Annotated in this window: 39 protein-coding genes and 1 pseudogene; 22 read left to right on the top strand and 18 right to left on the bottom strand. The window is 54.8% G+C overall.

Annotated elements, in window-relative coordinates; genetic code table 11:
* The 3 genes from UCMB321_RS28460 to UCMB321_RS28470 all read left to right on the top strand — a co-directional run.
* Positions 1-1,041: calcium-binding protein (locus tag UCMB321_RS28460; RefSeq protein ID WP_040072028.1), on the top strand; the 1,041-nt coding region annotated here is incomplete at its 5' end.
* 85 nt (positions 1,042-1,126) lie between these two features.
* On the top strand, positions 1,127-3,325 hold the full coding sequence (locus tag UCMB321_RS28465) for a type I secretion system permease/ATPase (RefSeq protein WP_084615181.1): 2,199 nt from the start codon (positions 1,127-1,129) through the stop codon (positions 3,323-3,325).
* A 15-nt stretch (positions 3,326-3,340) separates the two neighbouring features.
* The gene (locus tag UCMB321_RS28470; RefSeq protein ID WP_040072029.1) at positions 3,341-4,825 is read left to right on the top strand and encodes an HlyD family type I secretion periplasmic adaptor subunit; all 1,485 of its coding nucleotides are present in this window, start codon (positions 3,341-3,343) and stop codon (positions 4,823-4,825) included.
* Positions 4,826-4,881: 56 nt separating this feature from the next.
* On the opposite strand, the pseudogene UCMB321_RS30880 reads toward UCMB321_RS28470, so the two are convergent.
* Together UCMB321_RS30880 and UCMB321_RS28475 are read right to left on the bottom strand one after the other, a co-directional pair.
* Positions 4,882-5,037: pseudogene (locus UCMB321_RS30880) on the bottom strand (transposase domain-containing protein); the annotation flags it as partial.
* A gap of 250 nt (positions 5,038-5,287) precedes the next feature.
* A complete protein-coding gene (locus UCMB321_RS28475; protein WP_040072030.1) occupies positions 5,288-6,229 on the bottom strand; it encodes a hypothetical protein in 942 nt (313 codons plus the stop codon).
* Positions 6,230-6,718: 489 nt separating this feature from the next.
* Between UCMB321_RS28475 and UCMB321_RS28480 the strand changes: the two genes are divergently transcribed.
* The 9 genes from UCMB321_RS28480 (at position 6,719) to UCMB321_RS28520 (ending at position 13,947) form a co-directional block, all read left to right on the top strand.
* Positions 6,719-6,973 carry a hypothetical protein gene (locus UCMB321_RS28480; RefSeq protein WP_040072031.1) on the top strand — a complete coding sequence of 85 codons (255 nt, stop codon included), beginning with the start codon at positions 6,719-6,721 and terminating at the stop codon, positions 6,971-6,973.
* Positions 6,954-8,651, top strand: coding sequence for a ParB family protein (locus UCMB321_RS28485; protein WP_052451380.1), 1,698 nt, complete (start codon positions 6,954-6,956; stop codon positions 8,649-8,651). The genes UCMB321_RS28480 and UCMB321_RS28485 overlap by 20 nt, the downstream gene beginning before the upstream one ends.
* A gap of 25 nt (positions 8,652-8,676) precedes the next feature.
* Entirely contained in the window at positions 8,677-9,228 is a 552-nt protein-coding gene (locus UCMB321_RS28490) for a DUF2857 domain-containing protein (RefSeq protein ID WP_040072032.1), read from the top strand.
* Positions 9,229-9,538: 310 nt separating this feature from the next.
* Positions 9,539-10,351 (top strand): PFL_4669 family integrating conjugative element protein, encoded by an 813-nt coding sequence (locus UCMB321_RS28495; protein WP_084615182.1) that lies wholly within the window; start codon positions 9,539-9,541, stop codon positions 10,349-10,351.
* A 4-nt stretch (positions 10,352-10,355) separates the two neighbouring features.
* On the top strand, positions 10,356-10,928 hold the full coding sequence (locus UCMB321_RS28500; RefSeq protein ID WP_245220864.1) for a DUF3158 family protein: 573 nt from the start codon (positions 10,356-10,358) through the stop codon (positions 10,926-10,928).
* Positions 10,929-10,930: 2 nt separating this feature from the next.
* Complete coding sequence (locus UCMB321_RS28505; protein WP_040072034.1) at positions 10,931-11,338, top strand: single-stranded DNA-binding protein; 408 nt, start codon at positions 10,931-10,933, stop codon at positions 11,336-11,338.
* Between the two features lie 255 nt (positions 11,339-11,593).
* Positions 11,594-12,487 (top strand): hypothetical protein, encoded by an 894-nt coding sequence (locus UCMB321_RS28510; RefSeq protein WP_040072035.1) that lies wholly within the window; start codon positions 11,594-11,596, stop codon positions 12,485-12,487.
* A 293-nt stretch (positions 12,488-12,780) separates the two neighbouring features.
* A complete protein-coding gene (locus tag UCMB321_RS28515; RefSeq protein ID WP_040072036.1) occupies positions 12,781-13,473 on the top strand; it encodes a DNA/RNA non-specific endonuclease in 693 nt (230 codons plus the stop codon).
* Positions 13,474-13,608: 135 nt separating this feature from the next.
* On the top strand, positions 13,609-13,947 hold the full coding sequence (locus UCMB321_RS28520; RefSeq protein WP_040072037.1) for a hypothetical protein: 339 nt from the start codon (positions 13,609-13,611) through the stop codon (positions 13,945-13,947).
* Positions 13,948-14,210: 263 nt separating this feature from the next.
* Here the strand turns inward: UCMB321_RS28520 and UCMB321_RS28525 are convergent, their stop codons facing one another.
* Positions 14,211-16,202: a hypothetical protein gene (locus tag UCMB321_RS28525; protein WP_040072039.1), complete on the bottom strand. Its 1,992-nt coding sequence runs from the start codon at positions 16,200-16,202 to the stop codon at positions 14,211-14,213.
* A gap of 355 nt (positions 16,203-16,557) precedes the next feature.
* On the opposite strand from UCMB321_RS28525, the gene UCMB321_RS28530 reads away from it, so the two are divergent.
* Positions 16,558-17,532 carry a hypothetical protein gene (locus UCMB321_RS28530; protein WP_040072040.1) on the top strand — a complete coding sequence of 325 codons (975 nt, stop codon included), beginning with the start codon at positions 16,558-16,560 and terminating at the stop codon, positions 17,530-17,532.
* Positions 17,533-17,736: 204 nt separating this feature from the next.
* On the opposite strand, the gene UCMB321_RS28535 is transcribed toward UCMB321_RS28530, so the two are convergent.
* Both UCMB321_RS28535 and UCMB321_RS28540 read right to left on the bottom strand, forming a co-directional pair.
* On the bottom strand, positions 17,737-18,030 hold the full coding sequence (locus tag UCMB321_RS28535; RefSeq protein ID WP_040072041.1) for a hypothetical protein: 294 nt from the start codon (positions 18,028-18,030) through the stop codon (positions 17,737-17,739).
* A 302-nt stretch (positions 18,031-18,332) separates the two neighbouring features.
* Positions 18,333-19,649, bottom strand: coding sequence for a hypothetical protein (locus UCMB321_RS28540; protein ID WP_040072042.1), 1,317 nt, complete (start codon positions 19,647-19,649; stop codon positions 18,333-18,335).
* A gap of 861 nt (positions 19,650-20,510) precedes the next feature.
* Between UCMB321_RS28540 and UCMB321_RS28550 the strand changes: the two genes are divergently transcribed.
* The gene (locus UCMB321_RS28550) at positions 20,511-20,900 is read left to right on the top strand and encodes a hypothetical protein (protein WP_157016101.1); all 390 of its coding nucleotides are present in this window, start codon (positions 20,511-20,513) and stop codon (positions 20,898-20,900) included.
* Positions 20,901-21,007: 107 nt separating this feature from the next.
* Here UCMB321_RS28550 and UCMB321_RS28555 read toward each other — a convergent pair whose 3' ends face one another.
* Complete coding sequence (locus UCMB321_RS28555) at positions 21,008-21,697, bottom strand: SOS response-associated peptidase family protein (RefSeq protein ID WP_040072045.1); 690 nt, start codon at positions 21,695-21,697, stop codon at positions 21,008-21,010.
* 103 nt (positions 21,698-21,800) lie between these two features.
* Here UCMB321_RS28555 and UCMB321_RS28560 point away from each other — a divergent pair, with 103 nt between their 5' ends.
* The 3 genes from UCMB321_RS28560 to UCMB321_RS30885 all read left to right on the top strand — a co-directional run bounded on the left by UCMB321_RS28560 (position 21,801) and on the right by UCMB321_RS30885 (position 24,107).
* The gene (locus tag UCMB321_RS28560; protein WP_040072046.1) at positions 21,801-22,229 is read left to right on the top strand and encodes a LexA family protein; all 429 of its coding nucleotides are present in this window, start codon (positions 21,801-21,803) and stop codon (positions 22,227-22,229) included.
* Positions 22,219-23,505 carry a translesion error-prone DNA polymerase V subunit UmuC gene (gene umuC, locus UCMB321_RS28565; protein ID WP_040072047.1) on the top strand — a complete coding sequence of 429 codons (1,287 nt, stop codon included), beginning with the start codon at positions 22,219-22,221 and terminating at the stop codon, positions 23,503-23,505. The genes UCMB321_RS28560 and umuC overlap by 11 nt, the downstream gene beginning before the upstream one ends.
* A 155-nt stretch (positions 23,506-23,660) precedes the next feature.
* Positions 23,661-24,107: a hypothetical protein gene (locus UCMB321_RS30885; RefSeq protein WP_040072048.1), complete on the top strand. Its 447-nt coding sequence runs from the start codon at positions 23,661-23,663 to the stop codon at positions 24,105-24,107.
* 555 nt (positions 24,108-24,662) lie between these two features.
* Here UCMB321_RS30885 and UCMB321_RS29615 read toward each other — a convergent pair.
* On the bottom strand, positions 24,663-25,130 hold the full coding sequence (locus tag UCMB321_RS29615; RefSeq protein WP_052451381.1) for an N-acetyltransferase: 468 nt from the start codon (positions 25,128-25,130) through the stop codon (positions 24,663-24,665).
* Positions 25,131-25,437: 307 nt separating this feature from the next.
* Between UCMB321_RS29615 and UCMB321_RS28580 the strand changes: the two genes are divergently transcribed.
* Positions 25,438-25,836, top strand: a complete 399-nt coding sequence (locus UCMB321_RS28580; protein ID WP_157016103.1) for a hypothetical protein — start codon at positions 25,438-25,440, stop codon at positions 25,834-25,836.
* Between the two features lie 85 nt (positions 25,837-25,921).
* On the opposite strand, the gene UCMB321_RS28585 is transcribed toward UCMB321_RS28580, so the two are convergent.
* Positions 25,922-26,269: a DUF6124 family protein gene (locus UCMB321_RS28585; protein ID WP_040072050.1), complete on the bottom strand. Its 348-nt coding sequence runs from the start codon at positions 26,267-26,269 to the stop codon at positions 25,922-25,924.
* Between the two features lie 539 nt (positions 26,270-26,808).
* Here UCMB321_RS28585 and UCMB321_RS28590 point away from each other — a divergent pair.
* Entirely contained in the window at positions 26,809-27,105 is a 297-nt protein-coding gene (locus tag UCMB321_RS28590; RefSeq protein WP_040072051.1) for a DUF7660 family protein, read from the top strand.
* A 282-nt stretch (positions 27,106-27,387) separates the two neighbouring features.
* Entirely contained in the window at positions 27,388-27,627 is a 240-nt protein-coding gene (locus UCMB321_RS28595) for a hypothetical protein (RefSeq protein ID WP_040072052.1), read from the top strand.
* Between the two features lie 193 nt (positions 27,628-27,820).
* Here UCMB321_RS28595 and UCMB321_RS28600 read toward each other — a convergent pair whose 3' ends face one another.
* The 6 genes from UCMB321_RS28600 to UCMB321_RS28630 form a co-directional block, all read right to left on the bottom strand.
* The gene (locus tag UCMB321_RS28600; RefSeq protein ID WP_052451382.1) at positions 27,821-28,960 is read right to left on the bottom strand and encodes a PDDEXK-like family protein; all 1,140 of its coding nucleotides are present in this window, start codon (positions 28,958-28,960) and stop codon (positions 27,821-27,823) included.
* A gap of 276 nt (positions 28,961-29,236) precedes the next feature.
* Positions 29,237-29,617, bottom strand: a complete 381-nt coding sequence (locus UCMB321_RS28605) for a hypothetical protein (RefSeq protein ID WP_040072053.1) — start codon at positions 29,615-29,617, stop codon at positions 29,237-29,239.
* A gap of 247 nt (positions 29,618-29,864) precedes the next feature.
* Entirely contained in the window at positions 29,865-30,194 is a 330-nt protein-coding gene (locus UCMB321_RS28610; protein ID WP_040072054.1) for a hypothetical protein, read from the bottom strand.
* 89 nt (positions 30,195-30,283) lie between these two features.
* Positions 30,284-30,913 carry a hypothetical protein gene (locus tag UCMB321_RS28615; RefSeq protein ID WP_040072055.1) on the bottom strand — a complete coding sequence of 210 codons (630 nt, stop codon included), beginning with the start codon at positions 30,911-30,913 and terminating at the stop codon, positions 30,284-30,286.
* Positions 30,914-31,238: 325 nt separating this feature from the next.
* Positions 31,239-31,610: a hypothetical protein gene (locus UCMB321_RS30890; RefSeq protein ID WP_040072057.1), complete on the bottom strand. Its 372-nt coding sequence runs from the start codon at positions 31,608-31,610 to the stop codon at positions 31,239-31,241.
* Positions 31,611-32,106: 496 nt separating this feature from the next.
* Positions 32,107-32,391, bottom strand: coding sequence for a hypothetical protein (locus UCMB321_RS28630; protein WP_040072058.1), 285 nt, complete (start codon positions 32,389-32,391; stop codon positions 32,107-32,109).
* Between the two features lie 1,077 nt (positions 32,392-33,468).
* Here UCMB321_RS28630 and UCMB321_RS28635 point away from each other — a divergent pair.
* Positions 33,469-36,321, top strand: a complete 2,853-nt coding sequence (locus UCMB321_RS28635; RefSeq protein ID WP_040072059.1) for an AAA family ATPase — start codon at positions 33,469-33,471, stop codon at positions 36,319-36,321.
* A gap of 288 nt (positions 36,322-36,609) precedes the next feature.
* Here UCMB321_RS28635 and UCMB321_RS28640 read toward each other — a convergent pair whose 3' ends face one another.
* From UCMB321_RS28640 to UCMB321_RS31955, 4 genes are all read right to left on the bottom strand, one after another.
* Positions 36,610-37,704 (bottom strand): DUF4365 domain-containing protein, encoded by a 1,095-nt coding sequence (locus UCMB321_RS28640; protein ID WP_245220865.1) that lies wholly within the window; start codon positions 37,702-37,704, stop codon positions 36,610-36,612.
* A 93-nt stretch (positions 37,705-37,797) separates the two neighbouring features.
* The gene (locus UCMB321_RS28645) at positions 37,798-38,217 is read right to left on the bottom strand and encodes a hypothetical protein (protein WP_040072060.1); all 420 of its coding nucleotides are present in this window, start codon (positions 38,215-38,217) and stop codon (positions 37,798-37,800) included.
* Between the two features lie 525 nt (positions 38,218-38,742).
* Positions 38,743-39,999: a hypothetical protein gene (locus UCMB321_RS28655; RefSeq protein ID WP_040072062.1), complete on the bottom strand. Its 1,257-nt coding sequence runs from the start codon at positions 39,997-39,999 to the stop codon at positions 38,743-38,745.
* Positions 40,000-40,007: 8 nt separating this feature from the next.
* On the bottom strand, positions 40,008-40,475 hold the full coding sequence (locus UCMB321_RS31955) for a hypothetical protein (RefSeq protein WP_425338625.1): 468 nt from the start codon (positions 40,473-40,475) through the stop codon (positions 40,008-40,010).
* A gap of 152 nt (positions 40,476-40,627) precedes the next feature.
* On the opposite strand from UCMB321_RS31955, the gene UCMB321_RS28665 reads away from it, so the two are divergent.
* Positions 40,628-41,800: an HNH endonuclease gene (locus tag UCMB321_RS28665; RefSeq protein ID WP_245220866.1), complete on the top strand. Its 1,173-nt coding sequence runs from the start codon at positions 40,628-40,630 to the stop codon at positions 41,798-41,800.
* Positions 41,801-41,960 lie beyond the last annotated feature (160 nt).

Genomic DNA, 41,960 nt, shown 5'->3' on the forward strand with positions numbered 1-41,960 from the left:
ACCCTGCTGGGGGGAGCGGGTAATGACTTTCTCGACGGTGGCGCGGGCAACGACGTGCTGGATGGCGGTGCCGGCAACGACACCCTGAGTGGCGGGACCGGCAACAACACCTACCTGTTCGGTCGTGGCGACGGCCAGGATCTGGTGACGATCAGCTACGACACCACGGTCAACAAGCTCAATACCTTGCAGTTCAAGGCGGGTGTGGCCCCAAGCGATGTGGTGCTTCGGCAAGTCTATGACAGCCAGACGGGTGTCAGTAACGGCGCGCTGGAGCTGAGCATCGCCGGTACCACCGACAAGATCACGATCAGTGGTTTCTTCTACCAGGGTAATTCGTCGAATCCTTACAACCCGGTACAGCAGGTGCAATTTGCCGATGGCACCGTATGGAATTTGTCTAATGTCGTCAATATTGCTCTTGCCGGCGACGGTAGCTTGATATCTACCGATGCGGACGACGGCAAAGGTAACCGCATCACGCGTTACTACACCCTTGGCGTCGAGACTGGGGATCACTGGACTGCCAGCGATGGTTCTTATGGCAGCGATACGTTTAACGCTGATGGTCACTCGCAAGTTCAGGTTTTCGATGCCAATGGTACCCATACACTGGATCGCCCCAATAGTCAGGCGACCTTAACCACCGGCAGCGGTGGCGATACGTATGCGGTTGCGCGCGGTGCCGGAGCGGATCTAATCAACGACCAGGTCGTCGCGGGTAGTACGGATCGTCTTCAATACGCGGCGGATATCAAGGCCGATCAGCTCTGGTTCCAACACAACGGCAATGATCTGGTGATCAACGTTATGGGTACCTCGGATACCGAAACGATCACGAACTGGTATGTCGCACCGACGAATCAAGTGGGGCAAATCCAGGCAGGCGATGGCAAGGTATTACTCGCGAGCCAAGTCGATAACCTGGTCAGTGCGATGGCGGCTTTCGCGCCACCGAGCGCGGGGCAGACCAGCTTATCGGCCCTGAGCGCGAACGAACAAGCGGCCTTGGCCCCTGTGCTCGCCGCTAACTGGCATTGAACTCAATAATCTAACTAGCTTGGCTAAAAACACCACCGCCTCATTAATCTGAAGCGGTGGTGTTTAAATAAAAACGGAGTACTTCATGGAAGGCGACAACCCCAGCGCCGCGGATGACAGGGACGGCGGGAATAGCACGCCTTTACCGCCCACTGAGTCTGAGACACCACCACCCAAGTCGATCGATACCGGTTTGGCCTGTTTGGTGATGCTGGCCCGTTATCACAATGTTGCAGCAGAGCCCGAGCAACTGGCCCACGAGTTTCAGCTCGATGAGCATCCGTTCGGCAAGTCCGATATTTTGCTGGCTGCGAAAAAGCTGCAGCTCAAGGCGAAACCGGTGCGCACCGACAGTTCGCGTTTAATGCGTACGCCGCTGCCGGCGATCGCCATCGATGTCGATGGGCAGTTTTTTATTATCGCGCGCGCGGAAGCCGATAAAGTCCTGATTCACGATCCGCGTGTGCAGCGTCCGCAACAACTCTCTATTGAGGAGTTAAATGCACGCTGGAGCGGCGAGCTGATATTATTCACGTCACGCGCATTGATGGCGGGTGAGCTGTCGAAATTCGATTTCACCTGGTTTATTCCCTCCGTTGTCAAATACCGTAAGTTGCTCAGCGAGATTTTGCTCGTCTCCTTCGGGCTACAATTGTTCGGCTTGGTCACACCGCTCTTTTTCCAGGTAGTGATGGACAAGGTGCTGGTTCACCGTGGCTTTTCTACACTTGACGTTATTGCAGTGGGCCTGCTCGTAGTGTCGCTGTTCGAATCCGTCTTGAGTGGACTGCGCACGTATGTGTTTGCACATACTACCAGCCGTATCGATGTGGAATTGGGGGCGCGTTTATTTCGGCATTTGCTGGAGTTGCCGTTAGCGTATTTTCAATCACGACGGGTCGGTGATTCGGTCGCACGTGTACGCGAGCTGGAAAATATTCGCAGCTTTCTCACCGGCAACACGCTGACGCTAATCCTTGATGTATTTTTCTCGGTCGTGTTTATCGCCGTGATGCTGTTCTATAGCGGCTGGCTCACATTGATTGTATTGATCTCAATGCCGCTGTACGTGCTGGTTTCTGTTGGCATCACGCCGTTATTGCGCGCGCGCCTAAATGAAAAATTTAACCGCGGTGCCGAGAATCAATCGTTTCTGGTCGAAACCATTTCCGCCATCGACACCGTTAAATCGATGGCAGTAGAGCCGCAAATGATCCGGCGCTGGGACAATCAGATGGCCGCGTACATTGCCGCGGGCTTCAGAACGGCGAGCCTCGGCACCATTGCACGTGAAGCCGTGGGCGTCATTGGCAAATTAGTAACGGTGGCCACGCTGTGGTTGGGTGCGCAGTTGGTCATCGGCGGCGATCTCACCGTTGGTCAATTGATAGCATTTAATATGCTGGCAGGGCGTGTGGCGCAGCCGATTATGCGTCTGGCACAATTGTGGACGGACTTTCAGCAAATCGGTATTTCGGTGCAGCGCCTCGGAGATATTCTCAATACGCGCTCCGAACTCGCGAACAGCAATCGCAGCGCCCTGCCTGTACTGAAAGGCCTTATCGAATTCGACAAGGTAAGTTTTCGGTACCGGCCCGATGGCTCGGAAATTCTGCGCGATGTTTCCCTGGTGATTAATCCCGGCGAATCGATCGGTATTGTTGGGCGTTCGGGGTCTGGTAAAAGCACGTTAACGCGTCTGTTGCAGCGGCTGTATGTGCCCGAACGCGGACGTGTGTTGGTCGATGGCATGGACCTCGCACTCGCCGACCCTTCATCGCTGCGCCGACAAATCGGCGTCGTACTGCAGGAAAACATTTTGTTCAATCGCAGCATACGCGAAAACATTGCGTTGGCTGATCCGGGCGCCCCACTCGATGCCGTCATTCATGCTGCAAAGCTAGCCGGTGCGCACGAATTTATTTTAGAACTTCCCGAAGGCTACGACACCATGGTCGGCGAGCACGGTGCAAGCTTATCCGGCGGCCAACGTCAGCGCGTAGCCATTGCTCGCGCCTTAATCACCAACCCGCGCATTTTGATTTTTGATGAAGCGACCAGTGCACTCGATTACGAATCCGAGCGGATTATTCAAAATAATATGCAAGCCATTTGCCAAGGCCGCACCGTGATCATCATCGCGCATCGGCTATCGGCCGTTCGCCACACCCACCGTATTGTCGTACTCGATCGTGGCCAGATCGTTGAGCAAGGCACACACTCCGAATTGGCAACACACCAAGCCGGGCACTACGCGCGCTTACTGCGAATGCAGCAAGGTTAAGGAGTTTTAAACGAAATGAGTCCGCGCTGGGATGCTACACGCGAATTACTGAAACGCTATGCCGTACATTTTGGTTACGCTTGGGCGCGCCGAGCGGAAATGGATCCTCCACCACGTCTGTCGCACGAACTACAATTTCTGCCGTCAGCTTTGTCGTTACAAGAAACGCCGGTGCATCCAGCACCGCGCGTTGCTATGCGATTAATCATTACCTTCGCGGCGCTCGCGTTAATTTGGTCAGTTGTCGGCAAGGTTGATATCGTCGCCACTGCCAGTGGCAAGATTATTCCGAACGCGCACACTAAAGTCATTCAGCCGCTGGAAACGGCTATTGTAAAAGCTATTTATGTCAACGACGGACAGAAAGTCAAAGCTGGTGATGTGTTAATTGAACTGGATGCCACCACGGCGCAAGCTGACACTGATCGTACTCATATTGATTGGCAGCAAACCCAACTTGATGCGGCACGAGCACGAGCTATACTAGAGGCGTTAACGCACAACAATACTGCTCCAGTTATGAGCGATCCACTCAATGGGGCCGAATTGGAAAAATATGCAGCCGCGCAGCGCATGGCTGCCGGGCAATACGCGGAATACCGCACCAAGTGGCAACAGCTCAGCGCGGAGTTAACCCAACACGAATCCGAGCGTGCCGCGATACTCGAAAACGAACACAAACTGGAAGCAACGCTGCCGATTGCCACTCAGCGCGAAAAAGATTTCAAAGACTTGCTCGAAAAAAGCTATGTAGCGCGGCACGACTATTTAGATAAAGAGCAGGCGCGCATCGAAATGGAACGCGATCTTGCTTCAGCCAAAGCCAAACTTAAGGAACTTGATGCAGTCATCCTGACCACCCAGCGCCAAAAAGAAGCATTGACAGCTGAAACGCAGCGAACACAACTCGACCAACTGCACGATGCCGAACAGAAAATGGGGGACTACAAACAGGAATACATTAAAGCCAACAATCATCGCGATTCGATGACGCTGACAGCACCGGTCGATGGCACTGTGCAACAACTCGCCATTCATACGATTGGCGGCGTGGTAACCCCTGCGCAGCAATTGATGGCTGTCGTGCCGTTAGACAACGCATTGGATGTTGAAGCATTTGTGCAAAACAAAGACATCGGTTTTGTGAACGAAGGACAAGACGCACAGATCAAAATCGAAACGTTTCCGTTCACCAAATACGGCACGATTCATGGCACCGTACTGCGGGTTTCCAATGACGCGGTGCAGGAAGACCCCAAGCAAACGCAAACCAACGACAGCAAAACCAATAGCGCAGACAACCGCGATAAACCTTCTGGTCTCGTGTACTCCGCGCGCGTGCAGATGGCCACAAACACAATGGATGTCGATGGCAAAACCATCAACCTGACCCCAGGCATGGCGGTGACAGTGGAAATCAAAACCGGCAGGCGCCGCTTGATCGAGTACTTCTTGAGTCCACTGATGCAATACAAGGATGAGAGCTTAAGGGAGCGGTAATCAGTCCGCGCCTAGGAAACTTGTGCGGTTGCCATGGGCCCAGTTACGTCGCGCGCTCAGTGATGCGGCAGCAGCGTGGTGATTTCACTCGCTCTCTGCGTCGGCAGCTGCGTTAGCGCCTCATTGAGATACGCCTACGGGTCATGCCCATTCATGCGCGCCGACTGGATCCAGCTCATGATCGCCGCCGCTCGCTTGCCGCAGCGTAAAGAGCGGCTTCGCCCTGGTGTAGAGCCATCTGCTCGGCGCGCTCCTTGAATGTGGTCGGGTCGAGCCGTTTTTATCCGGGCTGGGCGGTGAAAAACATCGTTGTCTGACTCTTTAGCTGCATAAAATAGAGCCTTTTGTTCATAAGAGTAGTTGACCCATTTATGCTAACCATCCATAAGTATCAGTGACTAGTCATTCGGTCAGGGATTTTTGAAAATCTTGCCGGAGGTCACGGTTTCTACCTGTATGCTTTCAGGGGGCGAAGACTTTTCCCCCATAAAGCGGGGGTAGACCAACGGCCTTCAGTAGGGAGTTGCGCCCAGTGTTACAGTACTGGACCCCGTTGAGGAGAGTGACGCGCTGCGGGCATCTGAGGGCGGTATGGCTAGCGTTCATAAGAGGTTGATCTTTACCTGTCGCCACGTTTAGCCCTCCCCAATTCAACCCGATACCTCCATCCGGTGCTTTTAGATAGTCTGCACACTTCCAGTAAAGTGTCTGCGGCATTTTGGTTTTATAATTCTTGAGGGCTAAAGGCTTGCCAGTGGTCGCGCTGAAAGCCAGCTGGTAGTAGAGGTTCCAGTCGATACACCGCAAAATCTCATAATTCTCCGTATGTTTTTCATTGGCCACTATATAAACCTTGAATGCCATCAATCGGCTGAACGTCCTCAAACTCATTGCTCTACCAGTAGTAGGATCTGTGGTCATTATTTTTGCGCCGGGGGCGTCATCAAGATAGGGGTCTTTACCATTACAGGTTTTTATGAGGGTCATGGGTTCCAATTTGTTACCGTTAAGAGGGTTCATATACTCCTTGAAAACCAAGTTTGTGCCGATCGCAACCCCCTCATCGTAGGGAGCGTTATAGCCAAGCATGATGTCTAGTGCTGGCAAATTCATGGTCTGAGCGGATATCGTCACATCGTGATATTCAATTTGTATGTCGTCGCGCAGCACATTTTGTACGAAACCAACCCTCCAGTTGTGAAATCGTTCATCATTATGCACTCTGATTGTGGCCTCCATGAGCAAGTTTGGCGATGTGATCGTGATATGCTCATAACCCGTGTTGGCCACTTCAGAATGCTTAGTTCCGGCATATAGCTCTTCGTTGTAAGCGTGCTTAAAACGCTCAACCGTTATCGGCTTCGAACAGGTGCAGGAAAGGGCTATTAGGCTGTTCTCAAACATGTTTTTTCCTCCATTGGATAGGGTGTGATTCCTTTCGAACGGGCAAGGAGCAGTACTGGCAGTGCGATCATTCAAGTACACAAGGGTAGATCATTCTCAATCATCGGACTGAGTGGGTTCAGACATGACCTATCGCCACAAGGTGCCCGCTCGCATAACTATTGGCACGATCTGTGAGCGCGTCGACCTTTTCCTCATTGGATTGATATCCAAAATGAGCGTCTCACAGCGTGCGCCTGTTTTTTCCCTTTGATGAGACGCTTTTACTGACAGAAAGCCCAGAGGAAAAGAACTACAAATTTAACGCGCCACTACGGAATGGATCCGATGGCGAGCACGATGGTGCTCATAAGCCGCGGACGCGGATTCGGATCTCGCAGGAGGAAAGTTCGGTGGGGTCGGTGGGGATGCTGAGTCAGTCCTGCCACAAGGCGAAGTAGAAGGGCGGTCGGCTCTGTGGGCGATCGCTACAACAGGGAGAAAGCACAAATGGATTTGAGCGCTGATGACATGCTTGATGACACCTGCACGGTGCTGTTCAAGCTCAGCAGAGAGTTGTTGGAGAGCCGTGGTTTTCTGTACGAGCTGGCTTGCCGCCTGGAAGGGTGGGCAGGGGTTGAGGTACTGCGTGTTCAGCTCGAGGGATACAGCTATGAGTCTCAACCCGATCTTGAGGACTTGGCGGAGGCTCTCGAGGTCGTTGAGGGACGACAAGGAGAGGGCGATGACAGCGCGATTACCTGATCCCGTTGTCGACACCCCGATGATTGTGACGTTGGACGAACTGCGAGCCTATGAATACGACCCCCGGGTGAATCGCAATCCACTGTATGACGAGATACGTGCCTCTATCCTCAGCCGTGGTTTGGACGCACCACCGCCCATAACCCGTCGGCCAGGAGAGGCGCACTTCATCATCCGCAACGGCGGCAATACGCGGCTGGCGATTCTCAATGACCTCTGGCGGGAAACCCGAGACGAGCGGTTCTTTCGTATTCACTGCCTGTTTCGTCCTTGGCCGGCTCGCGGGGAAATCGTCGCGCTGGCAGGGCACTTGACGGAGAGCGACCTGCACGGTGGGCTGACCTTTATCGAGCGGGCGTTGGGTGTGGAGCGGCTGAAGGCGTTCTATGAACAGGAGCTGGAGGCGCAGCTTTCCCAGCGTGAGTTGGCCAAGCGCCTCATGGCTGATGGTTACCCAGTTTCGCAGTCCCACATCAGCAAGATGCAGGACACGGTGCGCTATTTGCTGCCGGCCATTCCCAATACGTTGTACGCAGGCTTGGGTAAGCCCCAGATCGAAAAGCTGACCGCACTGCGCCGCTCGAGTGAAAGAGCCTGGTTGAAGCACGCGGGGGCAGCAGTTCAAGCAAGGGATCACGGTCCTCTGTTCCAGGAGACCCTCGCTCTGTTTGACCAGGGAGACTTCAGCTTCGAGCGTTTTCAGGATGAGTTGCTGCACAAGCTGGCGCAATTGCTGGGGCAGGATTACAACGCGCTGAAACTGGACCTCCTCGAGCCAGAGCGCCAGGTGCTGCAGCAGCATGCTCTGGGGTTCACGCTGACGTCTCCATCGTTATCGCCGCCGTTGATGGCCGGGCAGATAGGGCAGGCCACTGACCAAGCGTCCAGGCCGTCAGAGGTGCCGGCGTCGAGCAACCCTGTGATGGATGGCGAGGCGGTTCCGCCTGTGCGTTTGGGCGAGCTGGAGCTCTCTGATGGGCTGCCGTTCACGCTTGCGGCAGATGAGCCGCCGACAGGCCTCCAGGGCCATATAGACTCGACCACACCGCAACATATGCCCTTCACTGATGTAATTGATTCGCTGCAGGTCAGTGATGAGGGTGACGCGATACCTGGTGTCGCGTCGATGCTCCAACCGTTCGTTGCCGTGCAGGTGGATGAACCCAATGGAGTGGTGGATTGTGACGACCTCGAAGGTGCTGTCGATGATCCTGAGGGTTTGCGCCAAGTGATTTTTGGTTTGGTGCGGGACATTGCCGATGAGGTGGCGCTGGCACCTGAATTTTTCTGCGCGAGGGATCAGGGGCTTGGTTATCAGTGCATCCATCCTGTGAGCTGGGGCACTGATTCGTTCACTGTTACGCCTGAGGGACTCACACCTCGGGCGCACATTCTCCTCAATCTCTTGGCGGGATTGAGCGACGGTTGTGGACTGGCCTCAGGGCCAGGACCACTCAGGGGCAACGCTCACCTGGCGTTGCCCTTTGAAATGCCCAGTGACCGATTTGCGGTCAAGCTTGGGCAATTACTACTGGGCGGTTCGCCGCTCGACGATCAGCCGGCATCGAGACTGGAGCGTCTCAGCGATGCCGCTCTGATCAAGCTGTTCCGGGTCATACGTTTGGCTCGGCGTCTTATTGAACGACAGGAAGATCGGCCTGTGAGTCAGGTCATTTGATAACCATGGAACGGTGGAGGTACATGTGCTCCCTTTGAATCTAGCAGTCGCCTTTCAAGTTTTGGACAACATCAAAAATGGCCAACTACGTAGCTGTCTGGCCATGGGGTTTGAAGAGAAGGACCTACAAACCCTGATTGATCCGCAGAGCATGGTGGCCTTGGTGAACTCACCGGTCCCCTGGTTTAAGGTTGTCGTGGATGGCACCATCGTCCACCGGTTGTTGGCCCATGCCAGAAATATGAATGAGGAGGAGATTATTCGGCGCGCGATCAGCTTGGGCGCGAGCGGGACCATGATCACTGAGCTCTTTGGTTTGCCACCTAAGGAGATCGCCGTTCGGCGTGACATTCTGGGGATTCCCAGTCGTAAGGGGCGCCCTCCGAAAATCGGCCCTGAGCAGGAAGCCATTCTCTGGGAGCATTGGGTCAAGCTCACGAAGGAGCAGGGCACTAACCTACGGGACATGCGCTCCGTTCTCGAGGTGGCCATGCTGATGACAGAGCGCGAGCCAACGCAGAACCTGGCAATGGTTTGGAGCATTATCCAGGACTGGATCGCACAAGATCTGGTGTGATCGCCTGCGGATCTTTCCACCGCTTCACTTTCGGGGGCCGCAGTGGGTCCCCGTTTAAGCTGGTAAGTAGGGGGCTGAGCAACTGAGAGGGGAATTCCTCAGGTGATTCCACTGGAATCATGCTGGCAGGGCGCTACCTCATTTTCAGACGGCTCAGCAGGTGGCTTGCATGCGCCATCCCTGTGTTTGTCAGCGTTTTTCTCGGTTTTTACCCGCTAAAACGGATTGTCCGCAAACCTGTTTGTTGACTGACGCCCGGCTTGTTCCTGATGACACTGATGTCTCGACCTCAATCTATCAGGAGCTTTTCATGTCCAATCCATTTCCATTCACTCTCGGTCCGTTGCGCAGTTCCATGGAGCTGACGCTTCACACTCATTACGCGGCTCGTATTTGGCAGGGCAGACCGGCTGGCGAAGAGAAGAGCGGCATCATCAGCCTCAACGGTTTCGTCAGCTTGATGAACAAGATCATGCGTGGGGCCGAGCAGGATGACCCATACGCCGACTTCTGGATGATCCGTATCCACGAGAAGCTCGAGCACTCGAAAGATGCATTTACGCTGATTCGAGATCGGCTGGATGAGCGGATGGGGAGTCTGCCCACTGCGATCCGTGTGGGTGAAAATTTCAATGTTCACCCTGTCACGTTGCCGCTCTACATCAACACCCAGTTGGGCTTCTTGGCGGTGTATCTGCTGATCGACTACGACAATATCGTTCGCCGGTTGCTGTTGGCTCACCGCACCGCCTTGATGGGGCGTCGAGAAATGGAGCGCTGGATTAATGCAGGCGGGCATGTATTGCGTAGCCTGTTTGGCTTGGCTCAACAGTTCAAGCTTTCTGGGACGACCCGTGAAGACTTCATCGCTAACAATGCCGTAGCACGTGAGGCGAGAGAGCGGTTTGGGGAGTTGCCGACGGATGTGCTGGAGGGCACTCGGCGTTGTGAGTTCGCGCCTGCGATCATTCGGCGCCGGGTGAATGATGAGGGGCGGCTGGAGGTAGTTGAAGCAGGGGTTGAGGACGGGGCCGAGGTTGAGGGCACAGCGGGCGAGAGTCGGGTGAATTCGAGCGTAGGTTCGGCAGACGAAGTGATGGGCTCCGAGCGCTTGGGAGGGTAATGCCATGTCTGTTTCAGGAGACACTTTGGATGGCTCTCGCCCAATGGAGCCGGGGGCTGGGGAAAAACACACTGCCTTCCAGCCGCTGCAACACACTGCCTTCCAGGCATTGGAACACACCGCCTTCCCCAAAAGGTTGTTAAGGCCTTTTAAGGGTAAGGGGGAGCTACTCGAACTCGGGGACGAGTACAGCCAACTGACGAACAGCCTGATCGAGTTAGCCATTCAGGGCGTATTGGCCCAGGCGGAGCGTTACCCATTCACGTTGTTACCCATTCGATTGACGAGACAGTCCACCGGAGCAGGCACGGTGTTCTTGCGTTGGAGCCGGGTGGATCGCAGCAAGATGGGCGTGGACCTGTGGGCGGAGCTGATTCGCGATGAGCGCACATCCATCAACCTGGTACCCGATCTCTATGAGTTGGAGCTCCAGCGGATCGTGATCAACATGCAGATCAGCCTGACCCACAGCATCAGTCGCCAGGCGTTCCTGTGCGCTTGCAAGGTGGAGGTGGCCGACCAGGTTTACCGTCAGCGAATGGATCAACACATCAGCCGTGACACGGAGGGGAACTGACCATGTCTACCCATTTTTGGGGCGAGGGCAACATCGGCACGAAGCCTGAGTTCAAGGAGATCCCCAACGGTAACAACGAGCCTTACCGGTTGCTTCGGCTGAACGTGTACTTCGATAATCCGATTCCGAAAAGCGATGGCGAATACGAGGACCGAGGTGGGTACTGGGCAGGTGTTGAGGTCTGGCACAAGGACGCCGAACGTTACTCAGAGCTCTATCGCAAGGGGATGCGAGTGCTGGTCATAGGGCGAATGCTCATGGACAAGTGGGAGGATGATAAAGGCGTCGAATGCCGGGCGATGAAGGTTCAGGCCAGTCGCGTGGGGATATTGCCGCATCGTGTCGAGATCGTTGTCATGGCGGCTCAGGAGCGCTCTGTGCCGGCCCCTGAGGCTGATGAGCCGGAATGAAGGGGAGGGCGTTGAGTTGGAGGGCAGCGGTTCCTGGGAGGGGCTGCTGTCACTCTTGAGTTACTCCATACCGGTTATCAGTGCACTGAGACGTCAACCGGGTAGGCGGACTGCAGGCACTTCATCAATGTACTCATCCCCATCGATCCAATCGCGGTAGCCCCGTCCACGGGCAGGGCCGTAAGGATGTGCTCTGGATTTTCTTGGGGGGCTGTCTATATTTTCTTTTCCCATTAACTGTGCAGGCTGTTAGGTGTGAAAATTACTCTTGATGATGCGGAGTTGTTGCAGAAAATCAAACTTGCAGACGCTGTGATAGCTGTGGTTAAGGCAGTGTTGGGCAATACGCCGTTGAATCAGCGCAAGGAGATTGAAAGATTAGATGTGGATGTGTTGGGGGATTTGAACTCCTATACGAGAATCGGGATCGCAAAGCAGTACTTTCTCGAGATTGGTGATAAGAAAAGGCAGCTCAGTCAGGAGTTGCAAGAGAAACATAAGGCTCGATTTGATAATAACTATATTCGGGGTGGGTATTCCAACAAAATAGTCAATCATAGGCCAAAGGTGGTGGTGGCTTCTTTACACGAAGAGGAGCGAGGTGTTTGCCAAGACTATGCATCGTTGGCCTATGCATTGCTGCGAGAGTATCTCCCAGCCTCGGAGAAGGTGAGCTACATATACTCTAAAAGCATTGTTCATTTTTATTGTGCGATTGGCGATTTCGATGTGAGGAATGCCTCTAATAAAATAATCGTCGTTGATCCTTGGTATACAAAAGCTCAGGCTATTTTGTGGCAGCACAGTCACCACAAAGCGCAAAATTTTGGTGGTGCGGTTATCTATTGTAAGCCAGGGAAGGCGAGTCGGGATGTTGCTACTGATCCGCCTAGTACAGAATATGCTGTTAGGTTGATAGCATCTGCTCGGCATAAATTTGAGGAAACCGCGAAATCGTGTCGCCTGAGATTTGATAGGACATTGGAAGGGAGGTTGGGTAAGGGGGAGTATTATGAAGAGGATCCCAGGGCGTTGGATACTCAGGCTTACGCACATGCACTCAATAGAAATAACAGCGCTCAATATGGTAATAATGTTTATACATATAAGGATAACTCGAGGCTTGTCGAGTATGTTGCACCGGATTGAATGTCTTGGTGGGCTCGCTTTAAGGATTTGCTGGCGGGTGTCGGAACATCATGGTGGGAGAGACTGTCCTTGCCAAGGTAGCCGCCGAGCAAGCCGGGGCACTGAAACAGTACGCAATAGACACGGGAAGAGGCTTGAGCTCGTCGTGGCTTACAATCAGCGCGCCATCCTCAGTTCAGTCATAGGGACATGTCATGCGAACGAATCAACTCTTAGGCTCGCTGTGTTTCACCTTTCTGGTCATATCAGGCTGTCAGAGCCCTACGCAAGAAGCGCTTAGGTCACCAGTCCCCATGCGGGCGGCTGCTGTGTCGAACATCGTCACGCTCGATAAGGGCGGCTTCGTGCTGACGTATGACTGCACGAACCACACAGCGTTGCGCTATCAGTATGTGCTGACCGCCGATACCGGTTCGGTGCCGCGTCCTTCGTCGTTTCGCCTGGACCCGGATCTGCCCAGTGGCTGTGGTCAGCAGTCCAGTGCGGCGACTTACTCCAGTGTCAGCGGGTGGGACCGGGGCCACCTCGTGACCTCCAACCACATGGACTACGACGAGACGTACATTCGTCGCGCCAACTACATGACCAACATCGTGCCGCAGGTGGGCACCTTCAACCGCGGTATCTGGAAGCAGGCGGAGGAGGTTGCCGAGTGCTATCGGGACCTGGCGACGGTTCACGTCTACGGCGGTGTGGTCTACAACGATCCGTCGAACGACTACTTCGAGGCCTCCCACGGCATCCGCACGCCTGACTATTTCTGGAAAACCGTCGTCACCACGAACGCGGCCGGGGAGACCCAGGCCATCAGTTGGTACATTCCCAATCAGGCCGGGCTGGGTAATCTGGACACTTACATTCGAAGCATCAATGAGCTCGAAGCAGAGGTCGGGGCTGAGAGCGTGAACATCCCGGTGTCGGCCAGTGTGAAGGCGCAAAAGCCGGCGGCCACTTGGCCGAAACCGAGTGGGTGTGACCTCAGCTAGAGAGGGGGCGGTATGGGGGGAGGGAGTGGATCAGCCGGGAGGTTATTCGGCTCAAATGGCAAACCGCTGGCTATGTCATTTCTGCGCGCGAGCTCTCTCTGTTTTTCATCAGTCTGATAAATGCCCGGACACCTTATGGACTTTCACCATTTAAAACGCCTGATCCATGGGGAGACGGAATATGCGTCTCCTGTTGAGTTTCTCATTGAGGTGCTGGAGGCCTCCGTTGAGCTGGTGTCGATTCCAGAGAATGAGTTCTGCTGGTCATCTTGGGCCGATATGGAAGAAGCAAGAGCAGAGCTGGAGGGCTTGATTCGTTTACTGAAAGGTGGGGCTTTGCCCGAAAGGATAAGCGTTGCTGTTCTGTTTGCACCCACAGGTCCGCTGCAAGAGGTCAGTATGAGCAGTGGATGGGCGAATACCTACCTGAAGGTTGCTGAAAAATACGATGATGCTGAGGCGCTGTTGTGGTGAGTGACGTGTCATCCCGCTGAGCAGCGACTGACTCCTCCCCCGCATCTTGCCAGCGGGTGCGACCGACCACATCTACGGCCAATGACTACTTCACGCCCTGAGGCAGTCAGTCAACCTAAACGGGCTTTTCAACAGAGTCGGTCGGTGACCTGCAGCTTTCGACTCGAACTGGGCATTGGCGGAGATAGTTGTTGAGCGACAGCAGTCGCCAGTTGATGGGCATTGAGCTGCCCGCCGCAGGACAGGCAGCGGGCTTTGGTAGGCTAGCGGTCGCTCACCTGTTGCAGCTTAATCTGGCGCAACTGGTCGGCGATACCAGCGTGAACCTGGGCGACCGGGTGCACGGCCCCGGACATCCAATCGGTTGTGATCAGGCCTCTGGCGTTGAATACCGCCTGGGTCATGACCGCATCGTTGCTGGTGCGCAAGCCGCGCAGTCGGCTGTCAGTATAGGGCTCCCATTCTTGCACGTGCGCCAGTGGCATACCGGAGGTATCTTTCCACCCGACTATGGTCGGGTCTAGAGCAAAGAGGCGTTTGGCGTCTTCTGCCTCTTTAACCTGCTGCAAACCCTTGGCACTGAGGAAAAAATCGTCGTATGTCCATGCAAATCGATCCGGAATAGGACATCCCCCCTGCTGGACGCAGGCTGGGGCCACCGAGCACATAGAACGTAGCCCGTCTTTGGAGGCAAAGCCCGCCTGGCTCTCTAGAGTCAACCAGCCCATCTTGTTGATGGCTTTACGCTGGGCTTTTTGCAATGGGCCGATGAACTGCTCCTTAACTAGTAGGCCATCCGTTTTATCGATCTGGAAGATGAAGTTCTTCGCGTGACGGCGGAGGAAGGGGATCTGCTCCGTCTCGACCATAAACATCTGAGTCAGCGCCACATTGCCGACCGAGAGTCGGTTGGTGCAGTTTTCCGTAATTGTGTCAGGTAGAGGATCCGGGTAGACCAGCATAGTGACCCGGGTGGGCGGCACATGAAGGACGTGCTGCAACGACCAGTCGAGATCTTGGTACATTGGCAATGCTTGCTTGGTAGCCATGCGACCAGCTACGGCGGGATCAATCACCTCAATTCGACTGGATTCCCGGAGCATCTCCAAGGCGAACTCGCGCACACTGTTGAATACCCCGCGCGTGGCTGTGGAAGGCACCAGGGCCCACTTGACCACGGAAGAGAAGCCAAAGTCGTTGCCACCAAAGGCCAGAAGCACTTCATCAACCGGTTGAAGGTCGTCAGCGCAACGCTGGTAGGTGAATTCGCCGTAGTAGGGACTCTTGCGTAGCCCGGCCTCTTCTGGCCGCATCTGTTTGCGCTCCTCACCTTTTGGCGCACTGGGGCACAGCAGGTCGAGTGCAGCATTCAGTTGTGAGCGGTTGAGGCGCGGCGCTGGGAAGGGCGAGAGAATGTTGCCGCCATCACGCGCCGGGGTGTTGCGCACTCGTGTGACGTTGCCGAAGCCAGGCGGGTTTAGCTGGGCGCGGAAGAAGCCGTCGTACAATTCTGCTCCGGAGCAGGCAAAGGAGGCGAAGCGCACTACCCGATGAGGATCACTCATGGCCAATTCCAACGCGTAAAGTGACTGCCAGGACAGGAACGAGCGGTGGCAGGTTTCATCCCACCATTGGGCCGAGGTGCTATAGCGATAGTTGCCATAGTGCTTCATGAGAAACCAGTCGCGGGAGACCACCGATGTGTAACCCGCTTGGTTTCCCAGTTTGGCCGCATGATCCGGATTGCCCTCTCCAGCGGCAAAGGAGTCGCCCAGGGCCAGGATAGTGTGGCCGTTGATGCGCTCGGACGTGAGAGGCTTCTCCGCCGGGCCGTCGTGTTCGACGCGGATGCTAAATTCGACGTTTTCCGGTAATGGGCGGGAGCGCACCACGCGTTTACAGGGCACGTCTCGTGCAACAGGTACCTCGTTTACGTACCACGTACAACGACTGGCACTGTCAGTCGTCAGCCACAAGAGGATTTCATGCTGGCCATTGAACAGCCGGGCTTTGTCATACTGGCCGGTGAGGTTGTTCCAAATGGTGGAATTGACCGGCAGCAGGTCACGTAGTCGCTGTGCATCCTGTCCGGCCATAAACTGCTCTGCCGTGGCCCCTGCCGGCCAAGCGGCCTTCAGCCGCTGGAAGTCTGCTTCATTTCTGAACTGGGGAAACCCGTTGGCCACCTCCCACTTAATGTCGGCCAAGCTGGTTGTTGCCCAGGCCATCACGAGAGCTCCCATAATCGCACGCATACATCCTCCTTGAAGACGGTTGAGCACTGGTCATGCGCAATTACCAGTGTGTCTTGATCATGGCAATCCGCCAGTGTCGCGGCCTTACAATATCGACCGTTCGTCCTTAAAAATTTCCCGCAGGTCAATAAGCATCAAGTATTGCGTCCGGTTCTGGCTGGTTGCTGCCGGTGGCCAGACCTGCGCTGGGGGAAACTCCTATACAGCGTCGAGCTGATTCATCCCTAGGAGCGTTCGGCGCTCGCGATCCAGCTCATTTTCGGCGTCCGCGTGTATCCTGCGCGCCGACGCTTGCCCAGGAAGGCCGGCCCTGCCGGTCAAACCGAACTATCCCCGACAGGAGTTGGAAAGAGAGATGACTAAAGAAATTGAGCAGCAGCTCGAACGCATCCATCACGAGCTGAGCGGTTCCGAAAGGGACCTGTTCAGTAAATCCCCGAGGTCGTTGAAGTACTACGTGCAGGATATCCAGCGCAGATTGTCCGATTGGCTGAGCGAGCGCCGCGACCAACAGGACAAACAGCGCCATGACTTGCTCCGCGCTATGGTGGTGATTGGCGTAATCGGAGTCGTGCTGGCCATTGCGCGTTCTGCTGCCAGTGACATGGCGTGGGTGCGCGAACATACCCTGGCATTTCGGCTGTGGGGTGTGAGCTTGTGTCTGATTTTCGTCGGCGTGCTGGTGGAGCGCTCGTCAGTGGTGAGGTCGTTGTGGAGTTTCGCCGTCACCAAGTTCTTGCTGTCGCTGATCCTCTCTGGGGTGGTGTTCTATGCGCGCGGCAGAGCGGCGGGGTACATCAATGGGGTCTTCCATGTGGACGCCTCCGCCTTGCCCATCACCCTAGTCCTGACCACTGGCCTTGTGCTGTTCAAACTGTTGGTACCTTTCGCGCTGACCATCGCGGCGCTGATACTGGCGCTGCACGCCTTGCTCATCATTAGTTGGGTCAAACATTATCGCGTGGGGAAAACGAGTGGAGATTTCCCGTGGTTCTCAATGCTGTGTAGTGCGGTGGCGGGTGTGATTCTGTTTTTCGGTTGGAGTTGGCCCAGCGATCAGTTGAGCGATACGCGCATTCCGGAGAAGGTCTACCTGATCGCAGAAGCGCTGGATTTCAACCAAAGACATGAATGCGCGAATGTCGATCCCGAGCGTCCTGTGGTTTTTCTCGGTGCTGGCCAGGAGTCCGTGCTGGTGGCGCCGTACCGCTTGGAGGACTTCGACTTTGCCACTTTCTTCGAGACCAGGGTGACGGTGCCGACCCTTTTCGTACGAGAGAAATGCGAGTACAAGCCACTGCCGACCCCGGATCCATTGAGCGGCTATTGAAAGTCGGTCTCCAATTGGCTTTCTCTGGCTGGCGAATACGGTGATGATATAGCCCTGGCCTTAGCCACACTGTAGATCTTCAGGGTTCATGCGGGCCGGCGCAGACTTCGGCAGCTGCTACAGCGCGGGCCTTTCGATTGTCGGTGGTGGCGGAGCGCGCTTCTGGACGAAAACGGACTCGGCCAACGTGCAATCAGCCAACCGCTACTCGCGTTCAACACAAACGCGATACCTGATATGCAGATCAAACTCGTCTTCCGGGTTCTCGTAAGCTTCAAGCTTTTCTAGGAACCCTGTCTGCTCAAGGCTGGCCAGGTCCTCAGGAGTCCATCCAGTAGGGAACTCGCTGGAAAAGTCTTCACCCTGGTGTTCAACCCAGTGATAAACCCCGAAGGGAAGGTAACCGAGCCACTCTGATTTATAGACAATCTTGTCAGATTCGCTGGCGGTGACCACAGCTTCGATCTTGCTTTTAATTGTTTTTTGACGCTCATCCATGGTGCTTCCGATCTCGGTTAATGATTTGCCGGTGGAGCTAGGCGCCACGATATTTATGGCATAGCAGTATTGTCTACGCTTGCTTCTGGCCGATTTCTGCCTGTTATGGCAATCGAAATCAGCCCAGGGTTGTCTGTAATCACAGGTGAGTGCGACTCAATGAGCCCGTGTTGGGTGGTTCATTTTCGAGGCGGGAAGCTATAATCTGTGAGCCTTTCATCCTGGGTTCTCCACTGCAGATATGGACATCAACTCATCGCGCCCAGGATTTTGATTGCGGGCTTGCGATTTTTCGGGAGTTATTAATCTGTGTCATCGACTGGGTTTCGATCTGGCGCACCGGAACGCATTACAGACGATCTTCGCCCAAGTATCGCCATGCCCGACGTTAGATAGTTATCTAGGTCACGGGGGGACTGGTCGGTCGAACGCTTGGTTGGTTTTGGCGTGATCTGCTTCACGGCAATATCGTAATAGTTTTTGTAGGTCGAGGAGTCGTATGGCTTCTCATCAGGCGCAAGCTTTGCCTGCTGCTTCTCCGCTTCTGGAATTAACAAATCCATCGCTTTGTTGACGGTCAGGGCGCACCCCTTGTCGGTAGGGTTCACCAAGTCCCACATCCATAGCCCATACAACCGGCTCCGGTACTGCTTGGTCTCGCTAACTAGAAACGTGCGCTCGTCGTAGTTACGCATGAATAGCGAGTTATCGAACTCCGGGCTACTGACTTTCCCATAGAAACCACAGTTGTCGATGAGTGCATCCTTGAGCGCAGCGCGGAAATCACGCAACACGACATCAATGTGGGTTGGAGTCACGTCAGTAGGAACCGCCAGAACCAGATGTTTTTTGAGTTCTATTCCATTGATGCTGACCTGGTGCTGATTGTGGCCGAAAATTCGAACGTTAGAGGTTGGGGAAATCGCCTGGTATGCGTACTCGCACACAATACCGGCCATCTCCTCGTCACATTCAGCTTCCTTAGTGTGTAGCCAGTAGTGGTCGCGACCCAGTCGCTCAGCCCAAGGGAACACTGAATGCAGACCGAATTTTGATGCTAAATAGTGAACCAACATGGTCTTGCCACTCACCCTGGTGCTCAGCGCGAAAGGGTCGTAATAATCAAAAAAGTTGAACTCGCCCTGGAGCTTACTCACGACGTTGCACCCGTTAGATATGATTTCACTGAGTGAGGCGAGTTGTTCATCAGAAAGGTAACGCAAAACTGGGTAGATGAACCGATCTGGAGCTGGTTCGATCTCACACTCAAGCAGCTCGCGGAACTCGGCCTTTTTTCCCGCGAGCAACAACGCGTGGGCTCGGCGAGAATCCAGCAGGCGCATGCAGCGGGCAGTAGCTGTGATCCTTTGCCCTATGTGAGGGCGGTGCTTACCGGTAGTGAGTGGTGTGTCGGCAAGCACCGTCTCGATCTGCGTGCGGATGTTTCGTAATGCAAGAAAGGCCTCGGGATAATGGAGGGAAAAGCGCCTAACGCAGTACTGATGCGCTAAAATCTGACCGAACTTCTGGATCTGTTGAAATTCAATCAGCTGCTCTTGCGGTAGCACACGCGTTTGATTGGGCACCGCATGATGAATCACGCCTGAAATAGGGCTCATAGCTTCCGTATTGCTCCGTTGTGCTATAAACATGAATTTAATAAAAAGTCAACATCTGGGTCGATGCATGCATTCAGATGCATGCAGGAGGCGTCTGGTTGGTTAGCCTGTGCCCTGAGATCGATCAATGGTGATCGACTCTTCAGGAAGACACCACATGTCATTACGAACAATCGGCGATGTAATATCCAACCCTTTTGGAACAGCACGGCTTCTCGAGGCCCACAGCACCCTCAAACGAACACAAGCCGCCAACATGAGTTACGAACAGATCTGCATCGTGTTCCCCGATGCTGCGAAGTACAGCTCAGCGCAACTAGAGGGCTTCATAATGATCGGTACCGACCTGGGTCGAAGGGCGTGCACGCTTCGATGGGAGCATGTTTAAGCAGAGCGGGGAAGGCGTGCCAGCACCGTCTCCAGCGTGAGGCTGGGGTAGCTCGGGTATTCCTGGTGACTACCCGAGCACCGACAAGGTATTTGTCCGAGACTCGGCTTTCTGCAGACCACGACCAGCAGAAAACGGCCAGCACCGAGCTTTATCGCTAGCGCCTCTAGAACTGGTGCCCACTTGAATTTGAGTGCACACCATGTCTTGGTTTTTCAGGGCTGGGTAGATGACTTTCCGGGACTGAACCCCCAGCAATCATCGTGAGCCCTACTCCCAGATTGAAGCACCTGAGCGCATCGGCTGCTATAGGTGACTTGCAATCAGCAGGTTTAGAGGAGTAGTTCGATGGCGGCTCCGAGAGGGTTTGCTGCCAGCCAAAGGCAGGTATTGCCGTAAAAACAAAGTCACCCAATATTCCTATGTTTAGGACAGAATGGGAGCTTCCCCTAGACTCCTCGGCCCCTCCCACCATGGATGACCCTCGTTTCACTCCGGAGCAGGTGGCTTTGCGATCTGGTATTGCTCAGACAGATAAGCAGGTGAGGCAATGGCTCGCGGGCCTTCCAATCGCTGAGAAAGTCGATTTTCTTAAGCGGCTGTGGCCACTGAACTATCGGTACTCACTCAAACTGCTCCAAGTGGCACAGCTACCCAAGCAAGAAAACGAGAACATCTTCAGGCACTGGTTGCTTACTGGCCATCACAATACGGCGCAGGAGCTCATCAAGCGATTGTCGCCGGTTCTGGGGGAAAGAAAGTTCTGGCAGATCGCTTCGCAAGAGAAGCTGTCACCCTCCATGCGAGAATTCATGAACTACCACAGCCATGGATGCCTGGATTCGCAAGCCGACGAAAAATAAACCGTCTTCTTTCCAACAGATGCGTTTTCGGCGCATCCAACCGCCAGGTCTCGGGCGTCACCTCAGCTGGGGAGGGGGCAGCCTGAGGGGTGGTGGCAGGTCCCCCATCACCCTATGGGCAATATCAGCTCCGCCCCTTGATTCTTGACGTTCCCCACGGCTGTGCCGACGGGGTACCACTCGAAGGCATCGACCGGCAGGCACAGGTTCTTCGCGATTTCTTCTGCGCGTGCAGGCGAGAGTTCGGGGTCGATCCATTCCCGGGCATGCTCTGGCGCAAGCACCAACGGTCGCCGGTCGTGGATGTCGACCATGCCCTGGTCGCTGGCGGCGGTGATGATGACGAAGCCATCACCCTCATGTGGCTCAAGCCCGGGGTGAACTTGGGCAAGCGCGGCAAAGAACATCGGTGCCAGGCTCTTCAACCGAATGAAGTACGGCTGCTTCTTCTTCGGGTCATTGGGATCTTTCACCCACTCGTACCAACCGTCGGCCACGACCAGTGCTCGCCCAGTTGGCCAGAGCTGTTTGAAGAATTTCCCAGTGGTGACAGTTTCGACCCGCGCGTTGATCGGATCAGGTCGTTTGCCCTTGGCCCAGAAGGGCGCCCAGCCCCAGTGCACGGGATCGATCCGTAGGCCTTCCTCAACGCTGTGCAGGATCAACACCCGAGTGCTGGGGGCAATGTTGTAGCGGGCGATGGGCTCATTGTCGTAGCCGCTGATGACGTCTTGCTCGGCCTCAAGTTCACGCAGGTAATCCTCCATACCCTGGTACTGCGCAAATCGTCCGCACATGCTGAGCACCTCCGCTTGTCGCCATCCCCCTCAATGGAATTGACCGCAAGGCTCCTACAACGTTAACTGTATATTCGTACAGTTATCTCGGAAGTCGTGCGTCATGAGCTTTACCATTTTAGGCCCTCTCGCAGAAGGCGGCGCCGAGCTGCCCCTCTGTTCCTTCAAAGTGCCGGCGGGTTTCCCGTCGCCGGCGGCGGATCACATCGAACAACAGATCTCACTGGATGAGCTTTTGAACATACGAGCGCCCCATGTGTACCTTGTGTCGATTGAAGGGGACAGCATGCAAGGCGCTGGCATCTTCGATGGCGACCTGGCTGTGGTGGACCGCTCTCTGGAACCGCTGCACGGACATATCGTCGTTGCACTGCTGAACAACGAACCGGTCTGCAAGCGGCTGTGCAAGCAAGGGCCAGAGGTGATCTTGAAGTCAGAGAACCCCAGGTACCCGTCCCGTTACGTCATGGAAGGCGATGAACTGTCGATCTGGGGGGTAATTACCTTCAGTGTGCGCAGCCATGGCCATTAAGCCACCTGAACTGGTCTTTGCGCTGATCGACTGCAACAGCTTCTATGCCAGCTGTGAACGGGTGTTCCGGCCGGACCTCGCCCATACACCCATCGTCGTGCTGAGCAACAACGATGGTTGTGTGGTTGCCCGCTCTGCGGATGCCAAGCCGCACATCAAGATGGGCGAGCCGTATTTCCAGATCCGGGACAAGCTCCGTCAGCACGGCATCGTACCGTTCTCTTCGAACTATGCGCTGTACGGGGACATGAGCCAGCGGGTGATGACCGTGATCGAGTCCATGGTGCCGGCGTTGGAGGTCTACAGCATCGATGAGGCGTTTGCCGAACTCACCGGCATGACCGAGGACCTTGAGCACTTGGGGCGTCGTATACGCGCCCAGGTACTCAGGAGTACTGGTATTCCGGTAGGGGTAGGCATTGCCGGTACCAAGACCCTCAGCAAGCTGGCCAACCATGGCGCGAAGAAGTGGCAGGCGCAATTGGGTGGTGTCCTGGATGTCCGGGCACCGAACCGTCGGGAGAGGTTGCTCAAAGCCTGCGATGTATCAGATGTCTGGGGCATCGGGCGGAAGATGACTGCACACCTGGCCGGGATGGACATCAGGACCGCCTGGCAGCTCTCACAGGCCGATCCTTGGATGCTGCGTAAGAACTTCAGCGTGGTGGTCGAGAAGACTGCCCGTGAGCTGGCAGGGACGCCATGCCTGGAACTGGATGAACCTGATGCACCCAAGCAAGAGATCTGCTGCAGCCGGATGTTCGGCCAGCGGCTGAAGACATTGCCACCGATCAAAGAGGCAGTGGCCACTTACATGATGCGGGCCTCGGAAAAGCTCAGGGCCCAGCAGTCCCTGTGCAAGAAGATCCGGATCAGCATCCGGACAGGGATGTTCAACCCAGAAGAGGCCAAGTATGCCAATGGGGTGGTGATCGATCTGCCGTACCCCACAGACGACGTGCGCCTGCTGACGAGAATGGCGGTGGATGCCCTCGACCAGCTCTTTCGGCCCGGCTTCAGATACAGCAAAGCCGAGGTCCTACTGCTCAATCTCTGCCAGCGAGGCGAGTACACCGATGACCTGTTCGCCGCCTCTCAACCCGCCAACACCACGAAGGTAATGACCGTCCTGGACCAGATTAACGGCCGATGGGGCAGGGGAACGCTGCGTGCAGCCAGCGTCCCGCTGAACCCCGAGTGGGGCATGCGCCGGGAGATGATGAGTCGCAGCTTCACCACCCGGCTGGATCAGTTGTGGAAGGTGTCGTGTTGCTGAGTGCTGGGCTCACTTGAGTCGTGTTATCAGAAAATTAGATAGTGCGGGTTGTGGGGGCGAAGGTATATGGTGTGCGCTAAAGTAATTGATGTTGAAAGGATGCATGAGTTAATCTCCAACTCCCCCGTTTTTATATGTCAGATTGAGGAGTGAGTATGTGGCTTTTTAAGGAAAAAGGTCGAGCGGCTTATCTTGAGTTTTTGAGAAATCTAACTTCGCAGATTTTGCTGTTTGCGTTTATTGTTATTATTGGTAGCAGGATTGATAAGAATCCGGTTCAGTCGACCTATTGGTTTGTCAATATGTCTATGCTGGTCTGCTTTGGTTTCATGTGGTTCCTCGCATTTGCTGCAAATGGTACTTTGCTATATGACAAAGCCTTGGCCTCTCGCCCAGATGTTGAAGTACATAAAGACTCTTTGAAGGCTCAAGGTGTTAATGGGGGCAAGCTAGCAATGCAGTCCTTTCTTTTTACCTGTAGGACTCACCCTTTGCTTGTTTTTGAAGTCTTCATTATAATTTTTGTAATCTATGCTAGCACTATTCTTGGGATGATGTCTGGTGTGATCACGGCTGCGGGATTTCTAAAAAATATAAGCTGACACGACCAAATACCTGCAACCGAGCGATGTCTGTCATTACCCGGTTGTTTTTTACAGTCTGATGAGGGGCGGGTGCCTGGTCCTGAACTAACGAAGAGATGTTCTGATCCGAAGGTTGTGCCACGGGGAGTTGTCTGGGTTCCTTCGTCTCTCAGCCGGGCCCGCACCCTGGCGGTTTCTTTCACCGCTTCTAAATCGCAGTCCAGAGGGATGTAGACCTGGTCCCACAGCTCAAACACACGGTACTGAACACTGTAGCCATTGGATCGTAGAAACTCCCCAAACTGCTGATCCGTGGGGCGTGAGAAGTCGGAGCACCAATATGGCAATTTTCCGGCAAAGTAGCTTTTGGCGATCATTAAGTGCTGACGGAAATTCTCATTCATACCTGTGTATCCTGAGTGTGGTGCTGGCGAGATACTCTGCAGTGACAAGGGGCACTGCAAAAAAATGTATAGCCCCATCGAGTGTTAGGGCTACGTTTGTGAATGAGCTTCATAGCCGGATGGCGATTGTTGTCTTGGTGCCGACTTCGGCTGGCTGAAGCGCCACTGATCAACTAGCGAGAGCTTGCTGAACGTCAGATATTGATCCAACCCAGTGCCGTCCATCTTCGTACGAGGTAAAGCCCATCCGTAGTCCAAACGCGGCAGCATTTTTGTTGGCGCATTCGATGGCAAGGAATTTGTAACCAAATTCTGGTGCAAGCGTCACGAGCATTTCAAGCAAATCCCGTCCATGTCCTATCCGTTGCTCTTTGAACATTAGTCGCGCTAGCGTTATGCACTCCCTAGGCCAAAAGTCATTAGGGCGTCCGAAAGCTCGGAGGTAGAGATCGTACTTTTTTGTACGAGCTGAAATAGTGGCAAAGGACCGGGTTAGTTTTTGGTTAACATACCGAGGCTTGTAGGCGAAGCGCTCGATAAGAAAACTGGCAAGGTAGGGCTTCAAAGCTTCACAGCTTTGTTCGGCATAGTCACTCCATTCATCGTCGCTAGCACCGAGCTTAGGAACTGTCAGCATCGCCTTGGTCTTCCTTATTGTCTGAAACACGGAGTATAGACATCAATCTGGCTCTTGCTTTTGCAGACACTGCAGTTGAGAATCGAGAAAGCTAGGTACGACGCGTTTCTCGACCGATGGGAACAGGGCTTGTTTGATGAGCAGTGCCTGGAGATAGGCGTTCTATAACCTGTTCGTCTACACCGATTCACTAACTAGACCGTTCTCCAGGGACTGTATGAGGCCGATAGCGAAAAGACCCGCGCCGTGATTTTCCGTTTTTTCGGATCAGGTAACTTTCGATACTCGCTGCCGGCTCGACACATGAGTGATCATCGGGTGGGAAGAAAATGCCCCGGTGCTGCTGCATGTCTTCTCACCAACAGGCTCCTGCAGTGCAATGACGACACATTCCCAAAGAATTGAAGCCATGACTCGCCAGCTTGGTCATCGCATCTGTGATCGATGCGGAGACACGATCACCAATTACTGCCCCACCGTCGAAACACTGTCGGCTATCGGTGCACTTCACGAGCCGGGCGAACAGGCTGTGTTCGACGAGATAGTCAGGCGTGAGGGTATCGACCCAGCCATCGTTCGGGAGTACTTCCAGCACCGGATGATTCCGCTCTGCAAGCAGAAAGTCGCCCATTGCCCATTCTGCGGCGGACAGCTGAGAACCTGGAAAGCTCGACAGTGCATGCACTGCTTTAAGGATTGGCATTGATAGTCAGTGTTGCCGAGCAACCGAAGACCAGAAGCGCGATCAACAAAACGGGAAGCCAGGCTTCCCGTTCATCTGCAGGGCGCTGTCAGCCGCTGACGCTGACTGCTTGCTCATTCAGCACCGAATCCATCTTCAGCTGGGCCAGCTCAATCAGATGCACCACACCCATGGCTACCTTGCGGTTCGAACCGGTTTGGTTGTCGGCGTGTTCATAGGCCGTGGCCGCTGCGGATTGCAGAATCGAGTAGACGTTGGCCAGGGCGTCCTCGTGATGCCTGGGTTCATTCAGATGATCATGCAACACGGTGACAGGGGCAGGTTTTGAACCGGCGTCCGGACCGAGGTTGTAGTGAGACAAAGCCCGGTCGGCGATACGAGGGTCGATGGTTTCAACGTTGGGTATTACAGGAGGGTTGGGGGTGACCTTGAACATGGCGAAATCCCGATATGTAGGTGGAGCTGCCACCATTCGCTCGCACACGAATAAGGGTGGCAGCCATACGCAGGTGTGCAAGACCGGGCATATCGGACCCCGGCAGACTCGAAAGTCTCCTGCGCACGGCCACCATTAAGCAGGAGTCGCAGGCATGGAGTTGCCCGCCGACACGGCTTGTTTGAGAGCGCGTGAGCACCGATATGAACGGACTTGCACGTCCGTATCATCAACTGCGTGATGACGGGTCAAGACTATCCGTGGCATTCGGCTCAAACAAGCGGTCAGGATTTTCTAGGAAATTTCAGTCAAGGGAAAGAGAGTTCTCTTGCGGGTCGTTGAAATGACCGGCTGCCGCAAGTGGCAGCGAGCGCCTCTAACCGTCTGGTCGGTCCCACTGGTTGAATGAGGCCGTCGGTGGGAGGCTGCTTTGGAGCCAATGTGAGCGTTGGCAGTAATGAAGGTTGATCACCATATCGCTGTATAGCAGCATACCGCCGGAGTCACTCTCTCGCCCTTACACCGCTGCCAGGAGGCCTATGTCTGCAGATCTTGATCAGTTGCTGAAAAGCGTACACGACGAACAGTCCTTCATCGGATTTCTAGAAGCGCTTGGCTCTGATTTCGCCCAGGAACGCTCGTTGGAAAAGACCTCGCCATCATCGCCCTATGGACCGGGCGCCTTGGGATGGGAGAACGGTTCTGTTGATGCGTTTCTCGATGCCGCGGCCTCGTGGGCAACGGCCAGCACCAGGTGCGCTTTGACAGATGCCCCGGTGTCCAATGTATGGCAACGCTGTGCGAGTATTCTGCTGGCCGGTAAGTTTTATGAGTGAGCACGGGGCTTGCCATTGGAAGGAATGCCCTGCCTTCAACTGTGTTCGTATCGGGCAGAAAGCAGTCGATCACCAGGCGCTACCATTGACCTGAAGCTGTCAGTGACCAGTACGCATGGGTTGGACAAAAGTGTCGGGGAGGGCGGGTCGAAGGCGAAGCGATATCCCTTCCATTCTGACCCCAGTAAGGTCCCTGTGTTAACGGCAATGGCTGCTGCCCAAGTCGGATATCCTTCCAGGTCTTCACATACCATCGGCTCCACGCAAAAACGAGAGGCAAGTATGAATCATGAGCTTTGGCTGGAGCCTGATGGCTGTCAGACCTTTTGTTTAACCGGTGCTCATGGTGACGGCGCGCGTGCACTTCTTCCTGAAGGATCGAAGCTTGTCTGGGAGGTCGAAGCTGAAAGCTATTTCGAAGCGATGACCCGATACTATTCGTACATGGACTGGGGGGAATACCAGACGGATTTCCCTGAGCAAGACAAAATGTCCTACCGGGAGCTCGGTTGGGATCGTTAGCCGAGAGTCCGCGAGAAAATGCAGCCCTACTCATCAGCCATGAGGGGCAGGAAACGACAGGCAGAGATCGGTCAAATGCGGTCATAGACCTGCTTCTTTGCCATTCGGCGGTACACCTCGACAGATGCGAGAAGCTCTTCGTTGCTCTGGCCCTTGGCTATAGGTCGTCCTCCCATGAATGCCATGTCTGCGTTTAGGCTAACTTCTGGTGAGCGCGCTGCCACAGTTCGTGTGCGTCATCGATCAGGCTGACGGCAATCGACTCCCTCGTCTCCGGATCTCGGAGGAGCGCCAGGTCCTCATTGGAAGGGACATGGAGATTCACATTGACCTTAGGGTACTTCCAGAACAGGTAGCCCGAACTGCGATTGCTGGGTGCGATCTCTCGACTCAGCGCAAATAGGCGCTCCCGGTCTTCCGGGAACTGCTCACCGTCACAGTAGTAACCACAGTAGAGACGGTGGTTGAGCTCGATGTACACGCCACCCTTCATAAAATTGAAGGGGAAGTAGAGGCCGATGAATTTGCTGTTTTTGGCCTTCTTGTAATAAGCGGAAACGGCCTCCTTCGTGGCCGTAATTTCGGGCTTGCCGAGGTGCGGATACTGGCTCTCTTGGCAAGCCATCATGCGCTCCCAAATATCGAATTGTAGGTCGGCCAGGACGGACTTGAATGCGTGGTTGATGTCGGCGATCACAAAGAGGTTCTCGCCCTGCATGATCTGTTCTTTCAGCTTGCTCATGTAGATCTCGTCCTGGTCACTGGATGTCAGCTTTTGGAGTAGTTCGATGTACTGGAAAATGCTTTCCCGCACGCCGGGCTCGCGGGCAACCAGTGGGATACAGTCCTTCAGCCAGGCGATGATCTCGGCTTCGTAGCTGAGAAGAATTACAGGCAGGGACTTGCGACTCTGTTCACTGGGCTCGGCACCATCCAGGGTGAGGTAAGTGGTCCAAATCTCGCTGTAGCCTTCCACCTGCATTCGCCGGTGATAGCTCCAGAGCTGCTCGTCCTGGTCGCCGGCGTAGATCTTGTTCTCGATGATCACTGCCTGCTTGGATTGGTTGCGGACCAGGATGTCGATGTTCTGGTACTCGACCTCGACAATCGCATTCTCTGAATCGAAGTTCTGGATGCCCAGTCGCCTCAACAGGAGATTCAACAGCGCTGTTCCCTGATTGTGGGTAGCCTTAGGGTCGAGTAGGAAGGCGAGGAAGCGCGAGTGAAGCCGAACCTCGTCACTTGAGCTGCGGAGTACGGAGAAGAGGTTGAAGCCTGCCGGGCGCTGATACCTTGCGCGCAGCAGAGCCACGGTCTGCAAAAAATCGTCCATGAGCGAGGGTCCCTGATTAAGGCCGAGTTACGGCGCGCAGTATCAGCCAAATCACGCTCTGATGTAATGGCTATTTGTAGTGAGACAAAGCCCGGTCGGCGATACGAGGGGCGATGATTTCAATGTTGGATGTTGCCGGTGGATTCGGGGGTAGGTTTGAACATGTGGCGTGACTCCGTCCTACAGCCAATCCATACATGGAGAAAGCTGACACCGAAATGTCAGCCTTCATTTCCGCACGTGTTAAGCGAAGGAATCTTTGCCTGCTTCGAAGAGCTAGCCTGCCTTAGCGGCGTTGGTGATCATCACCTGCATGGTGACATGATTGGTCGGTGTGTTAACCAGTTGGCTGGTGACTATAAAGTCGTCAGCGACGGTGGTGTTCACACTGCCAGAAACGGGGCCGCCGGCAGGCCAGGACCAGCTCGAGTTGATGGTGCCACCGCTAGTCGGTGTCAGCATAAGCTGGCCGCCAAGAGCGCTGAAAGTGTCAGGAACACCGTTCACATAGCTCTGCTGGCCTGTCGACGGGATCAGGGTGCCGGGGACAGGGGCTGTAGCCCAACTGCCGCCCGTCAGCACGGCATAGTTCACTATCATATCGGCACCGCTGGCATTGATGATCAGGATGGTGAGTGAGCGCGGAAAATCATCCATTTTTTGCCTCTCCTACATTGCATTGCCGCTTCAAGTGAGCAGGTTCGCAGAGCGTAGCCCGGTTCCATGTAGGCGCAAAACGTTGCTCTGCTGGCCGTCTGTAGCTCACAGGTTGAAGAAGAGGAGGGGCGGAGGTGGAAGAGGCGTGACTGCGACGCCTCATCGCGGCCATGGGAGTTTGCCGCAGACATAAAAAAGCCCGACAGCGTCGGGCTTGAGTGAGGTGATGCTGTGGGGCGAGTCCAGGTCATGAATCAACCCGTTCGTCCTTGAGTGAGAGGAGCAGATACGGCACTTCTGTGTCCGTTTCCACCAGGTTGAGTGTCAGCTCCAGAGAGGACTGTTTCGTGCGACGCCCAGTATGCAGCCGCTGGTAGATCCCGAAATGAATCTGCCGAGCATCAGGCTGCCGGCTATGCGCTTTGCACACGGCGTGCAACAGATCCAGCAGCCGACTCTCGTAGGTTGAACCACATCGGTGCTGATTGCTCTGCACCGCTTTGTCCCAGGCCATTGGCGTGACGGACAGTGAGTACTTCATCGCATTGGCGCGATCTTGGTTCGGTTGTGGGGACATGAGATTTCTCCAGTTCAGAGAAACCACCTGCCCCGACCGGGAGGTGATTTCCCGGTGACGGTTGTTGAGGCTTGATCAAGCCTTGAAGATCAGTGGGTGCAGCAGGTGACGCCTGTGTTGTTGAGCGCCATTAAGGCAAACGCTCGCCACCTGGGTGAGATCAAAAAGCCTCTCAGTTCCCTGGCTTTTTGACGGGCGAACCTCGCCGAGTCGTAGGAGTCAGAGCGCATGTCCTCGTTGGCTTGTGCGAGCAGTGCCTTTATCCGCGTCTCCACCGCACACACTTCTTCATCCGTACGACAAGGACGTCGCCAAACGATCTCAGAAGGGCCTACAACACCCGAGAGCACCTGTTGATCATCAGCGCTGTCATAGACCCCAGCACCTGGTTTGATGGACTCTGGACGGGTGTAGTAAACCTCGACCGTGCGCGGGTCGAACGAAGCCGCTGCACTCAGTTTCGGATACGCATGCAATTCGTCGAACTGCGAGGTACAGAGCGCAATGGCGTCCTCAATCAGGCCGCAATGCCCGACCTCGTACGAGCAGGCGATCTGGTGGTAACCAAACCGCGGCTCTTCTTCCGGCAAGCTCATCACTCCGGCGCATTTGATCGTGAACTGACGCTGGAACGCATCCAGGCGCAGGAACGAATCGGGTGTGTAGGGATTCCGAATGAACGGAAAAGGTAGACGCAACACATTCAGAGGTTTTTCCATGATGCTCTCCTGGGGCGGGATAGATCTCGCCCCATAGGGCAAGAATCCCTATGGATGGATGTGAGGTTGAAGCAGTGCTCAGGCGTCGCGGAAGGCACCCAACATCAGTTGATCCGCGTGACGACGATCAGCCGCGCGAGCGCGTGTGGCCTGTCCGTAGCCGGAGCCGCAGAGTGGGGTATCCGTCTTGCCGGTCTGACGACAGATCAGCGGCTTGAGAGAAGGTATTGGGCATGGTGATTCTCCTGGTTCATGAATCAGAACACGGAGAACACTTCGCCCGGCGGGGAAGGGTTCCCCGCGTGGGTGGGTACAGCTGGCGGTGTTAGTTCAGGTACTTCAAGGCACCAAACAGTAGGCTGCCGAAGGCGCTCAGCAAGAGAATCATACGTAGGGTGAGTTTGTTCTCCAGATTCGCAAGCTCTTTGAGGCGCTTCTCGCCGTCAGTTGTCAGCGCGTTGCGAACCTCGGAGATTTCGGTCTTCAGATCAGCACGAAGCGTCGCGATATCCGCTTTCAGTTCAGTGTGAACGGTCGTTATGTCGGCTTTCAGTTCAGTACGAAGCGCCGTCAAATCAGCTTTGGTAGCCAGGACTGAGGTCATTTCTTTCTCCATCGCATCTATGACAGCAGTAGCGTGTTGCTCCGGGACGTTGGACGCAACCAACGCTTTGTATAAAGCCATTTCCACTTTCATGGAACCTCCAAAATTAAGGGAGGGCCCAGCCCATACGGGCGAGGCCCGTATGGGGGAAAACAGTGAACAGCAGCAGAGCTTCCATCGACAGCAGTCGATCGGTCGCGCTACCGGAAGCGTTGCGACCTGGGGAGTGGATCAATGCGCAATGGCGCATCGTAGCTTCCCGGATCCAAGCTACATTGGCATGGTGCTGACAACGTCAGCGGTACGCACCGACACAATGAATAACGCCGTAGGGGGCTGTCAAAACCCCAACTGCTACAAGCTTTTTCAGGTCGTTGATGTAGCTACAGGGCAGGGAGAAGGACTACAAATCGGGTTCCAGTGTCGGCGTAGGAACCTTGCCAATCGACGGATCAGACTTTGCCGAACGGCGCATGCGCAAACGTAGGGTGGCTGCGTAGTTCCTCGCGATGTGCAATGAAACGGAACGCGGAGAACACTTCGCCCGACGGGGAAGGATTCCCCACGAGGGAGGGGCAAGCTAACGGGGTTAGTGCAGCGACTTAAAGCCGATAAGAAGCGCGACGATGATGACGGTGCCCATGACGATTGCCAGCTGGGCGATCCGTAGTTCAAGCCTGTAGAACAGGGCTCTCATTTCAGTGCGAAGCAGCGCGATCTCAGCTTGCAGTTCGGTTTGGCCTCCCGAGGTATTGGCTTCGGGACCAGGGTTTGAACTCATTTTTTTCTCCAGCGCATCGATGACGGCGATAGCGTTTTCTTCAGAGACGTTGGCCGCGACCAACGCTTTGTACAAAGCCGTTTCCAGCTTCATCGGACCTCCAGGTTGAGGGAAGGGCAAGGCCCGTATGGGGAGACACAGTGAGCAGTAGTGCTTCCAGCGACAGAGGTCGATCGGTCGCACTACTGGAAGTGTTGCGACCTGGGGAGTGGATCACGCGCAATGGCGCATCGTAGCTTCCCGGATCCAAGCTGCATGGGCATGTGGCTGACAGGGTCAGCGGTACACCTCAACACAATGAATAACGCCGCAGGGGGCTGTCAAAACCCCAACTGCTACAAGCTTTTTCATGTCGTTGGCGTAGGTGCAGAGCGGGGAGGAACACTGCAAATCGGGCTCCACGATTAGCGTGGGAAACTTGCTGATGGGTTGGTCGGACTTCACCGGACAAGGCGTGCGCAAGTGTGCAGATGCTGCGTAGCCTCTCGCCCTAGGCAGGTCTTGTGTGATGTTCACGTGCAAGCGGAGAGGGCATCCATTGATGCCAAACACGTCGGCTCCACAACATGCAGCTGGGGGAGTCGTCTACTCACCGCGAAGTGAGTAGACGGTTCATGAGCCTCAGTCAGGCCGGGTTGGGAATGAGTGGGTACTCGATGGGCAGTAGCAAGAGGGTGTAGCTCCTGTCCGCCGTAGTGCAGATGCAGAGCTTTGTCCCGTCTTCAGCATCAATGCGGTAGGTCGAGCTCGCTGAGGGCTCCAAGGCCCTAGGTGACAACATGCATGACCTAGTGCGGGCAACTTACCCAGCTAACAACCGTCGGCGCTGCGCGCCGACAGTACAGCAGTGTGTTTTTACACACTCTGGACCCATAGCGGACAATCGCCTGTGTAAGCTCAGGCGCCAAGTCTTTATGGTTCCCCGGCATAGTTCATCACAGATTCCGTCCCGTTCCCCCTAGCAGGTCGCGTCTATTGGTCGTCCCCTTGGTTTTGATGGGACGTGGCCAGAACGAGCAACATTATGAGGAAGCAGAGCTGAATCCTATGAGGTACCAGGCCCAGTTCGGCAGAGCTCAACAATAGAAAAGGGCCTCGACACTTGGCTTGGCGATAATGGCTTTCTGATTTCAGTCCGGCTACGCTCATGCGTATCAGGGAGGAGGCGTGATGAGCCAGTACCTTTTGAGTTTTGCCAGGCAGAATCTTGAAGGACGCAGTGACGCTTACCTCGTGCTGCTCTGGTGCATGTACCAGGCGAACCAAGGCAAGGGCCGCTATTCCGACCACATCAAAACGCACATCACAGCGGCAGCTGACCAGTTGCTGGGTCGCAACTATCAGCGCATCGCCGCACGCTTCAAAAAGGTGCTCGACAGCAAGCCGGAACTGGATCGAATACCGCCGTCCGGACTCGGCACGTTGGACTACCTTCGCGTAAAAAACTTCCGAGGCTTCGGAGAATTTGGCCCTGACGACACGGGCACCTTCATTCGCTTCAGCAAGCTGAAGAACATCTTCTACGCACCCAATGGCGGCGGCAAATCATCGTTGTGCGAGGCGTTGGAAATCGGCACCACTGGCGATATCAAAGAAGCGGCCAGGCGCAAGACTAAGGTCAATCAGTACATCGCCCGGGGAGAGGTGAAGCCCAAGCTCATGCTGATGGGAACAGACAAGTTACCAGTCAAGCGAAGCATCAGCTGGTCGGGCTGTTTCATTGATCGGAACCGTCTTCAAGAATTTTCGTTGCTGGGCTCCAAGGATACTGGCAGTGCCGAGAGTGATGTCCTGGCCACCTTGTTTGGTTTGGAAGAACTCCAGGAGGTCATTTCTCGGTTCGTCCGGCCTGAAAGCTTCTCGCTCAAAGCCTTCATGCGTGCTGATCAAGCCGAGGCACTGGACACCCTGGAACGTGCCCGGGTAAGCCTGGGCCAGCTGCGACGTAATCACAGGGCAGACCTGCATTCATCGATTTCCGAGAGTTGTAGGCTGCTGGGGCTGAGGGCCGACCAAGACTTCGATGTGCGCCGAAAGGTCTTGCGGCTGCGCGACACGGTTGAAATGCATATTCGTGGCGCTGAGCGCCTGCGAGCCGCCAAGGCCCCGTTCGCTATACCGCTAAAGCAGGTCAGGCGTATCTGTGCCATCGCTCAGCGCTTGCTCCACCGCAGAGCCGATATCGAGAAGGTGTTTCTGCAGAGGGCCAGCGAGGTCAATTATCGCGCTGTATATGAGGCATTGGTGGCCATCGAACAGTTGCAGGTCGGGGAAACTTGTCCCGCATGCCTGACGCCCCTCGACCAAGTGGTGATGAACCCGTTCGAGAGGGCGCGAGAGCAGATCAAGGCGTTGGGTGCACTGGAGTCCCTCAAGCAATCCAAGCAGAGAAATGACGCCCGGATCGCGCTCTGGGCTTCACGAGTCGCGACCGGAATCGGCGCGGTGAAAGGCAATGAGCACGCCGATGTTCCCTGCCCACTGAACATGAACGAATTGGAGGTGGAGCTTGCAAAGTTCCATGCCGCTACGGATCGCTCGGAAGTGGCGCCGTCCGTTCTCGACTCGTTTCTGAAGCTCTGCGCGCGGATAGCAGATCAGATCGAGGACTACTTGCGCGCCTGTGAGCGCAAGCTTCGGGAGGTTGGCCAGGCAGACGCCCAGGCAGCCCGCCTCGAAGAACGGGTGACGCAGCTGAAAGAAATTGACGAATTGCTGAAGCTGCAGTTCGACAGAAAAAAACTGGCGATAAGCGAGTTCAAAGTCGCCAACGACCAGATGGCAGACCTGATAAAGCAAAAAGCAGCATTGCTCAACGATGCAGTCGACAATAGCCACTTCAACCAGCTGCTCAAGGATCTGGAAGCTGAGTACCGAACGCTGTACCGCGACCTGCTGGATTACAAGCTTGAGCTGGAGAAAGCGCGAATCACCGGGATCGAAGCCAAGGCTGCCGAGTACTACCGCGCGATCAACAACCACGACGATGACCATGAGCAGATCGCGTCGTTGACCTTCGACCGCCAGGCGGAAAGCTATCGGATCAAGATCACCAGCGTGGACGGATCATTCCTTGATGCGTTTGCGGTGCTCAGCGAAGGGCATCTGCGAACGCTGGGTTTGTCCATCCTCTTGGCGATGGCTGAGAAGAACAACTTCCCGCTCATCGTATTCGATGACGTCGTCAATGCGATCGACACCGATCACCGATCGAACATCATCGACCTGTTCTTCAGCGATGCTTACCTGCGCGGGATCCAAATGGTAGTCACCACCCATGACCGTCTTTTCTGGGAGCGTTTCTGTATTATTGCCCAGCGTCATGCTCAGCAGGTTCAGTACACCAGTAATGTTCTCAGTTATACGAACAAAGGCATTCTAGTCATTGATCACGTGGGCAGCTTCCAGGAGAAAATTCTTGCCGCGCTTTCGGTATTCGATGTGCGTCAAGCGCTGCTCTATTGTCGTATCTGGTTCGAATCCATGGTGCTTGAGTTCTGCATAGAAAATGAAGTCAAAGTAACCGCGCACTTTAATAAATCACAGCTCAAGAAGAGCATGTACCTGCAGGTCAGCCTGGAACACACCTTTTCGTTGGTGGAACCGTTCATTGACTATGACCTGTCATACTTCAATTTCATCAAGAATGACCTGGTCAACTGGGGTGGGCAGAACCAGGAGCACCATGCCTTCGGCGAGGGCAGCCTGAACTTCGTGCACTCAAAGACTAGCAGTGAGGTCGTTAAAATCTACGACGCCATCCGCTATTTGGAGTGCCAGCTATTTACAGCTAAGAAGAGAGAATCAGCCGTCAAATGTCTTGCCGACCTGAACGGTGATATCGCGTGGAGGCAGCGCAAGCTTGCCAGACTCGCCAAGGCGCCAGAAGAGGTGCAGAAGGAGCACCAGGCGGCGTTGAAAGCTCTGGAAAAGCGCGTGGTCGAACTCGACCAGGAGCTTCAGTTCATCGAACAGTGTCTCGCCAGCGTCGCTCAGCGCGAGCAAGCTAAAGAACTGCCATGACCTCTGTTCCGCTTGGAGCAGATCTGGCTGCTTTGGGCTCATATTCTGCGAGGACTCAACGGCGCTGGGTCGATTTCAGTCGATAATGGCAGGCAGCTATTGGCCGATTACTGCCCGTCGCCGTGATCGGCAGCATTGTGCAGTTCTCCGGCGATCATGGTTATGAAGCAAGATGGTCAAATCCGATACAATCGCTGGCCAGATGCAAGGCAAATAACTGGTCAGGTCGAATGCAAACAGGTGGTCATGTAGCCAGTAAGCATAGTCGGTTAAATCTCGCTGAGACGACTAAAGTTCAGGGTTAAGCAACCCGTCCCTAATTGGAAGGGAAGCATTGGCAACTTCAAGGCGCCGTCCAGTCAGCACGCCATGCTTAAATGCCAACATGGCCTGATCGATTCTTTCCTGGTGCTCAGGGAAAAATTCTATTACCCATTCACGAAGTCTTCCCACCAAAGTGTGGTCTTTTTCCATTTCGCCCTTCAAAAAAACCGCGTAGCCATATGACGTGGTCAACACCTCGTCGGGGGCAAAAAAACGCAACCACTTGAGCATGGACTCGACATCGCCGCCGAAATTTAAAAGGAGGTCAAGGCATCTGATGAGCTGAGCAGAGGCATTATGTAAGGTGTAATTGCTCAGCATCAGGCAAGCAGCGCAATGCTCACCGGCAATTTCTTCAAGGAGCTTGAAACCGTCTTCATCTAGCTCAGTAGCCTCTCCCAGCGTTGGTCTGCCCGAGCGCCCCTGCTTGTGCTCTACTGAGTTAAATCTGATTAACCCGCTACTTACTTCAACCGTAAAAACAAATACCGGGAGCGGAGAAAGTGACAGATAGTTGGCTGTGCTAGATTTGAGGCTCACGTTGCGTGAATATTTTTTTGTGCCTTTTACCTGAACTTTAAATATAATCCCGGTTGCGTGCCCGCTATCGCTAAATACTTCAACCTCGCCGTCAATACCGTAATCTTTATCCTTCTCTAACCTCCGGTAGACCCAACCTCTGGCAGTAATTTCATGCTCCACCATCGTTTCGGCTAAATTTCCAATGACATGAGAGGATGGACGCTTCGGTTTCGATCGCATTGTTACTCCTTGACTATAGTAATCGCTCCGAGTGTTCGCTGCTTGAGCAATACTGCTGGTGACGAACCCCGCGCCACACTGGTCGCAGTAAAAACCGTCCACCAGTTGTTGCAGTGGCGGCTCTTTCAATAGCTCTGGTTTGCACTCATCAACGGCCAACTGATCCACACGTTGATAGCCTGTTCTTTCTTCCCCATTAAAGCGCCGCTTGGGGCTAGCTGCGCCTATCAGCATTTCCTTCGGTCGAACATGTTGAGCTGATCCACAACGTGGGCAGGGTTCAAGGCTGTGCTGCATGGCATGACTCGATGTGAGAGGGCGGTGGCGTTGTGGGTCAATGATACTGGTAGGTTCAAGACGTCCGTTGGGCATCGTCATTCTATACGCCGATTAACTGTTCCGCAGTTGCGCAAGCAGCTCGCGCTTCACATGCCTCGCTATCGCGGCAAAGCCCTTTCCTGTACCACTGTTGCTGGTCGAATAGTCCTGGTGGGCGGAGACATCTTCCCAGCGATCCACCGATTCAATCTGCTGGTGAGTGCTGTCTGTATCGATTTCAAAGGCTACAAAGCGATCTGCCTGAGTGAGCAGCAGGCCAAACAAACGCGGCATTCCGGGGAAATCGACTTCGAGCTTGAGGACGATGGTTTCTGACCAGTTTACGCCTTGGGTCTCGCCATACTGAGCCAAGGCAGCAGGAACATCGGTACCCATCCAGGTTTTCGCCGTGCGCATGAGCCAATAGGCACTGACGGCGTTCTGTTCCTGTACGTTCAACTGCCTTTTTCTAAGGAGGCGTTCAATGTCCATCACGATCCTTCGTATTGCTTTCATTACAGGATGCCAATGCCTTTGCGTGTCTGCAAACGATCGACCACGGTCGTGCTGTCGGCTGTGTGTTTGCGGTTGATTTGGGGACGTGAAAGGGCAACTGCGGCGATCAGGTGCCAACTAGCCCCTAATGCGTGGAGGCACCATGAAGCGAGGCATGCCCGAGGTTCTAAGCGACGACGAGTTCGCTGAGATGATGCAGACGTTCGATTCGGCAGGTGTTTGGATGGATGAGCAGATCCAGTCGAGACGTGCCGCGTTGAGCCCAGATGCTGTAAAGCACGCGGCTGCAGATTCGGTACGGCAAGGGGCGGTGGAGAGTTGTCAAACCATCGGAGACCACCCTAGTGGTCGGGGGAAGCTGCGATGACATCAGACGTACGAGCAGAGGGAGATGAGAAGCCGACTGGCAAGCAAAAGAAAGCCCGCCGAGGCGGGCAACGACTAGCACGTCGGCACAGGTAAGGGACGTCATGGCCAACTCCTGCCCGAGCTTCACAGACCTCAGATACTGCCTTGGGACTCCATAACGTTGGACGCTACCTTCTCGACTGCGTAACGTTTGAAATACTCTTGAGCGGTTGTGAACCACTCCCCGTACCAATCTTCATAATTCTCAGCTATCGAATGCCTGTGACGATAGTCAAGGAAATCGTCAAACCAATGCATATTTGCATTATTGGTCGTTTCCAGGAAGCGTGCTGGATGAGTGTCTCCTGAGAGGATATCGGCAAAATCCTCGGGGCTGATCATCCGGCCATGGATGCGTCGTTTGTAGTCGTCATCAAGCTGCTTGAGCATGTCGTAAATCTCAGGGATGTTGAAATGACCATCCGCCCAAGCAGCAAAATTGAGATCGAATACGATGCAGTAGATTTTCCAGTGTTTGGCGTGCAGATGCGCGAGCATCACCAACTGCTGGGTATTGCTATTGACGAGCATGTGCACCGATTTGGGGTTCGCATCTTTCAGCTGCTTCAGCTCTGCCCAGTGATAGGTTGAGATGCTTTCGATCGGGAACATGCTGCCCTTGGCATGTATCAGCCATTCTGCGGAAACCCCCGTTGCCTCGCAGACTTTGGTGATCTCTGACTGGCTCATGTCGAGCGTCTCGGATTCCAGCTTGCCCAGTCGCTTTTCACTGTCGTAGTCGATCAAATCAATGAATTCGCTTGGGGACAGCGCCAGGCGAGCTCTGACGGTACCGACTCGTTTCCCGCAGTCATAGAGCCGCTCCTTGGCGGGCGCGGGCGCGGGCGCTGGCAGCGGGGGCGATTCAAGGGCTAGCTTTTTTCTCATCTCGGACAATTCGCGAGCGCACAGGGCATCAGTGAGCTCCGGGCTTTGGTTCGCGAGCTGAGCCAGACGATCCAGGGCGTACACGACTGTTGACCATCCGTGTTTTGCACACGCGTTGCGATAGATCTCTTCGTCAGTACTGCCGGGCACAGACAGACAGATGACGACCTGGTCTATCCGATCTCGAATCGCGCAGTCCTCTCGTATGAGCTTTTCAATGTCGTTCAACACCTTGGCTTGGAGCCCAGAGATCTGGCCAGAGCACAGCACAGCGATGTATCGACCATTGGACTGCTTGTAGGCATGCAGGTCGGCAGGCCCCTGGGTGACTCGTCCCAGGTGATTCAGTGTATCGGTCAAGTGCTCGTAATCGCTGGATACCGTCGGCAGCAGTTGTCTCACGAATTTTTCGAGCTCTGCACCGTGTAGCAGCCCGATCTTTGATTTCAGTAGCTCGATCAAATTATGTCCTAGCAAACGACAATGGTGAGTCTCAGCCGAGAAGGGTCGCTGTTGAACCTTCCGGCCTTGGTTTCCAGCGGGAAAGGGGTTGGAAATGACGTCCAACAGATTTCGCGCCAAGTAGCGATGATGTGGCAAAAATCTACCTCGTGGAAGAGGCATGCCATAGGTTGGCGTGGCACCTGATCTTGCTCAGGATGATCAGAAACAGCCCTGCGCTGCGACACCTCGTGAGAGCTAGGGAAGGGCGTTCGCAGGTGTTGACGAGGAGGGTGATCACGATCCATCTTGATCCCGAAGTGCTCTGCCGCATCGCTCAAACTCAGAGGACTAGCCATGATGTGATGAAGGTCATCTGGTCGCGGTCTGCGACCCTGGCGGATGCCCTCCTTGAGAATTTGACGATAGGGGGGGCTGGCGTTGGGGATGCGGACGAGGGTGCCGAACGCATCGAAGAGGACGAATTTGACGGACATCTGAGCGCCTTGATCAACGTGGGGCGACTGCCCGTGAGGTCAGAAATGATACCGTGTATCCGGGCCTAATGGGCTTAGCTGAGCCGCATCGTGAAAGGACAGCTCCGAGTTTCGTTTTACTGATCCCACCGTACCTGGAAGCCTCTCAAAAAATGGAAAAGTGCTTATTCTGCGATGTCGACCTGAACCCTGGTAGCGATGAACACATCTTTCTGTCCGCTCTGGGGGGACGTCTGATCACCCCCCGCGCCACCTGCACGAAATGCAATAATGCATTTGCAAGCCAAGAGACTGGCAAGATTGATGACGCACTGGCTGATGTCTTTGAGCATGTCCGAAATGCTCTCCAAATCTGGACAGGTCGGAAAAAGCCTCCGCCCACGATCGCGAATGCAGGTGTGTTGGATGAAGGGGCGTTTTTCGATCTAGCCCCTGGATTCATACCCTTCATCAGGCCACCTAAGGTTCCGAGCGACCTCCAGGTTGGTAGTGTCTTGAACCTGAGTGTCCCGAATGAAGCCGAGGCCAAGCGGGTGCTATCAATCCTGAACAAGCGCAAGCTGCAGGCGGATTTCTCGAACTCTATGCTGATTGAGCGGAAAGTGCCGGCAATCTCCTTGGGCATGAAGTTTGATGGCATAAAGGTGTGGAAATGCATCGCAAAGTCGGCTGTAGCAGGCTTTGTGTTGCTGTACGGCAATGAGCGGGCCCGCGCAGTCATAGATCGTGATGTGAGAGACGCTATCATCTGTGGCGAGCCCGCCATCAACGAGTTCTGCGGGTGGGATTTCGTCAACCCGTGGCCAACCATCTCGAAGATTGAGCCCCATCATAGGTGCATTGGCGCAGAGTTGTCGGGATTTGAGCACTCGCTGATTGTTACCGAAGTCGGTGACCTTACCGTAGCCTTCATTGAGATTTTCGGCGGATGGCGATTCTCGGTCGCACTCGGCCCTGCCACGGGCATTCCATTCCGAGGTGTAGCCATCAATCCTCGTTCAATGAGCCCTGCTCGTTTCGTGATCGAGGGAACAGCTCCATCTAGCTATGTTCCGAGGACACCGGAGTCGTTCAAGACGGAACACTCATACACGATGGCTGCAAACAAAACCGCAATGGATCGAGTGCTTGAACAGTGGAGCGTCGAGAGCCATGCAGAAAATCGCAGCCGACTCAATCAAGACTTGAACGCCAAACTCGGATCAGCGGAGACTGAGGAGGAGCAGGAAGCCATCATCGATGAGTTCATCAGAAAGGTGGCAACGCTTGAGCAAGGCGAAGCGTGGGAGACTGCGTTGAATCTGACATTCGGAGAAAACGAATAACTTATCGCGCGTAACGAGCCTTGGGAGTAAGTACACCAAGGCTCGCCGATTATAGCGTTCCAGGCTGCTCTATCTGTGCAGACCTAGCATGCTGAATCGCCCCGGGTTTCGTAGACACCTCTATGCCTTAGAATGAGGCCAATCAGGAGGTGCCATGAGC

Origin of the sequence: Pseudomonas batumici (assembly GCF_000820515.1) — a bacterium.
GTDB classification, from domain to species: domain Bacteria; phylum Pseudomonadota; class Gammaproteobacteria; order Pseudomonadales; family Pseudomonadaceae; genus Aquipseudomonas; species Aquipseudomonas batumici.

Coding starts and splice junctions, on each gene's coding strand:
- umuC (WP_040072047.1), top strand. CDS start 22,219: ATGGCCATTAAGCCACCTGAACTGGTCTTTGCGCTGATCGACTGCAAC.
- UCMB321_RS28530 (WP_040072040.1), top strand. CDS start 16,558: ATGACTAAAGAAATTGAGCAGCAGCTCGAACGCATCCATCACGAGCTG.
- UCMB321_RS28615 (WP_040072055.1), bottom strand. CDS start 30,913: ATGGAAAAACCTCTGAATGTGTTGCGTCTACCTTTTCCGTTCATTCGG.
- UCMB321_RS28640 (WP_245220865.1), bottom strand. CDS start 37,704: ATGCAGCACAGCCTTGAACCCTGCCCACGTTGTGGATCAGCTCAACAT.
- UCMB321_RS28555 (WP_040072045.1), bottom strand. CDS start 21,697: ATGTGCGGACGATTTGCGCAGTACCAGGGTATGGAGGATTACCTGCGT.
- UCMB321_RS28475 (WP_040072030.1), bottom strand. CDS start 6,229: ATGTTTGAGAACAGCCTAATAGCCCTTTCCTGCACCTGTTCGAAGCCG.
- UCMB321_RS28605 (WP_040072053.1), bottom strand. CDS start 29,617: ATGGATGATTTTCCGCGCTCACTCACCATCCTGATCATCAATGCCAGC.
- UCMB321_RS28500 (WP_245220864.1), top strand. CDS start 10,356: ATGTCTGTTTCAGGAGACACTTTGGATGGCTCTCGCCCAATGGAGCCG.
- UCMB321_RS28465 (WP_084615181.1), top strand. CDS start 1,127: ATGGAAGGCGACAACCCCAGCGCCGCGGATGACAGGGACGGCGGGAAT.
- UCMB321_RS28585 (WP_040072050.1), bottom strand. CDS start 26,269: ATGTTCAAGGTCACCCCCAACCCTCCTGTAATACCCAACGTTGAAACC.
- UCMB321_RS28610 (WP_040072054.1), bottom strand. CDS start 30,194: ATGTCCCCACAACCGAACCAAGATCGCGCCAATGCGATGAAGTACTCA.
- UCMB321_RS28520 (WP_040072037.1), top strand. CDS start 13,609: ATGGACTTTCACCATTTAAAACGCCTGATCCATGGGGAGACGGAATAT.
- UCMB321_RS28560 (WP_040072046.1), top strand. CDS start 21,801: ATGAGCTTTACCATTTTAGGCCCTCTCGCAGAAGGCGGCGCCGAGCTG.
- UCMB321_RS28600 (WP_052451382.1), bottom strand. CDS start 28,960: ATGGACGATTTTTTGCAGACCGTGGCTCTGCTGCGCGCAAGGTATCAG.
- UCMB321_RS28495 (WP_084615182.1), top strand. CDS start 9,539: ATGTCCAATCCATTTCCATTCACTCTCGGTCCGTTGCGCAGTTCCATG.
- UCMB321_RS28470 (WP_040072029.1), top strand. CDS start 3,341: ATGAGTCCGCGCTGGGATGCTACACGCGAATTACTGAAACGCTATGCC.
- UCMB321_RS28540 (WP_040072042.1), bottom strand. CDS start 19,649: ATGAGCCCTATTTCAGGCGTGATTCATCATGCGGTGCCCAATCAAACG.
- UCMB321_RS28480 (WP_040072031.1), top strand. CDS start 6,719: ATGGATTTGAGCGCTGATGACATGCTTGATGACACCTGCACGGTGCTG.
- UCMB321_RS28635 (WP_040072059.1), top strand. CDS start 33,469: ATGAGCCAGTACCTTTTGAGTTTTGCCAGGCAGAATCTTGAAGGACGC.
- UCMB321_RS28590 (WP_040072051.1), top strand. CDS start 26,809: ATGTCTGCAGATCTTGATCAGTTGCTGAAAAGCGTACACGACGAACAG.
- UCMB321_RS28665 (WP_245220866.1), top strand. CDS start 40,628: ATGGAAAAGTGCTTATTCTGCGATGTCGACCTGAACCCTGGTAGCGAT.
- UCMB321_RS30890 (WP_040072057.1), bottom strand. CDS start 31,610: ATGAAAGTGGAAATGGCTTTATACAAAGCGTTGGTTGCGTCCAACGTC.
- UCMB321_RS29615 (WP_052451381.1), bottom strand. CDS start 25,130: ATGCTGACAGTTCCTAAGCTCGGTGCTAGCGACGATGAATGGAGTGAC.
- UCMB321_RS28645 (WP_040072060.1), bottom strand. CDS start 38,217: ATGGACATTGAACGCCTCCTTAGAAAAAGGCAGTTGAACGTACAGGAA.
- UCMB321_RS28535 (WP_040072041.1), bottom strand. CDS start 18,030: ATGGATGAGCGTCAAAAAACAATTAAAAGCAAGATCGAAGCTGTGGTC.
- UCMB321_RS28550 (WP_157016101.1), top strand. CDS start 20,511: ATGGATGACCCTCGTTTCACTCCGGAGCAGGTGGCTTTGCGATCTGGT.
- UCMB321_RS28485 (WP_052451380.1), top strand. CDS start 6,954: ATGACAGCGCGATTACCTGATCCCGTTGTCGACACCCCGATGATTGTG.
- UCMB321_RS28525 (WP_040072039.1), bottom strand. CDS start 16,202: ATGCGTGCGATTATGGGAGCTCTCGTGATGGCCTGGGCAACAACCAGC.
- UCMB321_RS28630 (WP_040072058.1), bottom strand. CDS start 32,391: ATGAAGCTGGAAACGGCTTTGTACAAAGCGTTGGTCGCGGCCAACGTC.
- UCMB321_RS28595 (WP_040072052.1), top strand. CDS start 27,388: ATGAATCATGAGCTTTGGCTGGAGCCTGATGGCTGTCAGACCTTTTGT.
- UCMB321_RS31955 (WP_425338625.1), bottom strand. CDS start 40,475: ATGTCCGTCAAATTCGTCCTCTTCGATGCGTTCGGCACCCTCGTCCGC.
- UCMB321_RS28505 (WP_040072034.1), top strand. CDS start 10,931: ATGTCTACCCATTTTTGGGGCGAGGGCAACATCGGCACGAAGCCTGAG.
- UCMB321_RS28515 (WP_040072036.1), top strand. CDS start 12,781: ATGCGGGCGGCTGCTGTGTCGAACATCGTCACGCTCGATAAGGGCGGC.
- UCMB321_RS30885 (WP_040072048.1), top strand. CDS start 23,661: ATGTGGCTTTTTAAGGAAAAAGGTCGAGCGGCTTATCTTGAGTTTTTG.